The organism is Streptomyces sp. RK62, assembly GCF_018070255.1.
In the GTDB taxonomy this organism is placed as follows: Bacteria; Actinomycetota; Actinomycetes; order Streptomycetales; family Streptomycetaceae; genus Streptomyces; species Streptomyces nigra.
This window is the reverse complement of record NZ_JAGPYD010000014.1, coordinates 115,344-171,746: the sequence shown is the minus strand read 5'-3', so window position 1 is coordinate 171,746 and position 56,403 is coordinate 115,344. Positions and strand designations below refer to the sequence as shown.

The following is a 56,403-nucleotide window of genomic DNA, read 5'->3' as shown; positions in this document are numbered from 1 at the left end:
CGGTTGAACTCCGCCAGCCGCCGGTACACCGTCAGACCGTCCGCCTCCGCGGGCGCCGAGTACCGCGTCGACAGCACGACCTGGAAGATGTCACCGGCCAGGATGTACTCCTTGGCCTTGCGCACCGCCTCCAGGTACTCGTCCACACCGTGCCCGAAGCTGCCCGCGCCCGCCCGGGTCGGCGTCTCCGCGAACGTCCCGGCTCCCCTGAGCACCCGTTCGACCCGCTCGGCGGCGGCGCGTGCCTCCGACGCCGTGGTGCCCCGGCCGACCACCGTGGTCCCGGTCCGGTCGAAACGGACCAGCACCTCCGGCAGGAACATGTCGTAGGTCGGCAGGCTCGACGGCTGCAACGACAGCCGCTCGAAGTCGGTGACCGCCCCGTACCCGATGCATCCGAACCAGCTGCGCTCGTCCGGTCCGGCGCCGGGCGTGAACTCGAGGCCGGCCAGGAAGTCGATCGCCGCCGTGACGGGAGCGGGTTCCGCCGGATCGCGCCGGGGCCCGACCCGGCTGACGACCGCCAGCTCGCCCACCGCGAGCAGGACGACCGGTTCGGCCTCCGTGTCCCGGCAGCTGAGCATGATCCGGCCCGAGCCGCGCAGTGCGGCGGCCGCGTCCACCGCGTCGACGGCGGGTCCGCGTGAGACGTGCCGGTGCACGACGTCGCCGGGACGTAAACCGCTGTGCGGAAAGGCGGGTGACTCCACGGTGGTGGTCATCTGGGGCGCCCCTCGGTGACTGCGGCCGTACCGGCTTCCTCGATCGCCACCACGCGGGCCGGCGCGGCCTCCACGTCGGCCACCTTGATGGGCAGGGCGAACAACTGGACCACCGGCTGGCGGAGTTCGTGCAGGTTGGCCACGTACTCCAGGATCGGGATGCCGGCCGCCAGGAGGGCGTGATGCACCGGTGACTCGGCATCACCGGGACGTTCGGTCAGGCAGTCGAACCCGACGAGGGCCGCACCGTTGTCGATGGCCCACTGCGCGGCCGACGGGGTCATGTACGGCGGACGGTCCCAGTAGTCGGCGGCTCCCCAGTTGTGACGCAGGTAGTCGGTGCGGATGAGGAGCCGGTCCCCGGGCGTCCACAGATCGCCCACGGCCTTGTCCAGGTCCTCGGCCGTCACCGGTTCCAGGTCGCCCTTGTGTGACAGATCCGCGACGCAGGCACGTCCGATCAGGGTCTCGAGCGGCACTTCCTCGATTCCCTCGGTGCCGGGATAGAAGTGCAGCCTGTATTCGATGTGCGTGCCGTTGTGCGGGAAGATGTGCAGCGTGGAGAACGTGCGGTTGGTGCCGTACGGATCCGTCTGCGGCGTCATCGCCCGGTCGAAGGAGAAGGGCGGGAACCAGTCCGCCGGATACGAAGGCATTCCCTCGGAGAAACCGTGGGTCAGATCGACAATACGCATGTGTCAGCCGTTCTGCTGGTAGTGATCCACGTCGTAGAAACCGGCGCCGTCGAGGTACCTGATCGTGTTGAGATCCCGCTGGAGAACACCGTCGGACGCGTGGTGCAGCGTGACGGTGAGCGGGTAGGTCAGATCATTGACGGTGGGCTGTATCGCGTTTCCCGGCTCGACGAGGATCCGGGCCGCGCGGAAACTCGGCAGGGCCTCGATCTGCTCGATCCCCCGATAGGAGTTGAGCGTCCCGCGGTACGGCGAGACCATCGCCGACCAGGCGAAATGATGCTTGAGTCGATACGGCGCGCCGCAGCGGGCGTCGAAACGCTCCGGCCGGACATAACAGTCGACGGTCCAGTCGAGCTGTGATTCACCGATCGCCTCGTCGGCGAAGTAGGGCAGTTCACCGCCCGAGATACGCGCGCCCACCTCGACGAGGCAAGGACCGTCCGGAGTCATCTTTATCTCCAGATGGGCCGGACCGAATCGAATACCGAGAGCGTCCAGTACCGCGAACGCATAGGCGGTCAGCGCGTCGACGCCGGGTGCGTCGGCCTCCACGAGAACGCTCTCCACCAGCAGATCCGTGATCCCGTTGGCGGACAGCCGGCCGGATCCCCAGATGTCCGTGACATGGTGCCGACCGGCTCGGCTCACCGTGTTCACGATGTATTCCGCGCCCACGAGGTACTCCTGGGCCACGACTCCGTGATTCGGCAGCGAGAAGATGTTCTCCCGCCCCATGATCCCCGCGAGCGCCGCCGCCGACTGGTCGGGACCGTCGCAGAAGGTGACGCCGTCACCGGCGGCACTGCGCAGCGGCTTGACCACGATCCGGCCACCGATCTCGCGGTGCCACGCGCGTAGCTCGGCCTCGTCGGTCACGTGCACCTGACGCGGCGTGCGCAGCCCGGCCTCCGCGACCCGCTCGATCATCTCGAACTTGTCCCGCCGGGCGGCGCTCAGCTTGGTGCCGTTGGTCGCCAGCCCCATGAACTCGCTGATCTCGTCGGCCAGTTCGACCCCGAGTTCACTGCCGGTGATGACGGCGACCGGATCGTAGGCGGACAACTGGCGGACGGTGTCCTCGATGTCGCCCCGGTGGACCACGTTGGTGACGTAGTCACTGAGGTCGAGCGGGCCGCGATAGACCTGCGGGACGTCCTCGGTGCTCTGCAGACGGACGCAGGGATACCCCGCCGCGAGGAACGCGGGCGGCAGCCCCCGGGCCGGAGCGTACGGATCGACCAGTACGACATGACTCATGCGATGTCTCCCACGGGCTCGGCACTGATACGGAAGTCGGCGGCGGCGATCCGGATGGCGTCCTCGACCGTCCGGCTCGTCGGCCCCCGGAACCGGAACCTGCCGCCCACGTGTTCGTAGTAGGCGTCGGCCAGCGGGAGCACTTCGCCCGGGTCCAGGAGCGCCTCGGCGTACAGGCCGGGAACGCGCCCGCTCAGCGGGGTGACCTCGGTGATACGGCAGGGCCGCCGTGCCGGCGACGGGACCAGCAGCCAGCCGGCGACACCGTCGTCCTTCAGTACCGGCTTCTCGAGGGGCTCGCCCAACTGGAGCCTGAGCGCCGCCGCCATCAGGTCGTACCCATGGACCTCCCGCCACAGGAACGGGATCTCGCTGCCGCCCACCCGGGCTCCGACCTCGAGGAACGTGCACTCCGGCGCACCGGTGGCCGCGGCCGGCGCGACGAACAGCTCGAGGTGGAACACCAGGGGGTCGGTGTCGAAGGCGCCGACGAAGCGTTCCGCGGCGGCACCGATCGCCGAGACGATCGCCGGGTCGTCCTCCTCGACCGATCCCAGATGGTCACCCGTCCGGAAGCCGAGGCAGTTGTTGACGTACCGGGAGGCACGGAAGGCGACGAGACGGCCGTCCAGGTACACACCGTCCACGTGGTAGATGGGGTGCGGGTTGAAGACCTGGGCGAGCATCGGCCGTGCGGCGAAGTCGATCTCCTTCGCGTCGTACGGCCCGTCCAGGCGGGCCACACCGTCGCTGGAGCTGCCGATTCTCGGCTTGACGATCACGGGCCAGCCGTGCTCGGCCGCGAACTCCCGGACGTCCTCGGCGCTGTCGACCGCCGTGAGCGGCGGGACCGCGAGCCCCCGGGAGGCGACGACCTCGGCCATCACGAGCTTGTCGAGGAAACGTAACGCCTGATCAGGCTTGGTCCCCTCGCACCCCCACTCGTCCCGCAGCGTCGCCGCGGTCAGCAGATCGTCCTCCTTCAGCGCGACGATCCGCCGCGGCGGCCCGTGCCGCTCCGCGAGCCTCGAGACCGCACGCCGCACCTCCTCGAGATCATCGGTCTTCGCGACGATCTCTACACCGGCGGCCGGTGCGGGCACCCTCGGGAGGCCGACCTCGGTCGTGACGTAGGAGACGCGATGCGCGGTGTGGTCCAACACGGCCGCGTAGTCGACGTACTCGGCCCGCCAGCGGTGGATGACCACCACATGGTCCTGCTCCGACACAGTCGCCGCGCATGCTAAAGATCTTCGATCCACGAAACCCCCCGTACACGGATCATCACTGCGCCGCGAAACGTATCCCGAGTCTGATCAATTTCGCAAGCAACTGTTGAGTGAACAGACAAGGGCGCTTCCAAGATCACCAAGCATCCCTGCGGACACATGCCGGGCGACCCGAGCAGCCGCCCGCCCGAGCCCGGCCCACGGTAATCCACTCGGGCCGGCGAGGCGGCGTGCCCACCTTTCGGCGCGTCGGAATCATCGCCCCGGCCACCCGAAGCCTCTCCGGCGGCCTGCCTTTCGATGGTCAACTCCGGTGCAGAGCAAGCGATATGCGGCTCGGACGGGGCGAGGCCCCCAGGGCCCGCCGATCACGCGCAGCCGCGCCCGCCCCGGGCGCCCGGCCACATCCTCGACCACCTTCCCGTCGCAACGGTTCTCCGCCACCCCGCCACACGCGGCCCGCAACCCGGTGCGCACCCCCCGCCCACACCCCCGCGACGCGATGCCGGCACGGCGCGGCCAGGCGTTTGCTATCGAGAATCCAACCGCCCTTGACGGCGACACCCGACCACACCCGGCGACACGGCGATCCGGCCGCGAGCCGCGTTGACACGCCCATGACCACTCCCCCCATAACACCCATCGAGAACATCCACGCCGGACCAGCGGACCCGAACGGGCGGTCCAGGGGTTCCCGAAAGGCACGGCGAACAGATCCCGCACAGCGGGCCGGATCGCTCCCATCCGATCGCCACCGCAATCCGGATTGCCTACTTCCGCGGATGGGGAGTTCGACCGTCGCACAGCGAATCGAATATTCCAGAGGCAAAAAGCCTGTGAGTGGTGCGGAATTCAAATTTCTGACATCGATATCAGAGGCCTGACCTGGCGTTCCCCGAAGCGGACTCCGGCGACGGATATGGCTGAATCGAAGCTTGCCCGCGCACCTCTCGCAAAGGAAGTCGGGGACGTGTGAGGTGCCGTCGCGCAGGTCGTCCAGGAACTGCCGGTAGGCACGGGCGACCGCGTACGCCGCCGCGTCGGCCCTGGGGTCCAGGTGCGGGACGCGGATGTACGACGAGGTCGCCCTGAGAGCCCGTCAGGCCGTCCGGTCGGCCGGGCGGCCGGGCGCGGATTCACGCCGTACCTCTCAGGAGAGCCGCTGCAGGATCCCCTCCACCTCCGCCAGGATCGCGGCCCCGGCCGGCTCCGGTCGCGCCCGCTCGTGCAGCAGGGTCCACGCGGCCCGCACGATCTCGGTGCGCTGCGCCAGATAGCCGCGGATGTCGGTGGTGGGCACCTCCGGGACGCCCTTGTCGATCAGCAGGGCGGTCAGGTGGATCTCGCGGGCGAAGGAGTAGCAGCCGTGGAAGACCGCGGTCAGCGGCCGGTCGGCGTCGACGACGGGGCTGATGGCGCGGTCGTCGGGGTTGGCGCACAGGGGCATCAGGTCGATGAGGGTGCTCATCCGGTTGTGGCCCGTCTCGTGCACCAGGGTCTGCGCCGCCATCAGCGCCGGGCGGGGGCTGCTGACGATCTGGCCGCGGAAGGCGTGGATGCTGTAGTTGTGCGGCCGCAGACCGGCCCACGGCATCGGCAGCAGCCGCTCCACGCACACCCGGGTCTCGTCCCAGGCCTCCGGCCACACCGCGCGCAGCAGTTCGGCCGCCTCGGTGAACTCGTCGTGGAAGCGGGCCACGTCGGCCGGTTCGACGGAGGGCAGCACCTCGGTCGGGGGCAGGTGCCGGTCCAGCCACCGGGACGGGCTGGGCACGATCGAGGGGCCGTCCAGGACGCGCCGCAGCGTCCGGGTGTCCGGACCGCTGTCGGCGAGGGCGACCGTGGTGGCGCCGTCGCGGGCGAGGACGGTGCCGTCCTCCGCGACCGTCAGCGACCAGGTGCCGGTCGCCGAGCGGGCGGCGACCGCACGGCCCAGCCGGGGCACGGCCAGTCCGCCGTCGCGGTCGGCGGGGACGCGGATCTCCGGCACGGGCACCGCGCCCGCCGACGCGGTCAGTTCGGGCAGCAGGAAGAACGCCAGCCAGTGGGCGAGCGGGTCCTCCTGCCGGGGAACGGGCGGTTCGCCCGGCTCCTGCTTGGCCACGGCGATCCACGAGGTGACGTCGGGGCCCGTGAGCAGGGCCTCCAGCGCGGGGGCGGGAGCGGTGGTGAGGGCCGTCACCGCGGCCTGGTAGAGCTCGCGCTCGGTCTCGCCGGAGGTCTGCGCGAAGCGTCGCAGCACCAGTTTCAGCAGGTCGCGCAGGTTCTTGCGGGCGAGGAGCGCGTTGAGCGGTGCGGCGGTGTCCATGGTGCCGCCGGGCAGGACGAAGCCGTCCGCCGGGGGCGCGGGCGCCGTGGCGACGAACCCCTTCACGGCCGCCATGTCGATGTCGAGCCGGTCGACCGGTCCTCGTGCCGCGCGTGTGGCCACTTCCCGTTCCGCCTTTCTCCTGGTGCGTTCCAGTGCGCCGCTGTCGCTGAGCGACGTGACGGCCTCGGTGAGCCGTGCCCTGCGGGCCGGACCGGTTCCGGGCCCGACCGGCAGCGGCCGTTGCCATGTCTCCTCGTGCCGCAGTTCGGCGCCGAGGGTGCGGTGGAGGGCCTGCCAGACGGTTCTGGCGTTCACCACCAGGCTGGCGCTGAGGCTGTCGCCGGACGAGACACCCCAGTGCCGCCACAGCAGCGGGATGTACAGCACGTCTCCCGGGTGGAGGGTGAACTCCCGTGCGTCGTCGGTCATCGGGGCGTCGCCCACGCCGGGTTCGCCGAGCAGGCGCAGCCGTCGCTGCTCGGGGTCGAGGGTGGTGGGCGGGGCCAGGCGCCAGCGTTTGCTGCCTTCGAGCTGGATGGTGAAGTTGTCGCTGTTGTCGATGTGCGAGCCGATCGAGGAACTGCCCTCGGTGAGGAACACGTCGCACCACAGGTCGTCCCAGTCGAACTTCTCGCGGGCCGCCGCGCACAGCCCGGCCACGCCGGGCAGTCCCTCCCGCAGCGCTTCGAGGAACCAGATGGAGCGGCCGTCCGTCTGGACCGCGGAGGTGGCCCCGGCCAGGGCTCTGACCTCCTCGCGGCCCGGTGCCGTGGCGAGGAAGTCCTTGGCCGCGCCGCGCAGCACGACCGGTGCGCGCCGCCAGTGGGTGTCGAAGAATTCGTCGTCGAGCACGGCCAGCGCTTCCGGCCGTCGCGCCGAGGTGGGGCTCATGCTGCCGCTCCGTTCCCGAGTAGCCGTTCCTGTGCGTCGATCTGCCGTGAGAGCCAGGGCTGCCGCTCGTTTCCCAGACGGTCGCCGAGTCCGGCCGCGAGCCGGGTCGCGTCGGCGTGGAGCGGATAGCGCCGGGCGAAGTCGAGGAGGGCGCGGTACGCCTCCTCGTACGCGCCGGTCCGCAGCGTGCACAGGGCCGCGAGGAACGCCGACTTGACCTCGATCGTGTCCGTCCGTTCCCCGGTGGCCCGCCGGAACCACTCCCCCGCCTGCGTGAAGGCCCGCCGTCCGTAGTGGGACAGGCCGATGCCGTACGCCAGCCAGGACGAGCGGCAGCCCGATGCGGCCGCCTCGTGCCAGCACCGGCCGGCCTCGTCGAAGTCGCCCGCGGTGTGCAGGTGCAGCAGGCCCAGCAGAGCGGTGCCGACCGCGCCGAGCGGCTCCAGCTCGGCCTCGTACCGCTCCGGGGGTAGGGGATCCGCCGCGCCGCGCAGGGCGGTGAACGTGGCCTGCGGCAGAGGGAGGGCGTCCCGCTCGCGCTGCCGGGTGCCGCGGCCCAGTTCCGCGGCGAGCAGCGGGGCGAGGTCGCGCCGGGCCTCGGGCAGGAAGCCGCTGCGCACCGAGTACGTCATGGAGTCGACGTTGCCGAGGAGGCCGTGCCCCTCCAGCAGGCGCAGCAGTTCGTCCGGCCGGTGGTCCTGACCGGTGCGGACGTCGGCGAACCAGTCCAGGTCGAGGTCGACCCGGCTGGCGGGGTCTTGGGGTGTCGCGCCGAAGCTGGCCGGGGTGTGGACGGCCAGGTCGAGCCCGCAGACGCGGGTGTGCAGGGCGCCGTGTTCGTCGAAGCGGGTGGCGTCGAGGACGCCGGGTTCGGCGGCGATCACGCTGAGCGCGGCGAGCAGCCGGCGCCGGGCGGCCGGGGTGTCGGCCTCCTGCGTGGCCCGCACCCAGGTCAGCCTGGACACCAGGCCGAGGGTGGCGCCGGCCGCGTAGAAGTCGTCCAGGCCGTAGCTGCCGTCGACCTCTCGGATGGGCAGCTTGCGGTTCTCGTCCTCCACGGACCGTACGCCGGTGAGACGGGCCAGCCGGGCGGTCGCCGCGCGGCTGAGCGGTTTCAGGTCGAGGTGCCGGTCGAAGCAGACGACCGTCTCCGCCCGGTAGCCCAGCCGCGTCCAGCTCGCCACGACCTCGCCGTGTTCCTCGTGCAGCGCGATCACGGGATCAGTCCCTTCCTGCGGAGGGCGTCACGGGCGCGGCCGACCGCGTCGGCGCGTTCGGGGGTGGTCCGGTCGCGGATCCAGCCGGGCCGGGGTTCCGCCTCCCCCAGCAGGGCGACGGTCAGGGGCATGCTCAGCGCGCCCGCGAAGTACCGGCCGCCGCAGGCGACGAAGACGGCCGGTGCCACGGGCGCCCGGTCGGCGTCGCGCAGCAGGCGGGTGCGGTCCGTCCAGGCGGCCCAGGAGCCTTCCCCGGTGCGGCGTACATGCGGATGGCGGATCAGATAGCCCGGCTCAGGGTGCCTGGCCAGCGTCTTGACCAGGGCGGCCAGCAGTTCCCGCTCGATGAGGAGCGCGATGTCCGTGCCGTGTCCGGCCTTGTCGAGCAGGAACTCCCCGAACGCCTCCGTCACCGACCGGCCCCGGCACAGCCCGAGCATGTCGACGTCGGAGCAGTGCGGGCCGCGCAGGAACTCCGCCACCGCGCGCTGCCCGGCGTTGTGCCGGTCCGCGTACAGCGCGCGCAGGCTGTCCGCGAAGTGCTCGCGCAACGGGACCCCGCCGATGGCGCCCTGCGAGATGCCCTGGGTGAGTTCGTGCGCGACCCTGGCCAGCTGCTCGGCGTCCACGGCGCGCAGCGCGGCGGGGGCGGCCGGGTCCATGGCGGCGACCCCGTCGACGCCGCCGGTGCGGCGGGGGCTCGGATAGGTGAGGCGGTGCTTGAACGCCCGGTTCAGCTCGGTCAGTTCGTCGCCGCCCATCGGTCCACCGCCTTCCGCAGACGTTGGAGGTTGGGGAGGCTCTTGGGCACCAGCGTGCCGGTCCTGTCGTAGTTGGGGTCTTCGTACGTGACCGCTTCCAGTCGGGGGCACAGCTCGAGGAGCCGTTCCGCCAGGACCAGTTGCTCGTCGAGGAGCACGCCGTGGTGCAGGTCGAGGAAGCGGTCACGGCTGAACGCCGAGCCGGACAGGTGCAGTTCGGTGCACTGGTCCAGCGGCAGCCGCTCCAGGTCGGCGTAGAGGCCGGCGCCCCGCTCGCCGCGCCACCATCGCCAGCTGATCAGGTGCCCGACGTCCAGGGTGACGTCGGCGCCGCTGAGCTCGGCGACCCGGCGGAAGAAGTCGTACGCGTCGATGTCGCCCACGACGACGGTGACGCCGTCGGTGAAGCCCGGGAACTCCACCCGCAGCACCGGGTCGAGTTCCCGCATCGCCTCACGGATGGTGCCGGCGACGTGGGCGACGTTCTCCTCGACGAGGTACGGCGGCAGCGGGTAGGGCATGGGGATGCCGCCCAGGGACCACATGCCGAGGTCCTCGACGACCCACTGCCAGTCGAAGTGCCGGTGCAGTTCGTTGGTGAAGTCGTAGACGGGGCCGCGGTCGTACGGTTCGACGGTGCCCAGGTTCAGCATGGTCTGGTGCAGGGCGACCGGGGTGCCGGCGGGGAGCTGCGCCATCAGGCGCCGGTAGGGCTCCACGTAGTGTCCGGCGTGCAGCGGCACCGGTCCGCGGGGCTGGAAGGCGAAGGCGTAGTAGGCGTAGTCGCCGCCGTGCCGGGCGAGGAAGTTGCGGACGCGTTCGTTGGGTCCCGGGTCGTCGGGGTCGAAGCCGATCGGGGCTCCCCAGGGCAGGTCCATTCCGGCGCCCAGTCCCCGGCGTGCGGGACGGCTCGTGCGGCCGGGACGGGGCAGGGGTTCAGTTGTGGTCACCGACGTCCGCCTCCTTCAGCAGGCCCAGCAGTCTGCGGCCCTGGTCGGTGCGGGCCGTCAGGCGGTGCACGGCGCCGGACGAGCGGAGCGTGACGTGCCCGGGTCCGATGCCGTACCGCATGCGCCAGCGCAGGTCGATCAGGCGTCCCTCCAGCGGGACGATCCAGGGGTGCAGGACCAGTTCGTCCATGGGCCGTGCGCCGCCGGCCTTCTTCCACCGCGGGTGTTTCTCGTCGTTCTTGCCGGGGAGCACCACGCGGACGGTCTCGCGGAGCCAGTCGGCCCGTTCCTCGCGCGAGGTCCCCTCGTAGGCGATGGCCCTGCCGTGCCGTCCGGCCAGATAGCTGAAGCCGCTGTTGGACTGGAGCGTGTCCCCGTCGGCCAGGGTGAGGCCGACGCGGTGGCGGGGTTCGGAGGCGAGCAGTGAGGTCGGTTCGGCGATCATCATCTGGGCGGCGTCGATGCCGAGCCGGGCGGAGTTGCGGACGAGGAACTCCCGGCTCGCCCGGGCCTCCTCGGCCGTCTCGCCGGGCAGCCCGCCCATGACGCTGAGCCGCAACACGATGCCCACCTCGTCGAGCAGTTCGACGATCCGCTCGTACAGGTCGGCGCGTACGCCTTTGTCGACGAGGTCGAGCAGCCGCTGGGAGTTGGTCTCGTAGCCGACGCTCATCAGCCGGCAGCCCGCGTCGTGCATCCGCTGTACGAAGGCGCGGTCGGCGAGCAGGGGCTCCAGCCGGTTGCGGGTCGACCAGGTGAAGGTGTGGCCGCGGGCCCGCACCAGTTCGGCGGCGCCGAGGACGAGCCGCAGGTTGCAGTTCTCGTCGACGAACGCCACGAAGCGCGCGCCCGTACGGCGCAGGGCGTGCTCCACGTGGTCGGCGAGCTGCTCCTGCGTGAGCTGCTGGTAGCGGCCGCGGCTGCGGTTGCCGTAGGAGCAGAAGGTGCAGCGGCCCCAGTAGCAGCCGACGCAGGAGATGAGGGGGAGCTGCGGTTCGGGGCTGAGGTACGAGGAGAAGGGCAGGCCGTCGAAGTCGGGCGGCGGGTTGTCCGCGAGGTGGTGCTCGGGCGCGGGGGTGCCGCCGCCCTGTGCGGTGACGAGTCCCGGTACGGCGTCGAGGGGGCGGCCCGACTCGACGGCTTCGGCGAGCCGGCGCAGGACGGCTTCGCCCTGGGTGGTGACGAGCGCGTCGACGTGGCGGAAGGTCTCGGGCCGGGCGGCGAGTTCGGCACCCCGCATCATCAGCTGCTGTCCGCCGAGGACGACGACCGTGCCGGGGTCCCGCTGTTTCGCCAGCCGTGCCACGCGGAAGGCGGGCGCGAGCTGGCTGAAGTACGCGACGGAGAGGCCGAGGACGCGGGCGGGCCGGTCGGCGAGCGCGGCGAGGGTGAGGTCGTCGTACCGTCGGGCGGCGAGATCGTCGGCCGCCGGCTCCCGCTCGGCGAGGGGGAAGACCTCGGGCAGGCTGGTGACGGTACGGGTGAGCGCGCTGCCCCGCAGCATGATGTCGAGGACGTTGTTGACCAGCCGGAAGCCCACGTCCCAGGGCAGCGTCGTCGTCTCCTTGCGGACGACGGTCCGGTGGAGCAGGTCGTGCCGTTGTTCCGCGAAGGACAGCAGGGTCTCGTCGAACTCGTCCAGTCCGCCCAGCCGCAGGCGTTCCTTCAGCGCCACCGGTTCCAGGAGCCGGTGGGTCAGCGCGATGTTGAGGTCGCTCTGGGCCGCCGTGACCCCGTGCCGGCGCAGATAGGCGACGAGCATGGGGAGGCTGAGGTAGGGGAACAGGCGGGCCTCGGTCACCCCGGGGAAGACCAGATGCACCGCTGTGGGAGGTGTCCGCTGAGGCACCGCTTCTCCTCGTCGGGCCGGCGGGGTTCGGTTCGGGCGCCGGGGCCGGCGAGCGGGGTCCAGGACGGGGCTCCGCTCGCCGGCGACGGCCGTGCGTCAGACCGCGAAGCGGAAGGCGTGGAACGCGGCGCCGTCCTGGAGCTCGGCGGCCTCGACGACCTCGAGGCCGTCCAGCTCGGTCAGCAGGTCCTCGTTCACGTCCGTCTGGATCTGCTCTTCGTTCATGGCAATTCCTTTCTCGACAGGCGAGGGACAGCGTGCGGACACACCGGACCCCACAACGGAGTTTTTTCCTTCTCCCCGGCGGAACTCCGGCATGAATTCACAGCGGAGAAATCCGAGGAGGCACAGGGCGCCATAGGCCCGCTGACGCCACGGGAATTCATTGCACCCGGGCATGCCGTGGCCTGGCGTATCCCACCGGGCGGTGCGGTCCGGGTGCCTCTCACCGCGCCGGCGCACCGGGCGCACGCAAGGAGAGGAAAGGGACCGCGCTGCGGCGGGAATGGAGGAAAGGATCAGAGAGAACAGGAAGGAGCGCCGTAACAGGGCCCCGCACGAACGGCAGACATCACAGTAAAGCCCCCGTGGTCACGCATCGCTGTGTCAGGCGATGCCCCCGTGAAGCCCGATCCCGGGCTTCCGACACAGCGAGGCTAAGGAGATTTTCCCGAGCGTGTCAACAAGAAGTTCAAGCCAGTGGATCAGGATTCAACAATTCCAGAAGCGCACTCCGGACGGCAATGCATGGCAATTCCCGGCGCACGGCGACAGCGGAATCGATGAGTACCGTGACAGATGCGCGCACCGACCCGTAAGCTTCTTCGGCACCATCACGTGAGCGACTGTCCCGAAAGCACCGACCGAAAACAGTCCTCACGTGGCTGGAATTCCGGCGCGGCGAGCCTGCCGGCCGCCTGGGCGATCCGTCACTGGGGGGAATCGTGGGGCGTGGGCCCATTTCACATGCCGGCTACCGCTGGCTGTGGTCCGGTCAGCTGGTCAGCATCATCGGCGATCAGCTGTTCCCCATGGCCGTCGTCGCCCTGGCGCTCGGCCGCGAGGAGTCCGCCTTCTCGCTCGGTGTCGTCTTCGGCTCCCGGTTCGGCGCGCTGGCGCTGCTCATCCTGGTGGGCGGTGTGCTCGCCGACCGGATGGACAAGCTCCGCCTGATGATGTCCAGCGACGTGGTCCGGCTCTCCGCCGTCCTGCTGCTCATCGCGCTGGGCAACGGAGCACCCCTGTGGGCGCTCGCCCTCATCACCTTCCTGATGGGCGCAGGCGAGTCGATCTTCCAGCCGGCCTACGACTCCGTCGTGCCGTCCCTCGTCCCGGAGCGGACGCTGGAACAGGCCAACGCCGCCACCAACATGCTGAAGAACACCGGCCAGGTCGTCGGCCCGGCCGGCGCGGGACTGCTGGTGGCGGCGGTCGGGCCGCGCAGCGCCCTGTGGGTGGACGCCGCGACCTTCGCCGTCTCCTCGCTCACCCTCCTGATGGTCGGACGGCGGCTCGGCGAACGGCGCAAACCCGCCGCCCGCGACGAGGAGTCGATGTTCGCCGAGGCCGTCGCCGGGATCCGGGTGGTCGTGCGGATGCGGTGGCTGATGGCCCTGGAGGCGATGGCCGTCGTCCATGTGCTGTTCGCCGTGGGCCCCTGGTTCGTCCTGGTCCCGCTGATCGCGGACGACCGCCTCGGCGGTCCGGCCGGATACGGGTTCGTCCTGTCCGCGTTCGCCCTCGGCGGCATCGGCGGTGCGGCCGTCGCGGGCCTGACGCAGAAGCTGTTCCGGCGGCCGGGCCTGTGGGCGCTGGCCGCGATCAGCCTGTTCGGCGTCGCCTGCCTCGCGTTCGCGGCGACCTCGTCCCTGCCCGTGCTGGTCGCGCTGTTCGCGCTCGGCGGCGCGGGCGTGCAGTTCTTCGACGTACTCAAGACGACCGCCATCCAGCGGCATGTCCCGCGCGCACTTCTCGGGCGCGTCTTCGCCCTCGACTTCTTCGCCTCCTTCGTCGGGATGCCGGCCGGGCAGATGCTGGCCGGTCTGCTGGTGGCGGGCGCCGGGCAGGCCGTCACCGCGATGGCCGCGGCCGGTGCCGTCGTCTTCGTCACCTCCGTACTCCCGCTGGCCGTACGGGACGTGGCGACCCTCGGTGCCGCCGGCACGGAAGCGCCGGAGCCGGACCCCGCCGGGCAGACGGCTGCCGCCGGGGGCGGCACGGCCGAATGAGTACGGCGGTGACGACGCGCTCGCTGACCGCCGAACTGGCGGCGCTGTGCGAGCGGTTGCCCGGGATGGATGTCACGGTCGAGGCGGACGCCACGGGATGGGCCCTCCTGGTCACGCACGAGGGCGGAGGGCTCGTCCAGTGGGGTGCCCGCGCGCCCGACCCGTCCGGCCTCCGGACGGCGCTGCTGTCGGAGGGCCTGGACTCCCTCCGCACCGATCTGGACGCCGTCCGGGCCGCCCGCCCGCTGCCAGCCCGCACCGCCGTGCCCGTGGTGATGACACCGCTGATGGCCGCCATCGCCGTGCACGAGTGCGTCGGGCACACCAGCGAGGCCGACAACCACGCCGACTACGGGCACCGGCTGGGCATCGGCCTCGGGGACCGCTGGACCCGCGTCCCGCTGACGGTGACCGACGACCCGACCCGGCCCGGCCACTGCGGGTCCTACGTCCGCGACGACGAGGGCACGGCGGCGGCGCCCGTCCGGCTGGTCGAGGACGGCCGCTGGACCGGGCTGCTGACCAGCCGGTCCCACCCGGGCCGCAGCGGCAGCAACGGCCACGGCCGCCGCGCCCCCACCGCCCGCGAGGCGCTCCCCCGGATGGGCGTGCTGAGCGTGGCGCCGGGCGAGCACCGCGCCGAGGACCTCATCGGGCGGGTCACGGACGGGTTCCTGCTCGGCGCACCGCGCGAGGGCGGCTCCGTACGGGAGTACGTCCTGCTCAAACCGGCCTGGGCCCGCCGGATCCGCCACGGCCGGATCACCGACGAGGTGTACGGCGACCTGGTGCTGCGCGGCCACAAGGTGCAGCTCATGAGGAGGCTGCGCGGCGTCGGCGACCACGCGGTGCCGCACGACCCGTACCACCGCTGCGACAAGAAGGGCCAGCAGGTCTCCGTCTCCCTGGAAGCCCCGTATCTGCTCTTCGACGACCTGCTGCTGTATCCGGACGGAGGAACACCATGACGGAGTTCGTGAGGGGCCTGTCCTACGAGCGCTTCCTGGCCGAGTACTGGCGCCGGAAGCCGCTGTTCGTCAAGGGCGGCGCGCACGACCTCCTGGGGCTCACGCTGGGCTACGAGGAGGCCGACGCGATCGTCGAGCAGGTCCGTGAACAGGCACCCGACCGGCTGGCCCACGACCCGGGACGCATCGAGTTCGTCAAGGGCGCGGACGCGCTGAGCCCCCGGCTGGCGCGGCGGGCCGGCGAACTCCAGCGGAGGCTGGGCTGGCCGCGCGTCACCTTCGACGTGTCGCGCACCCACGCGCCCGGCAGCATCGGCTGCCACTTCGACTACGACGACAACTTCACGCTCCAGCAGGACGGCAGCAAGATCTGGCGCATCGGCTCCCCCACGGCCGTACCGGAGACGGACCGGCGCCGGCGGGTCCTGGAGGATCCGTCCCTGTCGGGCCAGTTCTATCTCACCGACGACTACGAGGAGTTCGTGGTCGAGGCGGGCGACCTGCTGTACATCCCGCTGTTCCATCCGCACTGGGGCACGTCGACCGGCCGCTCCCTCTCCCTCACCATGACCTGCAATCTGGTCACCCCGCTCACCGAGCTCTGGCCGCTGCTCCACGAGGAGTTGTCCGGGCACCGCGCGTGGTGGCACCCCTCTCCGCTGCCGGCCGCTCCCGACGAACAGGCCCTCGCCGAACTCCTCGACGTCCTCGCGGACCCCGTGTCACGACGGCGCGTCCTGGCCCGCTGGCAGGAGTCCCGCCGCTCCACCGTGGCCCGGCACCGCCCCGAACCGGACCCGCTGCGGCCGGAGCCCGTCCAGGTCTCCCCGGTCACGGTCGACGTCACCCCGATCAAGCCGCTGTTCACGGGCGCGGCACCGGCGGTCGACCTCGCGAAGGCCGTCCTGCCCGGCGGGACGACCACCCTGCTCGCGGACCTGTCGGCCAAGCGCTGCCTCAAACGGCTCCTGGTCCTGGCCCGGGACCGGGCCGGCGCCTGCGGCGACCCGCGTCTGGCCTCCTCGGTCCAGGCGGTGGTGAACGGACTGACACGCCTGCCGCACCCCGCCTTGCTGGCGTGGTGCCGCACCCCCGAGGTGACGTCCTGGGTACGGCAGGCGGAGCGCGAGCGCGAGGCGGGCTACCGGCGCGCGCCGGACACCCTGCTGGCCCACCTCACGTCGTTCAGCCTGCCCGAACTGCTCCGCCACGAGGTACCGGCACCGGGAGTCCCCCTGGTGGCCGCCCTCAGCGCCCCCGGGCAACTGGCAGTGCTGTCGGCGGGCCGGGTGATCGAACTGCCGGACACGGCAGGTGAGACGGTGACGGTGGAGGTGCACGGGGCACACGCGGACGTGGCCGGCGTACGGCTGCCGTCGACGGATCTGACCGGCGAGACGGCCGGCCCGCACGTGACCGTGCTCCCGGCCCTCGCGGAGAACGGCCCCCGCCTCCTGCCGCCGCACTCCTGGTACACCGCCTTCCACCCGGCGGGCCGCCGCTTCCCGCAGCCACCGGACGGGACACGGGCGGAGGAGTTCCTGGAGACGGTCGCCCAGGCCCTGACCCTGATCGACAAGGTGTGGCCCCCGGCGGCGGACGACATCCGCGCCTCCCTGAGCCGCCTCACCCCGGCGCGGACGCCGCTGCCGGAGACGGTGCCCGCGTTCCGGGGCGCGGCGGTCGTCCCCGCCACCACCCCGCTGGAGACCGCCCGCCACCTGTGCCGCGCCGCCGCCCAGACGCGCTACGACACGATCGCCGACCTGTACACGCTGAGCGAGGAGCCGGGAACGGCCGTACGCCCACCATCGGTGGAGACAGCCCTGCCCGTCTCCACGTTGCTCCGGGACACGTACACGGCCGTGAACGAACGGGAGTTCCTACGCCACCACGGCGAGACACCGCACGCCCTGGCGTCCTTGTCCGAACGCATCCGCGACGCGCTGACGGCACTGCACGACGACGGACGCCTGACGCCCCAGGGCCAGGCCCTGTGGACCGGGCTGTCGGAACTGGAGCCGTAGAAAAGGGGACGGGGACGTCAGCGCAGTTGCTCGGCCAGTCCGACGATGATGCCCTCAGGGCCACGGAGGTGGCACAGCAGACAGCTGTCCTCGAACCGTGCGATCTGACCCACGAGTTCAGCACCGTGAGGGCGCTGACGGGCGACGGTGTCCTCGATGTCGTCGACGGGACAGCCCTTAGGCGCCCTTCGCCACAGGCTCCAGAATCGCCACACACTCCACGTGATGCGTCATCGGGAACAGGTCGAACACCCGCAGCGACCGCACCCGGTACCCCCCGTCCCGGAAGTACGCCAGGTCCCGGGCGAGGGCGGCCGGGTCGCAGGCCACATAGGCGATGCGGCGGGCGGACAGGGACGACAGGTGCTCGACCGTCTTGCGGCCCGCGCCCGCGCGCGGCGGGTCCAAGACGATGAGGTCGACCTCGGTGATGCCGGTGCGCGGCAGGACCGACTCGACCTTGCCCTGCTCGATGCGGACGCGCTCGAACTCGGCCAGGTTGTGCCGGGCGTCCTCCACCGCGCGCTTGCCGGACTCGATGCCGAGGACCGCGCCCTTGTCGCCGAGGCGGTCGGCGAGGGCGCCCGCGAAGAGGCCCACCCCGCAGTACAGATCCAGGGCCATGTCGCCCTTGCGGGGCAGCAGGCCCTGCATGACGGCCGTCACCAGGGTGTCGGCGGCCTTCGGGTGGACCTGCCAGAAGCCTCCGCTGCCGACGCGGTGTGTACGGCCGTCGGCGCGCTCGCGGACGAAGGGGCGGCCGTGCACCCGGTGCGTGCCGCCGTCCTTCTCGCCGACGCGCATGACGGAGACCGGACGGTCGAGCTCGACGATCGGGAGGCGTGCCCCCGGCCGCGGCGTCAGGATCACCTGGCGGTCCTGGGAGCCGGTCGCCGCGATGGCCTCCACCGAGGCCATGCCGGACCAGTCCCGCTTCTCGATGCCCAGCTCGCTGACGCCCTCGGCGGCGATCATGCAGTGGTCGATCCGCTCCACGTCGTGCGAGCGGTGCCGGCGCAGACCGGCGTGCCCGTCGGCGTCGACGGCGTACTGCACACGGGTGCGCCACTGCGGCACCTGCCCGGCGGGCAGCTTGTCGCCCTCGGCCGGCATCACCGTGCCGTCCCAGCCGACGTCCTCGGGGGACAGTCCCGCGAGCCGCTGCAACTGCTCGGCGACGACCTCGCCCTTGAGCCGGCGCTGCGCGCCGGGCTTGGCGTGCTGCCAGTCGCAGCCGCCGCAGCGGCCGGGACCGGCGAACGGGCAGGGCGCCTCGATACGGTCCTTGGAGGCGGACAGGATCTCCACGGCGTCCGCGCGCAGGAAGCGGTCGCCCTCCTCGCCCTCGGTCACCCGGGCCACGACGCGCTCGCCGGGCAGGGTGTGCCGGACGAACAGCACCTGGCCGGCGTCGGTGCGGGCGATGCAGTGCCCGCCGTGGGCGACGGGGCCGATCTCGACCTCGTACTCCTCCCCCACCAGCGACCTCACCAGCGACTTCTTCTCTTCTGCGTGCATGGTGGGGTGACTCCAGATCGAGTGGGGGTTACGGCCCGGGCGCGCGGCTCCCGGTGGGCCCGACAACAGCCCACCAGTCTACGTGCGTGTGCGGGCTCCTCGTCCCGGCCCGGTCACTTCCGGGTCTCGGGCTCCTTCGGCCGCTCCTGCGCCGGTCCGCGCCGCACCGAACCGGGGGCGTTCCACTCGCCGCGCCTGCGGGCGCGCAGCTTCGCGGCCTCGGAGGACTCGAGCTGGTACGGGACCGAGGTCACCATGACGCCGGGGGTGAACAGCAGCCGCCCCTTCAGGCGCAGCGCGCTCTGGTTGTGGAGCAGGTGCTCGTACCAGTGGCCGACGACGTACTCGGGGATGATCACCGACACCGCGTCGCGCGGGGACTCCTTGCGGAGGCTCTTGACGTACTCGATGATCGGGCGCGTGATCTCGCGGTAGGGCGAGTCGAGGACCTTCAGCGGTACGTCGATACCGCGCCGCTCCCACTCCTCGCGCAGCGCCTTGGTCTCGGCCGGGTCGACGTTGACCGTGAGCGCCTCCAGGGTGTCCGAGCGCAGCAGCTTGGCGTAGGCCAGGGCGCGCAGCGCGGGACGGTGGAGCTTGGAGACCAGGACGACCGAGTGCACCCGGGAGGGCCGTGCGATGTCGTCGCTGGGGCCCTCGGGGGCGGCGAGCTCCGCGGAGACGCGGTCGTAGTGGCGGCGGATCGCGGTCATCGTGCCGTAGAAGATGACCATGCCGAGCAGGGCCACCCAGGCGCCGTGGGTGAACTTGGTGACGAGGACGACGATCAGGACGAGGCCGGTGAAGAAGGCGCCGAAGGCGTTGATCGCGCGGGAGCGGATCATATGGCGCCGCTTGGCCTGGTCCCGCTCGGCGGCGAGCAGCCGGTTCCAGTGCCGGACCATGCCGATCTGGCTGAGCGTGAACGAGACGAAGACGCCGACGATGTAGAGCTGGATCAGCCGGGTGGAGTCGGCGCCGTAGATCCAGACCAGGAGGGCGGCGGCGCCGGCGAGGAGCACGATGCCGTTGGAGAAGGCGAGCCGGTCGCCGCGGGTGTGCAGCTGGCGCGGCAGATAGCGGTCCTGGGCGAGGATCGAGCCGAGCACCGGGAAGCCGTTGTAGGCGGTGTTGGCGGCCAGGAACAGCACGAGGGCGGTGGCCCCGGCGAGCACGACGAAGAAGAAGGTGCCCTTGCCGAAGACGGCCTCGGCGACCTGGGTGATGACCGGGTTCTGCACATAGCCGGAGCCGACGGCGACGCCGTCCTTGATCAGGTCGACAGCCGGGTTCTCGGCCATGCGGACCTTGGTGGCCATGGCGAGCCCGATGATGCCGCAGAACATGGTGACGGCGAGCAGGCCCATCAGGGCGAGCGTGGTCGCGGCATTCCTCGACTTGGGCTTGCGGAAGGCCGGGACGCCGTTGGAGATCGCCTCGACGCCGGTGAGCGCGGCGCATCCGGAGGAGAAGGCGCGCAGCAGCAGGAAGACGAGCGCGAAGCCCGCGAGTCCCTGGTGCTCGGGCTTGATCTCGAGCGTCGCGGTGGGCGCCCGCATGGTGTCGCCGAGGACGATCCCGCGGAACGCCCCCCACGCGATCATGATGAAGACGCCCGCGACGAACACGTACGTCGGGATGGCGAACAGCCCGCCGGACTCCTTGACGCCCCGCAGGTTCATCACGGTGAGCAGCAGGATCACGCCGACGGCGCACTCGACCTTGTGCTCGACGACGAACGGGACCGCGGAGCCGAGGTTCTCGATGCCGGAGGAGATGGACACGGCCACGGTCAGGACGTAGTCGACGAGCAGGGCGCTCGCGACCGTGAGGCCGGCCCTTGGGCCGAGGTTGGTGTTGGCGACCTCGTAGTCGCCGCCGCCGCTCGGGTAGGCGTGCACGTTCTGGCGGTAGGAGGCGACCACCGTGAACATCAGCACGACGACCGCGGCGGCGATCCAGGGGCTGAAGTGGTAGGCCGACACGCCCGCGATGGAGAGGACCAGCAGCACCTCGCCGGGCGCGTACGCCACGGACGACAGCGGGTCGGAAGCGAACACGGGCAGGGCGATGCGCTTCGGCAGGAGAGTCTCCCCGAGCCGGTCGCTGCGCAGGGCGCGCCCGATGAGGATCCGCTTGGGCACGTCGGTCAGTTTGGACACAACAGAGAATCGTATGCCCCCGGTCGGGCATGGAGCACATCCGGGGGAACATGACGCGCGGGGCCGGGCACCCGCCGTGCCGGGCCCGGTGACCTCCGTCCCGCGCCACCGCCCGGAGCGGCGGGATCCGGACGTTACCTTGGACGTGGGTGCGGAGCGTGGGAGCGGAGCGTGCGGGCGGGCGGGACCGCGGCGCGGGTGCCGTCGGGCCCACGATGCGAACCGCGGGGGATCATCGGCGGGAAACCCCGGCATGATGTTGCCCAGCGGTCTGCGACCGGACCGCGCCTGTTGCCCGGCGATTCGAGAGAAGAGATATGAGCGCCACGTTCACGCAAGTCGGACGCCTATCGAGGAGTGCGGGGTAGGGCCGTGCACATCGTCATCATGGGTTGCGGAAGGGTGGGCTCGGCTCTGGCCCAGACCCTGGAGCAGCAAGGGCACACGGTCGCAGTGATCGACCAGGACCCCACCGCGTTCCGCCGGCTGGGGCCGGGCTTCGGGGGCCGGCGCGTCACCGGCGTCGGCTTCGACCAGGACACGCTGCGCGAGGCGGGCATCGAGGAGGCGGGCGCGTTCGCGGCCGTCTCCAGCGGCGACAACTCCAACATCATCTCGGCCCGGGTGGCCCGCGAGATGTTCGGCGTGGAGAACGTCGCGGCCCGGATCTACGACCCGCGCCGCGCCGAGGTCTACCAGCGTCTCGGCATCCCGACCGTGGCGACGGTCCGCTGGACGGCGGACCAGATGCTGCGCCGGCTGCTCCCCTCGGGCGCGGAGCCGCTGTGGCGGGATCCCACGGGCGGGGTCCAGCTCGCCGAGGTGCACACCTCCCCGGAGTGGGTGGGCCACAAGATCAGCCGGCTCCAGGAGGAGACGGGCGTGCGGGTGGCGTTCCTGACCCGGCTCGGTGAGGCGATCCTGCCCAGCTCGCAGACGGTGTTGCAGGACGGCGACCTGGTGCACGTCATGATGCGCACCGACGAGGTCGACAAGGTCGAGGCGGCGTTCGCCATGGGTCCCGAAGAGGAGGGCGGTCACTGATGAGGGTCGCCATTGCCGGTGCCGGTGCGGTGGGCCGTTCCATCGCGGGCGAACTGCTGGAGAACGGCCACGAGGTCCTGCTCGTCGACAAGGCGCCGACCGCCATCTCGGTCGAGCGCGTCCCGCAGGCGGAGTGGCTGCTGGCCGACGCCTGCGAGATCACGTCGCTGGACGAGGCGGCGCTTCAGCGCTGCAACGTGGTGATCGCCGCGACGGGCGACGACAAGGTGAACCTGGTCGTCTCCCTGCTGGCGAAGACGGAGTACGGCGTCCCGCGCGTCGTCGCCCGGGTGAACAACCCGAAGAACGAGTGGCTGTTCAACGAGGCCTGGGGCGTGGACGTGGCCGTCTCCACCCCGCGTCTGATGTCGGCCCTGGTCGAGGAGGCGGTGAGCGTCGGCGATCTGGTCCGGCTGCTGCGCTTCAGCCACGGCGACGCCAACCTGGTGGAGCTGACGCTGCCGGAGGAGTCGGCCCTGGCCGGCACCCAGGTCGGCGATGTGGAGTGGCCGCAGGACACGTCCCTGGTCACGATCATCCGCGGCACCCGGGTGCTCACCCCGTCCCGGGAGGACTCCCTGGAGGCCGGTGACGAGCTGCTGTTCGTGGCCGCGCAGGCCCGTGAGGAGCAGCTGGAGGACCTGCTGTCGGTCCGTCGTCGTGGAAGCGGCTGGTAGAGGTGCCTACACGTCGCGGCGGTGCCGGCCGCCGGTCGTCGTCTCCCCGGTCTCGGGGGCCGTCCCCGCCCGGCGCTCCTCCTCGGCCCTCTCGGCGGCCTCGGCCGCCTCCATCTCCGCGAAGACGTCGATCGGCGCGGGGGCCTTCGCCAGGAACACCCAGGTCAGCCAGACGGCCAACAGGAACGGCGGGATCTTGAGGGCGACCAGCACCCAGCCCAGCTGGGTGGTGTCGGCCCACCAGTACAGCGGGAAGAGGATCGCGCACTTGGCGAGCAGGATCAGGCCCCAGGCGTAGCTGGCCTTGGAGTACGCCTTCTTGCGGCCGGGGTTGCGGGTGCGCCAGGAGAGGTTCTCCTTGAACACCGGTCCGAGGATCAGCCCGATCAGGGGGACGCCGCACAGCGTGGTGATGATGTACGCGAGGGCGAGGCCCAGCGTGTAGATCATGCCGGGCAGGTAGAAGTCCTTGGCGTTGCCGGTCATCATCGCGAAGACGACACCGAAGGCCACGCCGAAGACACCGCTGAAGGCGTGCTTGACGGTGTCCCGCGTCGCCAGGCGGACCACCACGAGCACGACGGACACCGCGAGGGCCGCGAGGGCCGACATGTGCAGATTCTTGTTGATCGTGTAGATCGTGACGAAGAGCAGACCCGGCAGGACCGTCTCGATCATGCCGCGCATGCCGCCGAAGGCCTCGAACAGCGCGGCCTCCGTCACCGCGCGGGAGTCGTGCCCGGCGTCTGCGGTGGTGTCTTCGGTCGGCTTGTCGAGCGACGTCACCGGCTACTCCCGTCCGAGGGGTCTCAGTTCGTATTTCGGGTTGAACAGCACCCGGCGGCCCCGGCTCATGGCGATCCTGCCGGATGCGATCAGCTTGCGTCCGGGCTCTATGCCGACTATGGAGCGCCTGCCGAGCCACACCACGTCGAGCGCGGCGGTGCCGTCGAACAGTTCGGCCTCCAGGGCCGGGACTCCGGCGCGCGGCCGCAGGGTGACCGTGCGCAAGGTACCAGTAACCGTCACTATCTGCCGGTCCCGGCAGTCACCGATCTTGGTACAGCCGGCGGTCTCGGCGTCCTCACGCAGCTCCTCGGACTCCAGGTCCTCCTGCGACGAGGAGAGCCGGTCGAGCATGCGCCGGAACCGGCCCACCGCCTTTTCCGAACGAGGAACAGCAGTCATGTCTTGAAGCGTACCGGGCCTCACTTCTCGAACCGATAGCCCATCCCCGGCTCGGTGACGAAGTGCTTGGGGTGCGAGGGGTCCGCCTCGAGCTTTCTGCGCAGCTGGGCCATGTAGACCCGCAGATAGTTGGTCTCCGTCCCGTACGACGGCCCCCAGACCTCGCGCAGCAGCTGTTTCTGGCCGACGAGCTTCCCGGTGTTGCGGACCAGCACCTCCAGCAGGTGCCATTCGGTGGGGGTGAGCCGTACGTCACGCCCGCCGCGGTGGACCTTCTTCGCGGCGAGGTCGACGGTGAACTCGTCGGTCTCCACGATCACCTCGCCCTCGCCGGCCCCGGTGGGCTCGGCACGGCGGACGGCGGCCCGCAGCCGGGCCAGCAGCTCGTCCATGCCGAACGGCTTGGTGACGTAGTCGTCGGCGCCCGCGTCCAGCGCCTCGACCTTCTCGTCGGAGGAGTGCCGGGCGGAGAGCACCAGGATGGGCACCCGGGTCCAGCCGCGCAGTCCGCGGATGACCTCGACGCCGTCCATGTCGGGCAGGCCGAGGTCGAGGACGACGACGTCGGGGTGACGGGCGGCGGCGATGTCGAGGGCGGTGGCCCCGTCGTGGGCGGCGTCGACCTCGTAGTGGCGGGCCTTGAGGTTGATCACGAGGGCGCGCACGAGCTGCGGCTCGTCGTCCACCACGAGCACCCGGGTCATGTGGTCTGCCTTTCGGGTCGTACGTCTGATCCGGCGGGGCCGGGCTGTGCTCCGGCGGCCCGCAGCGTCAGCACCATGGTGAGGCCCCCGCCGGGGGTGTCCTCGGCGCCGAGCGTGCCGTTCATCGCCTCGGCGAAGCCCCGGGCGACCGCGAGGCCGAGTCCGACGCCGGCGCCGCGCGGGGCGTCGCCGTACCGCTGGAAGGGCTCGAAGATGCGCTCCTTGGCGGCGTCCGGGACTCCGGGGCCCCGGTCGACCACCCGGACCTCGACCCGGTCGGCGAGGGCGCTGGCGGCCACCAGGACCCTGCTGTCGCGGGGGCTGTACTTGACGGCGTTCTCGACGAGGTTGGCCACCGACCGCTCCAGCAGCCCGGGGTCGACGGCGACCATGGGGAGCGTCTCCGGGACGTCGAGGTCGACGCTGCCCTCGGGCACCCCGCCCAGCGCCGCCGGCACCACCTCGTCGAGGTCGATCTCCCTGATCAGCGGGGTGACGGTGCCGGTCTGGAGCCGGGACATGTCCAGCAGGTTCCCGACGAGGTGGTCGAGCCGGTCGGCGCCCTCCTCGATGCCGGCCAGCAGTTCGGCCTCGTCCTCGGGCGACCAGGCCACGTCGTCGGAGCGCAGCGAGGACACCGCCGCCTTGATGCCGGCGAGCGGGGTGCGCAGATCGTGGCTGACGGCGGCGAGGAGCGCGGTGCGGATGCGGTTGCCCTCGGCGAGTTGCCCGGCCCGGTCGGCCTCGTGCCGGAGCCGGCGGCGGTCCAGGGCGACGGCGGACTGCGCGGCGAAGGCGGCCAGGACGCGCCGGTCCTCGGCGGGCAGCACCCGGCCGGTCAGGGCGAGCGCCATGTGGTCGCCGACGGGGACGTCGACGTCGGCGTCCTCGGGGCGGGCCGGGGCCGGTCCCGCGCCGACGCGGCCCGCGCAGGTCCAGGGGGCGAGGTCGTCGGTGCGTTCGAGCAGGGCCGCGGACTCCATGCCGAAGGTCTCCCGGACCCGTTCCAGCAGGTCCTCAGGGCCGGTTTCGCCGCGCAGCACGCCGCCCGCGAGGAAGGACAGGATCTCGGACTCGGCGCGCAGCCGGGCCGCCTGGTGGGTGCGGCGGGCGGCGAGGTCGACCACGGAGGCGACCGCGACGGCGACGCACACGAAGACCAGCAGGGCGAGCAGGTTCTTGGGGTCGGCGATCGAGACGCGGTGCAGTGGCGGGGTGAAGAACCAGTTGAGCAGCAGGGAGCCGAGGGCCGCGGAGGCGAGGGCCGGGGCGAGCCCGCCGACGAGGGCCGCCGCCACGGTCAGCGTGAGGAACAGCAGCATGTCGTTGGCGAGGCCCAGTTCGGCGTCGACGTGCGACAGCAGCAGGGTGAGCAGCGCCGGCCCGCCGACCGCGATCAGCCAGCCCCACAGGATGCGCCAGCGGCCCAGCCGGGCGCCCCGGGCGGCGGGCAGTCCGCGCCCCTTGGCGACCTCGTCGTGCGTGACGATGTGCACGTCGAGGTCGGGTCCCGAGTCCCGGGCGACGGTGGCGCCGACGCCGGGTCCGAGGATGTACTGCCAGGTCCTGCGGCGGGACGAGCCGAGGACTATCTGGGTGGCGTTGGCGCCGCGCGCGAAGGCCAGGAGGGCCGCGGGGACGTCGTCGCCGACGACGTGGTGGAAGGTGCCGCCGAGGTCCTCGACGAGGGTCCGCTGGACGGCCAGTTCCTGCGGGGAGGCGGAGGTGAGGCCGTCGCTGCGGGCGATGTAGACGGCCAGCACCTCGCCGCCCGCGCCCTTCTCGGCCAGCCGCACCGCGCGCCGGATCAGCGTCCGCCCCTCGGGGCCGCCGGTCAGTCCGACCACGATCCGCTCCCGGGAGCCCCAGATCGCGGACACGTGGTGCTCGGCGCGGTACTGCTGGAGGTGGGCGTCGACGCGGTCGGCGACCCAGAGCAGGGCGAGTTCGCGCAGCGCGGTGAGGTTGCCGGGCCGGAAGTAGTGGGACAGGGCGGCGTCGACCTTGTCGGGCCGGTAGATGTTGCCGTGCGCCATGCGCCGCCGCAGCGCCTCGGGCGACATGTCGACGAGTTCGATCTGGTCGGCGCGGCGCACCACCTCGTCGGGCACGGTCTCCCGCTGCCGTACGCCGGTGATGGACTCGACGACGTCGCCCAGTGACTCCAGGTGCTGGATGTTGACGGTCGAGACGACGTCGATGCCGGCGGCGAGCAGTTCCTCGACGTCCTGCCAGCGCTTGGCGTTGCGGGAGCCGGGGACGTTGGTGTGGGCGAGCTCGTCGACTAGCGCGACTTGTGGGCGGCGGGCGAGGACGGCGTCGACGTCCATCTCCGTGAAGGTCCCGCCCCGGTGCTCCAGCCGCCGGCGCTCCACCTGCTCCAGGCCGTGCAGCAGCGCCTCGGTGCGGGGCCGGTCGTGGTGCTCGACGAAGGCGACCACGCAGTCCGTGCCCCGCTCGACGCGGCGGTGCGCCTCGGCGAGCATGGCGTACGTCTTGCCGACGCCCGGTGCCGCACCGAGGTGGATCCGAAGCCTGCCGCGTCCCATGGCGTCGACATTACGACGCGGGAACGCGACAAATGGGGCGGGGTGAGACGGCGGCGGCGTCCTTGACGCAACCCTGACGCCACCGCCGCCACCCGTGGGGGGTGGTCAGGCCGGGTTGTCGCCGTGGGTGAGCGTCTCCCAGGCGACGAAGAGGTTGTCGGTGCCGGAGGGGCGGTTGCGCGCGTTCAGCGCGGCGGTGTTGGTCATGGCGTGGCCGAGCCGGTTGGCCAGGGCGTTGTGCCCGACCTCGGTGACGGGTCCGAGGCCGAGGTGGAGCGACCCGCCGCACAGCCAGCTGGGCACGGCCGCCCCGAGTTCGTACTTGGCCTGGAAGCCGAGCGCGTGCCGCAGCCGCTCGCCGACGTCGGTGCCGTACAGGTCCTGGCCCTGGATGCGGCTGGTCTCGGCGATGTGGGAGATCGCGGAGATGCCGTATCCGGTGTGGGTGAGGTCGCGGCAGGTCTCCTGGGTGAGGCCGGTGACGAAGGTGCCCTGCCCCTGCCAGTAGTTGACGATCTTGTCGCGGGTGTTCAGGTTCTGGCTGGGCACCGTCTTCGGCAGGTCGCCGTCGGAGGCGAGGTAGACGTAGGCGGCGGTGCGGGTGCGGAACTTCGCCATGGCCTTGTCGTAGGAGGCCTTGTCCTCCAGGAAGACGGAGATGCCGACGGCGGCCTCCATCATCGACAGCTCCCAGTTCCCGTTGGAGTTCGAGCCGTTGATGATCTCGGGCAGGTAGACGGTGCGCAGCATGGTGGCGAACCGCCCGGAGTTCGCCCAGCCGCCGCCGTAGGTGTACTTGATGATCTCGGCGGCCTTGGGCCAGGAGGAGCCGGCCCAGCCGGTCTGCAGGGGCGCGTTGCTGTTGGTGTGGTCCCTGATCACGGCGGACCAGGCGTCCATGAGCTCGATGGCCTTGCGGGCGTGCCGTTCGTCGCGGGTGACGTACCAGGCGAGGGCCTGGGTGTAGGCGGCGATGGCGTCCTCGCGCTCGTCGGTGCAGCCGTTGTTGGGGTTCGAGTACGAGCCGCACTCGACGACTGCGCGGGGCTTGGGGGCGCGGTTCAGATCGGCGTACTTGCTCGCCGTCATCCGGTCGAAGGCGCCCTTCCAGGGCTGGGCCCCGGAGTTGACCTTGGACCGGGCGAAGTCCAGCTGGGCCTGGGAGACGGTGACTCCGGGGTGGGCGAAGGCGGCGGGGGCGGCTCCGGCGGGCCGGGCGAGGGCGGTGGCGAGCAGGGCCGCGGCGACGGTGAGGAGGGCGGTTCTGCGCATACGTGGGGGGCCTTCCGTTCTCGTATGTGAACGCGAAGCGCCTTTATGAACAGAGGCGCTGGGCCGAGACGGTAGGTACGGACCAATGAGCCGTCAAGGGTTCACGCACGAGAAAGGGCCGTACCCCGTCGGGGTACGGCCCTCGATGTGCTGTGGCTCAGCGGACCTCGGTGATCTCCGGTCCGCGCTGGAGCTGCCCCATGCCGCCGGAGAAGCGCGAACCGGCCTCCTCCTGCTGGACCCCTTCGGGGACCATCTGGGCGTCGTCGGGCAGCTTGAGGACGATCGGGTCGCGCGGGGCCATCGGGCCCTCGCCTCGGACCACGACCGTGTCCCGGAAGATCTGCTCGAGCAGGCCGGCCGCCTGCGGCTGCACCGCGCCCTGGCCCGAGATCACCCCGCGCAGGAACCAGCGGGGGCCGTCCACGCCGACGAACCGCACGACCTGGAAACCACCCGTGCCGTCCGGCAGCTGCACCGGCACCTGGGCCCGCAGCTCCCAGCCGAGCGGGCCCTCGACCTCGTCGACGATGCCACCCTGCTGGGTGATGCCCGAGCCGATCTCCTCGCGCACCTCGCCCCAGATGCCCTCGCGCTTGGGGGCGGCGAAGGCCTGCAGCTGAATGGCGCTGTCGCGCAGCACGACGGTCGCCGCGACGATGGCGTCGCCCGCGACCTCCACCCGCAGCTCCATGCCGTCGACGCCCGGTACGAACAGGCCGCCCAGGTCCACCCGGCCCTCGCCGGGGTCCCTTACCTCGGAGCTGTCCCACGGCCCGTCGGGGCGCGGTTCCGGCTCGAGCCGTACGCGCTCGCGCGTGCCGTCGTCGTCCGCCTCAGTGTCGATGTCGACGACCTGCTCGGGCTCGCCGGCCGCGTCCTCGGCGGCACCCTTCTTCTTGCGACGTCCGAACACGTCACTGTCCTTCCCGGTCGGATACGACCGAAGCGTATCGATTCCCACCCGTAGCGCCGCCAACGGCGGCCCCATCGCCTGTATCGCTTGTGGCGCTTTCGCCGCCCACCTCGGCATGACCGCCGGTGGACCCGAAGCCCCCCTCGGCCCGTGCCGAATCGGGAAGCTCCGCCACCTCCTGGAAGCGAACCCTCTCGACCTGCTGGACAACCAGTTGGGCAATCCGGTCGAAGCGCTCGAACCGCACGGACTCGCGCGGGTCGAGATTCACCACGATCACCTTGATCTCCCCACGGTACCCGGCATCAACCGTCCCCGGGGCATTCACGAGGGCGACACCGAGGCGGGCGGCCAGCCCGGAACGGGGGTGCACGAACGCCGCGTAGCCCTCGGGCAGGGCGATGGACACCCCGGTGGGCAGCACGGCCCGCTCCCCCGGCTTCAGCTCGCGGCTCTCGGTGGTCCGCAGGTCGGCCCCCGCGTCCCCGGGGTGCGCATACGTCGGAAGCGGTACGTCCGGATCGACGCGCCGGATGAGGACGTCCAGGGGCGCCCGGCTCACGGGTTCACCTCGAAGGCACGGGCCCGGCGCACCTGGTCCGGGTCGTTCATCGCGGCCTGGATCTCCTCCGGGCGCCCGTTGTCGATGAAGTGGTCGACCTTGACCTCGATGAAGAGGGCGTCGGCGCGGACCGCAACGGGGCCGTCGGGCCCGCCGATCCGCCCGGTGGCGGTGGAGTAGATCTTGCGGCCGGCGACCGCCGTCACCTCCGCCTCCAGGTGCAGGACCGTGCCGACCGGCACCGGCCGTACGAAGTCGGTCTCCAGGCGTCCGGTCACCGCGATCGTGCGCAGCAGCCAGTTCAGCGAGCCGAGGGTCTCGTCGAGGGCGGTCGCGAGGACGCCGCCGTGCGCGAGGCCGGGCGCGCCCTGGTGCGCGGGCTGCACGGTGAACTCGGCGGTGATGCTGACGCCGTCCCCCGCCCGGGCCTCCAGGTGCAGTCCGTGGGGCTGCTCGCCGCCGCAGCCGAAACACTCGCCGTAGTGCGCGCCCAGGAGCTCGCCGGGCGCGGGAGCCTCCGGGTGCCGTACGGGTTTCACGGCGTCGGCCGGAGGCTGAAGAGCTGGGGAAGTACCTCTCACAGCCGCAGACCTTACCCGCGCGTCGGCCGTGCCCCGACACCGTGCCAAGCTTGGATCCATGCAGCTCTCCGCCGCCCCGTACGAAGAACGCCTCACCGCCCCGCGCTCCTGGTGGCTGGTCTCGTTCCTGGTGGGGCTCTCGCTGGCCCTGATCCTGCTGCCGTTCGGCACCCTGCCGATGCTCGTCGGCCTGGTCGGCGGCACCGCCGCGGCGGCGGTCGCCGCCAGTTCGTACGGCTCGGTCCGCATCCGTGTGGTGGGCGACTCGCTGGTCGCCGGTGACGCGCGCATCCCGCTGACGGCACTGGGCGAGGCCGAGGTCCTGGACGCCGAGGAGGCGCGCGCCTGGCGGACGCACAAGGCCGACACCCGCGCCTTCCTGCTGCTGCGCTCCTACATCCCGACCGCCCTGCGGGTCGAGGTCACCGACCCCGAGGACCCGACGCCGTACCTGTATCTGTCGACGCGGGAGCCGGAGCGGCTGGCGGAGGCGATCCGGTCGGCCAAGGCCGCCGCGTAGGGAGCCCGCCGCGGCGTCTCAGGCGCCGCCGTCCAGCCCCTTGTGGCCGTGTTCGGGCAGGATCTCGTCCAGGTCGAGGGGCTGCTCCGGCCGCTCCAGCGGGGGCAGCTTCTCCAGTTCCTCCCAGGGCACCTGGACCTTGCGCAGGTCGGCGCGGATGCGCGCCGCGAGTTTCCTGGTGTCCCGGCGGTTCATGAAGGCGCCCACGGCGGCGCCGACCATGAAGGGCATCAGGTTCGGCAGGTTGCGCACCATGCGCTTCATGATCTGCTGGCGCAGTTCGCGTTTCATCTGCCCGCCCAGCGCCGCGTTGATCGTCACGGGCTTGAGGGGGTCGATGCCGCGTTCCTCGGTCCACGAGGAGAGATACGCGGTGCTGCGCTCCCGGAGGTTGCCGGGCGGGCGTACGCCGTAGACCTCGTGCAGTTCGGCGATGAGCTTCAGCTCGATCGCGGCCACGCCGGTGATCTCGGCGGCCAGTTCGGTCGGCATCGCGGGCGGCACCGGCAGCATCGCCGCGGCACCGACGCCCGCCCCGACCGTGGAGCTGGCGTTCGCGGCGCCCGCCACGAGCTTGTCCGCGATCTGGTCGGGCCCGAGGCCCGGGAACTGGCGGCGCAGCGTCGCGAGGTCGCGTACGGGGATGCGCGGGGCGAAATCGATGATGCGGTCGGCGAGGTACCCGAGGCCGGCTCTGGCGCGGCTGCCGCCCTTGCGGACGCCCTGTGCGGCCCTTGAGCGCACCGCGGCGGCCCGTCGCCGGGTCGCGGGAGCCCGCACCGGGGCGGGCACAGCCACGTCGGACGCCGAATCGAGCGAGGCTCCCTGGTCGGGTGAGCCCCGCTCGTCGTCACGCGCGCCGTGCGGACCGTCGGACGGCCCGGGGTCCGCTCCCCGAAGGAAGCGGCGCTTCCGAGGAGGGGTCGAGCCGGTCATGCCCGACCCGTCCTCAGTCGCAGTCGCGGCAGATCGGCTGGCCGTTCTTCTCGCGGGCCAGCTGGCTGCGGTGGTGCACCAGGAAGCAGCTCATGCAGGTGAACTCGTCCTGCTGCTTGGGCAGCACCCGGACGGCCAGCTCTTCGTTCGAGAGGTCCGCGCCGGGCAGTTCGAGGCCTTCCGCGGCCTCGAACTCGTCGACGTCCACTGCGGAGGTCGACTTGTCGTTACGCCTGGCCTTGAGCTCTTCAAGGCTGTCCGAGTCGACGTCGTCGTCGGTCTTGCGTGGGGTGTCGTAATCCGTTGCCATGTCGCTCTCCCCCTCTGGGTGTCTGCGGTGTCTCCAGCGCACGTAACGCGTGAGAGGCCGGACTTGTGCCCGACCCGAGGCGGAGATTTTGCCTCACATCAAGGTCTGTTACTCAATCGACACCCAACCGGACTCCTCAAGAGTGATCGGCTTGGATGGCGAACGGGACCGTACACGGTCCGAATGCCGCAGTTCAAAGGCATCTCACCGTGTACTTCCCGTGATCAGGACCCCCGAAAACCCGGATTTTCCCGGCTTTCCGACCGGTCACATGATCACGGACAGTAGATGGCTGGAAAATCGCCCTTGTGATCGATCACACACGAGTTCCCTTCCACGGCGTTGTGAAAATTCCGCGCAAAGCGAACAAGTGCGTGGAGTGGCGTGTGTCGGGCCACATGCTCTCAGACCGGGAACGTCACCCGCATCACGAGACCACCTCCTTCGCGCGGCTCGGCCGCGATATGGCCGCCGTGCGCCCGGGCCACGGACCGCACGATGGACAGTCCGAGGCCGACGCCCTTGTCGCTGCCGGTGCGCTCGGTGCGCAGCCGCCGGAAGGGCTCGAAGAGGTTGTCGATCTCGTACGCCGGCACCACCGGCCCGGTGTTCGTCACGACGAGCACCGCCTGCCCGTGCTGGACGTCCGTGGTGACCTCCACCCAGCCGCCCTCCGGCACGTTGTACCGGACGGCGTTCTGCACGAGGTTCAGCGCGATCCGCTCCAGCAGTACGCCGTTGCCCTGTATGACCGCGGGTCTCCGCTCGCCCTGGATCGTCACGCCCTTGGCGTCGGCCTCTGTGTGCACCTGGTCGACGGCCTGCTCGGCCACCTCCGCGAGGTCCACGGGCTTGCGCTCGATGATCTGGTTCTCGCTGCGGGCGAGCAGCAGCAGGCCCTCCACGAGCTGTTCGCTGCGCTCGTTGGTGGCCAGCAGCGTCTTGCCGAGCTGCTGGAGCTCCACGGGGGCGCCCGGGTCCGAGAGGTGGACCTCCAGGAGCGTCCGGTTGATCGCGAGCGGGGTGCGCAGCTCGTGCGAGGCGTTGCCGACGAAGCGCTGCTGGGCCGTGAAGGCCCGCTGGAGCCGCTCCAGCATCTCGTCGAAGGTGTCGGCGAGTTCCTTGAGCTCGTCGTCCGGGCCGTCCAGCTCGATCCGGCGGGACAGGTCCGAGCCGGCCACCGCGCGCGCGGTGCGGGTGATCCGGCCGAGCGGCGACAGGACGCGGCCGGCCATGGCGTAGCCGAACGCGAAGGCGATCACGGCGAGGCCCAGCAGGGCCAGCAGGGAGCGGCTGAGGAGGTTGTCCAGGGCGGCCTTGCGCTCGTGGTCCATGCACGCGTTGATCGCGTCGTTGAACTCGGCGAGGGACAGATCGCTGGTGGCGATCCCCGGGCAGTTGTTGCTGGTGACCTTGAGGCTCTGGAACTGGACGATCTTGAACAGCGGTTCGTTGCCGGTGCGCAGCGCCTGGGCGGCCAGCAGATAGATGATCGACAGCAGCAGGATGCCGGCGATCAGGAACATGCCGCCGTACAGCAGGGTGAGCCGTATGCGGATCGTCGGGCGCAGCCAGGGGAAGGGCTGGTCCGGCTTGCGCGGGTCCCAGGTCGGCTTGGGGGGCGTGGCGGGCGGTGCGGGTGTCGCTGCCATCGCCGGTCAGATCCGGTAGCCGGAGCCGGGCACGGTGACGATCACCGGCGGCTCACCGAGTTTGCGGCGCAGGGTCATGACGGTCACCCGCACGACGTTCGTGAACGGGTCGGTGTTCTCGTCCCACGCCTTCTCCAGCAGCTGCTCGGCGGAGACGACGGCTCCCTCGCTGCGCATCAGCACCTCCAGGACGGCGAACTCCTTCGGCGCGAGCTGCACCTCCTTGCCGTCGCGGAAGACCTCGCGGCGGTTGGGGTCCAGCTTGATGCCGGCGCGCTCCAGGACGGGCGGCAGCGGCACGCTGGTGCGGCGGCCGAGGGCCCGGACGCGCGCGATCAGCTCGCTGAAGGCGAAGGGCTTGGGAAGGTAGTCGTCGGCGCCGATCTCCAGGCCCTCGACCCGGTCGCTGACGTCGCCGGAGGCCGTCAGCATCAGCACGCGCGTGGGCATGCCGAGTTCGACGATCTTGCGGCAGACGTCGTCGCCGTGCACCAGGGGGAGGTCGCGGTCGAGGACGACCACGTCGTAGTCGTTGACGCCGATGCGCTCCAGGGCGGCCGCACCGTCGTACACGACGTCGACGGCCATGGCCTCCCGGCGCAGTCCGGTGGCCACCGCATCGGCGAGCAGCTGCTCGTCCTCGACGACGAGTACGCGCACGTCGCTTGTCCTTCCTGTGTCCACCCGCGTAGCGCGCTCGGCGCGCGCGGGCAGGGGTGTGGTCGGGTCCGTAGGCCTCCATCCTGCCCTTTTCGGCCATAAGTCGGCGGTAAGACGGGTGAGGGGGCCGGGGGCGGGCGGGAAACCCCAGGCGAAGGGCGCCGGCGCGGGAATGCCGGAATTTCCGCGCGGGTTGAGGTTTCCGAGGAAGACGGCAGGGGGAGGACGGCATGTACACCCCGCGATCACGCTCTGCTTGTGCCGCACCACGTGCGGTACGGGATGATCCGCTTCCGCAGAGTGGTGGTGGGTGTCCGGCACCGTCGCCGCCCGGCTCGGGCAGCGCTGGGCATCTACTGGAGACGTGATCGCCCCTTCCGACGGCACACCCCCGTGCCACCGACCCACCGACCCAGGACGAGGGGGCGCAGCATGGACGCTTTCACCGCAGGACTTCTGCAGCGCATAAAGGCGACCGAGTCCGATCTGACGCGGGCTCGTGACGAGGGCGACGACTTCCTCGTCGAGGTCGAGCAGGGCGAGCTCGACGACCTGCGCCGCCTCGCGGCCGAACACGGCGTCGAGGTCGGCGCGACCACCGTCTGACCGCTTGCGCTACACACGAGGGCCCCGGTGAATCCAGCACCGGGGCCCTCGCGCGTGCGGACGACCGTTCAGTCGTGCCAGGCGCCGAAGTCCTCCAGGAGGCGCTGGAGGGGCTCGAAGACCCCGGGGGTGGCGGCCACCGTCAGATCGCGTGAGGGGCGCTCACCGGGGCGGCCACCGGTCACCGCGCCCGCCTCCCGGGCGATGAGGTCGCCCGCCGCGACGTCCCAGGCGTTCAGGCCGCGCTCGTAGTAGCCGTCCAGGCGGCCCGCGGCGAGGTCGCACAGGTCGATCGCGGCCGAGCCGGAGCGCCGGATGTCCCGCAGCAGCGGGATCAGCCGCCGGGCCACCTCGGCCTGATGGGTGCGGACCTCGCTCACGTAGTTGAAGCCGGTCGACACCAGGGCCTGGTCGAGCGGTGCCGTGGGACGGCAGGCGAGCCGGCGCTCGCCCTCCCACGGGCCGGTCGCCCAGGCGCCCCCGCCGCGCACGGCGTAGTACGTCTCGCCGCGCATCGGCGCCGCGACCACCCCGGCCACGGTCTCGCCGTCCCGCTCGGCGGCGATGGACACCGACCAGGTGGGCAGGCCGTAGAGGTAGTTGACCGTGCCGTCCAGGGGGTCGATCACCCAGCGGACGCCGCTGGTGCCCTCGGTGGCGGCGCCCTCCTCGCCGAGGAAGCCGTCCTGCGGGCGCCGGCCGGAGATCACGTCGGTGATCAGCTTCTCCGCCGCGATGTCCATCTCGGTGACCACGTCGATCGGGCTGGACTTGGTCGCCGCGACGGCCAGGTCGGCCGGGCGCCCGTCGCGCAGCAGGTCACCGGCGCGGCGGGCGGCCTCGCGGGCCAGGGCGAGCAGGTCCGAGGGCGGGGCGTCGGTCACGGGGCTCCTCATGCGTAGGGGCTGTCGGCACCGGCCGCCGCGGGCCGGGGTGTGCGGGCCGGGCAGCAGCCGACCGGGCACACCTGGTGGCTGGGGCCGAGGCTGCCGAGGGCGCAGGGCCTGACCTCCTCGGCCCGCTCGACGGCGGCCCGCTCCAGGACGAGGTCGCGCACGGCGGCGGCGAAGCGCGGGTCGTCGCCGACGGTGGCCGAGCGCCGCATCGGCAGCCCCAGCTCCTCGGCCTTCGCCTCGGCCTCGGTGTCGAGGTCGTACAGGACCTCCATGTGGTCGGAGACGAAGCCGATGGGGGCGATCACGACCGCCGGGACGCCGGCCGCGTGCCGCTCCTCCAGGTGGTCGCAGATGTCGGGCTCCAGCCACGGGATGTGCGGGGCGCCGGAGCGCGACTGGTAGACGAGCTGCCAGGGGTGGTCGCGGCCGGTGCGCTCGCGGACCGCCTCGGCGATCGTGCGGGCGACGTCCAGGTGCTGGGTGACGTACGCGCCGCCGTCGCCGTGGGCCTCGACCGGGCCGGAGGTGTCGGCCGCGGAGAGCGGGATCGAGTGGGTCGAGAAGGCGATGTGGGCGCCCGCGCGGGCCTCCTCGGGGAGGTCGGCCAGCGACGCGAGCACGCCGTCGATCATGGGCTCGAGGAAGCCGGGGTGGTTGAAGTAGTGCCGCAGCTTGTCGATCCGCGGGAGCTCCAGGCCCTCCGCCTCCAGGGCGGCCAGCGCGTCGGCGAGGTTCTCCCGGTACTGGCGGCAGCCCGAGTAGGAGGCGTAGGCGCTGGTGGCGAGGACCAGGATGCGACGGTGGCCGTCGGCGACCATCTCGCGCAGGGTGTCCGTCAGATACGGGGCCCAGTTGCGGTTGCCCCAGTAGACGGGCAGGTCCAGTCCGTGGTCGGCGAAGTCCTTGCGCAGGGCGTCCAGCAGGGCGCGGTTCTGCGCGTTGATGGGGCTGACGCCGCCGAACCGGAAGTAGTGCTCGCCGACCTCCTTCAGACGTTCCTTGGGGATGCCCCGGCCGCGGGTGACGTTCTCCAGGAAGGGGATCACGTCGTCCGGGCCCTCGGGGCCGCCGAAGGAGAGCAGGAGCAGGGCGTCGTAGGGGCTGGCATCACGCACGTCTGGCATGGGTCGATCCTGTCATCCGGTACCGACAGCGGGGCAGCCGACCGGGTGCCCTGATCAGCCGGACGAGTACGTTAGGGTCACCTAACTCGCACGTGGTGGCGGATGTCCGTACAGCGTGTCGAGCCTTTTCCGTCCGCCGAGCCGCCGCCGTCCGCTGCTCCCGCCCGCCCGGAGTCCGCCGTGCCGAGCCCCTATCGCGCGCTGTTCGCCGCTTCCGGCAGCAAGCGCTTCACCGCCGCGGGCCTGCTCGGGCGGATGCCGCTGTCGATGATGGGCATCGGCGTGGTGACGATGGTGTCCCAGCTGACCGGCCGGTACGGGCTGGCGGGCGCCCTGGCGGCGACCATCGCGCTCTCCGCCGCCGTGGCCGGGCCCCAGGTCTCCCGGCTGGTCGACCGGTACGGGCAGCGGCGGGTGCTGCGCCCGGCCACCCTGGTCTCGCTGCTCGCCGCCGCCCTGCTGCTGCTCGCGGCGCACTACGCCTGGCCGGACCCGGTGCTGTTCGCCGCGTGCGTCGGCATCGGCTGTGTGCCCAGCGTCGGCGCGATGGTCCGGGCCCGCTGGGCGGCGCTGTACCGGGGGACGCCACAGCTGCACACCGCGTACTCGTTCGAGTCGGTGATCGACGAGGTGTGCTTCATCTTCGGGCCGATCATCTCCATCGGGCTGTCCACGGCGTGGTTCCCCGAGGCCGGGCCGCTCCTGGCCTGCTGCTTCCTCGCCGTCGGCGTCCTCTGGCTGACCGCGCAGCGGGTCACCGAGCCCGCGCCGCACCCGCGCGAGCGCCAGGGCGGGCGCACCGCTCTCGCCGCGCCGGGGCTGCAGGTCCTCGTGGCCACCTTCGTGGCGACGGGCGCCGTCTTCGGCGCCGTCGACGTGGTCACCGTCGCCTTCGCCGACGAGCAGGGGCACAAGGGCGCCGCGAGCGTGGTCCTCGCGCTGTACGCGGCCGGCTCCTGCGGGGCGGGCCTGGTCTTCGGGCTGCTGCGCTTCAAGGGGGCGCCCGAACCTCGCTGGCTGCTGGGCATATGCGCGATGGCCGTGAGTATGATCCCCCTCCTACTGGTCGGGAACCTGCCGTTTCTGGCCGTGGCGCTGTTCGTCGCCGGCATGGCCGTCGCTCCCACGATGATCACCACCATGTCGCTGATCGAGCAGCACGTACCACGCGCGCAACTGACCGAGGGCATGACCTGGGTGAGCACCGGGCTGGCGGTCGGGGTCGCGCTCGGTTCGTCCGTGGCCGGCTGGGTGATCGACGCCGCCGGAGCGGACGCCGGGTACGTGGTCCCGGCGGTGTCCGGGGCGGCCGCGGTCGCGGTCGGTTTCCTGGGGTACCGCCGGCTCAGCAGGCCGGCGCCGCGTCGGGGAGGCACCGTTGGTCAGCACGGCGAGCGCGAAGAACGGCACGTGGCGTAACTGGGGCGGCAATGTGGCGGCGCGGCCCGCGCGGGAGGTCGAACCGGCGTCCGTGGAGGAGCTGTCGCGGGCGATACGCCGGGCCGCCGAGGACGGCCTGAAGGTGAAGGCGGTCGGCAGCGGCCACTCCTTCACCTCCATAGCGGCCACCGACGGCGTGCTGATACGTCCGCAACTGCTGACCGGCATCCGCCGTATCGACCGCGAGGCCATGACGGTCACCGTGGAGGCCGGCACCCCGCTCAAGCGGCTCAACATGGCGCTGGCGCGCGAGGGTCTGTCCCTCGCCAACATGGGCGACATCATGGAGCAGACGGTCTCCGGCGCCACCAGCACCGGCACCCATGGCACCGGCCGCGAGTCGGGTTCGATCGCCGCCCAGATCAAGGGACTGGAACTGGTCACGGCCGACGGCTCGGTCCTGACCTGCTCCGCGACCGAGAACCCGGACGTCTTCGCGGCGGCCCGGATCGGCCTCGGCGCGCTCGGCGTCGTCACCGCGATCACGTTCGCCGTGGAACCGGTCTTCCTGCTCCAGGCGCGCGAGGAGCCCATGCCGTTCGACCGGGTGCTCGCCGAGTTCGACGAACTGTGGGCCGAGAACGAGCACTTCGAGTTCTACTGGTTCCCTCACACCGGCAACACCAACACCAAGCGCAACAACCGCAGCGCGGGCCCCGAGCAGCCGGTGTCCCGGCTGAAGGGCTGGTTCGAGGACGAGTTCCTCTCCAACGGCGTCTTCCAGGCGGCCCAGTGGGCGGGCCGCGCGGTGCCCGCCACGATCCCCGCGATCGCCCGGATCTCCAGTACGGCCCTGTCGGCACGGACGTACACGGACATCCCCTACAAGGTCTTCACATCGCCGCGCCGGGTCCGCTTCGTGGAGATGGAGTACGCCGTCCCGCGCACGGCCGTCGTGGAGACGCTGCGCGAACTGAAGGCCATGGTCGACGGCTCGGGGATGCGGATCAGCTTCCCCGTCGAGGTGCGCACGGCGCCGGCCGACGACATCACGCTGTCCACGGCGTCCGGCCGCGACAGCGCGTATGTGGCGGTGCACATGGCCAAGGGCACGCCGTACCAGCGGTACTTCACCGCGGCCGAGCGGATCTTCACCGCGCACGAGGGGCGCCCGCACTGGGGCAAGGTGCACACCCGGGACGCCGAGTACTTCGCGAAGGTCTACCCGCGCTTCGGCGAGTTCATCGCGCTGCGCGACCGCCTGGACCCCGATCGCCTCTTTCAGAACGACTACCTGCGGCGGGTGTTGGGTACCTGACCCTGGTGCGTCAGTACGGCCGAAAGCCATTCGCTCCGTTTCTGCGCATTGCGTGAAGTACGCCACGCGCAAGATCCACGAACCGCTCAACGGACGGCCGATCCGGGCTTCTTGCCAGAACTTGGGCGGCGTGCCAATCCACGCACGTGGCCCAAATGGAGTACTGTTGCGAGCCCTGGGTCCGGTCTCCCGCCTGGGCGTCCGTGGCCTTCAAGGACCGCCGGGAGGGGGCTAGTTGCACAGGGTGACGGAGTTGGTCACTTAGCGTTGCGAATAGGTAACCGTGCCATAACGGCGATCCAGGGCCCCGGCCCGACACGCCGGGCAACTCGGCAAGGTTGTGGCAGGCTGCACCCGGGCAGGCCACACTCGACTAGCGGAAGCAGCGACGCACGTGACGTCGGCAGGCACCACCCGGGAGGTCCCCATGCCCGAACTGCGTGTCGTGGCCGTCTCCAATGACGGCACACGGCTGGTGCTGAAGGCTGCCGACGCGACGGAGTACACCCTTCCGATCGACGAACGCCTGCGCGCCGCCGTGCGCGGCGACCGTCCCCGCCTCGGCCAGATCGAGATCGAGGTGGAGAGCCATCTCCGCCCGCGTGACATCCAGGCGCGTATACGAGCCGGTGCGACCGCGGAAGAGGTCGCCCAGCTCGCCGGCATCCCCGTCGACCGTGTACGGCGCTTCGAGGGCCCCGTGCTCGCCGAGCGCGCCTTCATGGCCGAGCGCGCCCGCAAGACGCCCGTCCGCCGCCCCGGTGAGAACGCCGCCGGTCCGCAGCTCGGCGAGGCCGTCCAGGAGCGGCTGCTGCTGCGCGGCGCCGACAAGGACACCGTGCAGTGGGACTCGTGGCGCCGCGACGACGGCACCTGGGAAGTGCTGCTGGTCTACCTGGTGGCGGGCGAACCGCACTCGGCGAGCTGGACGTACGACCCGCCCCGGCGGCTCGTGCAGGCCGTCGACGACGAGGCGCGCTCGCTGATCGGCGAGTCCGACGACCTCGCCGCGCCCGAGCCGAGCTTCCCGTTCGTGCCGCGTATCGCCCGGCTGCCGCGGGAGCGTTCGGACCGGTCGCTGGACCGCGCGTTGGACCGTGCGCTGGAGCGGCCGAGCCTGCCCGCGCAGGCGTCCGAGCCGGCCGAGGAGATGACGGAGGAGCGGGACTCGCTGACCAGCCTGCTGGAGGCGGTGCCGAGTTTCCGCGGCGACCTGGTGGTCCCGGAGCGGCCCATCGAGCCCGACCCGGAGGAGCCGGTGGTCGAGCCGGCCGCCGAGGAGCCCCCGGCGCCCGCCGCGTCGGCCGGGTCCGCGTACGCGGACGTCCTCATGCCGCGCTCCGTCGGCAGCCATCGTGACCGTCTCATCGGGGCCACGGACCGTCAGGCCGAGGCGGACGGTGTCCGCCCGGGCCGCCGGGCCGCCGTGCCCAGCTGGGACGAGATCGTGTTCGGCACCCGGAGGAAGAAGCAGGAGTAGCGGGCGGGTACTCGTGTCTCGCTGAGCGTTCGGGGAGGGCCGCGTCGGACGGACGCGGCCCTTCCCCATGCCGCTACTAGGGGTCAGGCCTTCTCCCCGTGCCGCTACAGGGGGTCCGGGCCCACGGCCACCGGCCGGTTCGGGTCCGACGACCACTCCGACCACGAACCGACGTACAGGGCCGCCGGGATGCCGGCCACGGCGAGAGCCAGCGCCTCATGGGCCGCCGACACGCCCGAGCCGCAGTACACGCCGACATCCGTGCCCTCGACCGCGCCCAGCTCCTTGAAGCGCGCGGCGAGTTCACCGGCGGGCAGGAAGCGGCCGTCCGGGCCCACGTTCTCGCTCGTCGGCGCGGACACCGCACCCGGGATGTGCCCGCCGACCGGGTCGATCGGCTCGACCTCGCCGCGGTACCGCTCCCCCGCCCGCGCGTCCAGCAGCACACCCGACCGCGCGAGAGCCGCCGCGCCGTCGGCGTCGAGCAAGCCCGTCGGCGACGGCACCGGCTCGAAGTCGCCCTCCACCGGGGCCGGTACGGCCGTCTCGAGCGGCCCCTGCCAGGCCGGCAGCCCGCCGTCGAGGACCCGCACATCGGGGTGTCCGCTCCAGCGCAGCAGCCACCAGGCGCGGGCCGCCGCCCAGCCCTGCCCGCCGTCGTACACGACGACGGGACGCGCCGCCGACACGCCCGCCCGCCGCATCGCCCGGCCGAAATCGGCCAGGTCCGGCAGCGGGTGACGGCCGCGCGGGCCGGGCGCGGAGGCCAACTCCCGGTCCAGGTCGACGTAGACCGCGCCGGGGATGTGCCCGGCCGCGTACTCCGCCCGGCCGTCGAACGGCGGTTCGCCGTTCGCCGTGGCGAGCGTCAACTGCCAGCGGACGTCCAGCAGCACCGGCGGGGCGTCCCCCACCAGCGCAGTGGCCAGATCGGATGCGGTGATGATGGCGTTCATGCCCCCATCCTCGCGCACAGGGTGGCCGTGACGGCTCACGCCGGTTAATCTGCCCGCCGGACAGGCCCGATCACGAGGCGTACGGGATCGGGCACATGCTGTACAGCCGATCGACATCCGTCGGCCATCGCACGGCACGGACGGTACAGCGCACACCGGGCACCCTCCGCGCGCCGGCCGCCGTGCGGCGGCGCGCCCGCGACACGCGCGGCCGCGGTGGTGCGAGCATCGGCTCGGGGGTCCGGACAGCGGAAGCGACACGGCCGGTGCCAGCGGCCGAGGAGAGAGTGACGATGACCGAGGCACGGGGGTCGGCCGGCCCGAACGGCGCGACGCACGCCCGGCACGCGCCCGGCACGCCCTGCTGGGTGAGCTTGATGGCACACGCACCGGACGCCACCCAGGAGTTCTACGGAGCGCTGTTCGGCTGGGAGTTCCGGCCCGGCCCCCAGCAACTCGGACCGTATCTGCGGGCGCTGCTCGACGGGCGCGAGGTGGCCGGTATCGGCCAGTTGCCGCCCGACCGTGATCTGCCGATCGCCTGGACGCCCTATCTCGCCTCGCACGACGTCGACGCGACCGCCGAGACGGTACGGCTGTGCGGCGGCACGGTGGGTGTGGGGCCGCTGGACGCCGGTGAGGCCGGCCGCATGGCGATCTGCTCCGACCCCGCCGGGGCCGTCTTCGGCGTCTGGCAGGCCCCCGCCCACCTGGGGACGGCCGTCTCCGGCGTCCCCGGGACCCCCGCCTGGAACGAACTGCGGACCTACGAGTCCGAGAACATCGCCAAGTTCTACGCCACCGTGTTCGGTTACGAGGAGGAGCCGGCCGGCGCCGACGACCCCGACCACGTCACCCTGCTCGTCGACGGCCGCCCGGTCGCGGACATCCACGGAGACGGTGCCGCGCTTCCCCGGGACCGGGGCGCGCACTGGCTGACGTACTTCACCGTGCCGGACACCGACGCCGCCGTGGACCGGGTCGTCGGGCTCGGGGGAAGGCCGTTGGTCGCGCCCCATGACACCGCGCACGGCCGGGTGGCCACGGTGACCGATCCGGAGGGGGCGCGGTTCGCGGTGGTGGGGGCGGCGAGTTGACGGCTTTCGGTGAGCGGGGCTCCGTGACATGCGCGGCTCTTAGCGGGGCGCCGTGAAGCGGGCGTCGAGGCGGTAGCGGGACTGGACCGCGAGCGCCGCCGCCATGAGGAGGGCGGGAAGGAGCGTGAAGCCGAGCAGGATGGCGGTGTGCGCGCCGCCCGACTGGGTGACCTCCTCGCCGGCCCGCGCGGCCGCGTAGCCGCCGAGGGCGAGCGCCGCCGAGTAGAGGTAGGGACCGGCCGCCGCGCCCGTCGCCTCCGTCGCGGTCCACACGCCGGTGTAGGCGCCGGTGCGTCCGGTCTCGTCGCCGTCGGCCGCGCGGACCGTGTCCGGGACCATCGAGAACGGGAAGAGCTGAAGTCCCGCGAAGCACACGCCGAGGACGAGCGTGCACAGCACGGGGACGACCAGCCCTACCGCCTTCCCTGCCGCGAGGCCGAGCGCCCCGGCGGCGAAGAAGCCCTGGCACAGCAGCAGGCAGCGCTGTTTGCCCCAGCTCCGGGAGAGACGGAACCACAGGGGCGTGGTCAGCAGGGCGGGTGCGACGAACGCGGCCATGAGGACGGTGGTGAAGCCGGGGCGGTCGAGTTCGTGGCGTGCGTAGTAGGGCAGTCCGGCGAGGACGAGGTGGGTCGTGGTGGAGACGAGGAGGTAGCAGGAGACCAGCACGCGGAAGGGCCGGTTGCGGCGCAGGACGTCCCGTACGTGGGTGAGGGCGGGGCCGTGCCGGTCCACGGTCTTCCCGGTCGGGTCCTGCGCGGGCAGGAGGTCGCGGACGCCGCCGATGCCGACGTACTGGAAGACGACGGTGAAAGCGCCGAGGACGAGGGCCATGACGACGTACCGGCCGACCGAGTCGCCCTCCCCCGCGAGCAGCGGGGCCAGCGCGCCGCCGACGAGGATGCCGACGGTGAGGACGACCATCCGGAAGGACAGCACCCGGGTGCGGCCGTGGTAGCCGATCTCCATGTCGGTGGGGGTGGCGAGATACGGCACCTGGTACGCGGCGAACAGGGCGTTGGCGACGACGAACCAGCCGGCGACCCAGAGCGCGGCGGCCCACGGACGGTCGGCCACCGGGCCGGGTACGGCGAACAGGGCGACGAACGCGGGCGCGAGGGCGCAGCCCGCCGTCAGCAGCCGCAACCTGGTCCCCCGGCGGGCACGTTCACGGTCGGAGAGGGAGCCGACGAACGGGTGCAGAACGATGTCCACGGCCTTGGGGACGAGCAGCGCCAGACCGGCCAGCCAGGGGGTGACCCCGAGGGTGTCGGTGAGGAAGTACAGGAGCAGCAGGCCGGGGACGGTGACGTAGACGCCCATGCCGGCCGAGCCGAGCGCGTAGCGCACGAGGGCGGGGCGGGGCACGTCCGCGCCGTCCCCGGGGTCCGGCACGGCGGCGGGGGCGGGGTGTCCGGGGAGAGGGGCTTCGGATCCTGTGGCGGCGTTCATGAATCCCTCAGGTGTTGGATTGCGAGGTCTGCGGATCCTAGCCAGACTGTGCCGGATGAGGAAGAGCAGCGAGACACCCCCCGACGAGCGGCCTACTCGGCGCGGTCCCGGCCGGCCCCGCCGGGCGGAGCGGGACGGGCCGTCCACCCGTGAGCTGATCCTGCGGGAGGCGACGGAACTGTTCGCCGCGCGCGGCCCGGAGGGGACCTCGCTGCGCGACATCGCGGCGCGGGTCGGCATCGACGTGTCGAGCCTGCACCATCACTTCCCCGCCAAGGAGGCGCTGTACGACGCCTGTTTCGAGCGGGTGCACGCGGCCGAGCGGGAGGCGCTGGCCCCGCTGGTGGCGGGCCTCCGGGAGGCCGCGACGACCGGCGGGGAGCCGTTGGCGGCGGCGCTGCGGGCGCTCGCGGACGGCTTCGTGGACTTCCTGGAGGAGCATCCGCACACGACGTTCCTGTGGCTGCGCCGCTGGCTGGACCCCACGCGCGGGGCGGGCCTGGACGAGGCGTACGCGCTGCCGCTGTACGGCGAGGTGGAGCGGGCGCTGCTGGAGGCCGCGCAGGCGGGGACGGTACGGGAGACCACGCCGCACGTCACGGTGCGCAGCCTGGTGTGGGCGGCGCACGGTCATGTCACCGCGCTGGCCGCCGCGTCCCCCGCCGACCGGGAGCGCGAGCGGTACGAGTTCCGCCTCTGGGTGCGCCGCTTCCTCGACGCCCTGTACGGGCCGGGGTCTGGTGCCGGCGACGGACCTGACGTAATAATCCATCGCACGTTGGAATAACTTCGGGAACAACTCCACGGGACAGCCGCACGGGACGGCTGTACGTCCCGGGAAGGGCGCGGGCGCGATGGGCGCAGGGCTGGGCACGGCGGGACCGGGACGGGTGGCCGTCGTGGGCGGCGGCATAGCGGGGATCGCGGCCGTGAAGGCGCTGCTCCAGGCGGGCGTCGAGGTGTTCGGCGTCGAACGCGCCGACGAGCTGGGCGGATTGTGGCGGCTGTCCCCGGACACCGCGGCCTACGAGGGTCTGCGGCTCAACACGTCCAAGCCGCGCACGGAGTTCAGCGACCACCCGATGCCCGAGGAGTGGCCGGACTACCCGTCCCGCGCCCAACTCCTGTCATACGTCCAGGACTACGCCGAACGCTTCGGCGTGACCCGGCACTTCCGCACCGGCACGGAGCTGGTCGCCGCCCGGCGCACCGAGGACGGCTGGCTGCTCGAACTGACCGGTCCCGAGGGCCCGTACGAGGAGACGGTCGCGCACCTCGTGGTCGCCAACGGCCACAACCACACCCCGCGCCTGCCCGAACCGCCGTACCCCGGCACGTTCGAGGGCACCACCTCGCACGCGCACTCCTACCGCGAACCGTCCGAGTTCGCGGGCCGACGCGTGCTCGTCGTCGGCACCGGCAACTCCGCGATGGACATCGCCACGGAGTTGGTCGGACAGGCCGACGAGGTGCTGATCTCGGCCCGGCGGGGCGTGTGGGTGCTGCCGAAGCGGCTGTTCGGACGCCCGACCGACCAGTGGAACGGCGCGCTGGCGGCCGTCCTGCCGTGGCGGCTGCGCCAGCGCATCTCCCAGGGGATGCTGCGGCTTGCGGCGCGGGGCACGGAGGGCCCGGCGCTGCCGCCGTCCCCCGAGGGTGTGCTCCAGGACCACCCGACGCTGAGCGACACGGTCCCCGCGCTGGTGCGGGCCGGGCGGATCGGCGTGCGGGCGGGTGTCGAGGGGTTCGAGGGGCGCCGGGTGCGGTTCACGGACGGGCGCGAGGACGAGGTGGACCATGTGCTGTGGTGCACCGGGTACCGGGCGACCGTGCCGTTCCTCGACCCGGCGCTGGTCCCCGACCCGGCTCGCCTTCCGCTCTACCGGCATGTGTTCCCGCTGGACGAGGACGCCCTGTCCTTCGTCGGGCTGATGCAGTCGACGGGGTCGGCGCTGCCGGTGGTGGAGGCGCAGAGCCGGCTGCTCGCCGCCCACCTGACGGGACGGCTGCCCAGGCCGTCGCGGGACCGGATGCTGGCGTCGGTCGGCGGGGAGCTGCAGTCGGCGCGGGAACGCTGGGGCGACCGGCGACCGCACATGCGGATCGACGTCGACCGGTATCTGCGCCAGGTGGCGCGGGACCTGGAAGCCGTGACGACCGAGACCCCGCTGGCGGGACGACGGGTGATCGTCACGGGCGCGGCGGGCACTTTCGGCCGGGCACTCGGCGCCCGCTTCACCGGACTCGGCGCCCGGGTGGTGGGCCTGGACCTGCACGCCGACCCATCGGCGCCGGTACCGGTCGTGGCCTGCGACCTGACCGACCCGGAGTCGGTGACCAAGGGCGTGGAGGAGGCGGTACGGCTGCTGGGCGGGGGCGTGGACGTCCTGGTCAACAACGCGGGCCGCGGCGGACCGGCCCCCGCCGAACTGCGCCCGTCCGCGGAGGTCCACGCACAGCTGAACCTCAATCTGCTGGGCGCCTGGGACGTGACGGCGACGGCCCTCCCCCACCTCGAACGCTCGCGCGGCCGGGTCGTGTTCATAGCCTCGCGCATGGCGCTGCTGCCCCTGCCCCTGGCCGCCGCCTACGGAGTCTCCAAGCGAGCGCTGGCCGCGTACGCGGACACGCTGCGACTGGAGGTCGGCACTCATGTCGGCGTGACGACCGTCTATCCCAGCATGGTGCGCAGCCCGATCCACGACAGCACACGCGAGGCGGGCCTCTCCCTGGACGGGGTGTCCCGGCCGGAACCGCTGGAGGGCGTGGTGTCCGCGGTGATCGACGCGGTCACCGCCCGCCGCGCCCCACGCGACGTGGCGACGACGCGACGCGGCCGAGCGGAGATGGCCCTGTCCCGGCACGCCCCAGCCCTGGCCGACCGCATCGTCCGCCGCACGGTGGCAGCACGGGTAGCGGCAGGCGCCTTCGCCAAGGCCCCCCTGGCAGAGGGCCTGCGCCGCCGCCACGGGTAAGCACGGGGGCATTCAGACGACGTCGAACTCGTTCCCCTCGGGGTCCTGCATGGCGGTGGCGTAGAACCCGGCGTCGGGCTCGTCCTTGACACGCACCACGGTGGCACCGGCTTTCACGAGTCGTTCCACCGTGGCCCGCACCCGCTGGGCACGTAGGTCGAGCGGGACGTCACGCCCCCCACCGACCTTCAGGTCGAAGTGCCACCGGTTCTTGACGCTCTTGGGCTCCGGGACCTGCTGGAACCACACCCTCGGCCCGCGCCCCGCCGGATCGACGATCGACTCCGGAACATCCCCGGCACCGGACGGCAGTTCCTCATCGGGCACCCCCATCGCCGCCCAATAGGCACGCCAGGTGGCATGCCCCTCCGGCGGAGGCTCCGGCACATATCCCAGAGCCTCGGCCCAGAAGGCCACCATCCGCTGCGGGTCGGAACAGTCGATCGTCAGCTGCACGGTCATCGCCATCCCCGAAGCATCGCAGCCAGGTCTGACAACGGGACCGACTCACCCGAACACCCTTAGAGCGAGGGCGAGTCCGTGCGTTCGTCGTACGTGGCGCGGGCCGTCTCGATGGCGTCGAGGTGGCGGGTGCTCCACTCCAGTAGGGGTGCGGTGGCCTCGCGGAGGGTGGCTCCCATGGGGGTGAGTTCGTAACTGACGTGCGGGGGCATGACGTTGCGGACCGTGCGTGTGAGGATGCCGTCGCGTTCCAGGCTGCGCAGGGTGACGGTCAGCATGCGCTGGCTGATGCCGGTGGTGGCGCGCTTGAGTTCGGTGAAGCGGCGCGGGCCCTGGCTGAGGTTGCGGACGACCAGCAGGGACCACTTGTCGCCGACGATGCCGAGTACGTCGCTGGTCCGGCACGGGTTTTCTGCGGTCATGGTTACCTCCAGGGAACCGGGTCACCGAAATGTGCCTTATTGCCCCAGGTCAGGCGGGTGCATCACGATGAAGGGGCGGTTCCCGAAGCGTACCGAGGTACGAAAGGGAACCGCTCTTCCCCCGTGCTCTGCTGAGAGGTCCCCCTGTGTCGACTTACCTACTTGTCCATGGCGCCTGGCACGACGGCCGCGCCTGGAACCGGCTGGCCCCGCTGCTGCAGGCGGCCGGTCACCGCGTTCTGCACCCCTCCCTGACCGGCTACGGCGACAAGGCGCACCTGCTCGGGCCGGAGGTCGGCCTGGAGACGCATGTCGAGGACGTCGTGCGGCTGATCAAGGACGAGGATCTGACCGATGTCGTGCTGGTCGGCCACAGTTACGCGGGGCTGGTCGTCGCGTCCGTGGCCAATGACGTCCCGGAGCGGATCGCGCATCTTGTGTACCTGGACGCGATGGTTCCGGAGCACGGCGAATCCGCTGTCGACGTACAGCCCATCACGCAGCAGCTGATCGACCTGGCCGCGGCCTCGGACACCCCGTGGCGCATCCCTCCGCTGCCGGAACTCCCGCCGCCGTTCGGGCTGTTCGGTGTGACGGACCCGTCGGACGTGGCCTGGCTGCGCGCCACTCTCTCCGACCATCCTGTGCGGTGCCTCCAGCAGCCGGCCCGCCTGGACAACCCTGCGGCGCACCGCATCCCCCGTACACACGTCCACTGCGTCGGCCCGGCACCGGAGGGCATCACCCGCCGCCGGGTCCCGGCGACCCAGCCGAACGGTTCCCCGTCCCGGGTCCACGAACTGCCCACCGGCCACGACTGCATGATCACCATGCCGAAGGAGCTCGGCGAACTGCTGCTGAACCTCAGCGGCTGAGCGCTCAGGTACCCGGACTGTCGGTGGAGGTCGACTCCTTGCCGGACTCCGCGGGCTGCTGGGTGAAGAAGGCGAGACGCCAGGCGCCGTCCTCCCGTAGCACCGTGAAGGTGTCCCGCAGGGGGCGACCCGCCTTGTCCTCGGCTTCGAGGCGGGCCGAGCCGGTGTCCGGGCCCATGTCGAGGTCGACCCGCACGCCCTCGATCCGCCATCCTCGTCCGCCCCGGTCCGCGAGGATCCGTTCGGCCTCCCGCCTGGACCACGTCTCGTCCTCCACGCCCCCGACGTCGATCAGCCGGGCGACGCTACGGGAGTTCAGGGCGTCGACGTACGCCACGACAGCGGCGCGAGCCCCGTCTGCCGATGCCGAGGAGCTGGATGACGCGGGCTGGTCGTCGCCGGACGCGCAGCCGGACAGCAAGGCCAGTGCGGCCACCGCCGTCAAGGCGGTCGGCAGGCGCCGGCCGGCGCTCATGTCGCCGTCACCGGCAGGACGTCCGGTGACAGGGCCGCCGCGCGGGCCGTCGCCGCCGTCATGCGGCGGCGGTGGTGGCGGCGGCACAGGACCTCGTAGCCGATGGCGTCGGACTGGTTGACGTCGCCGACGACGACCTGGGCGCCCTCGACGACCATCTCGCCGCCGATCGTGCGGGCGTTGTGCGTGGCGCGGGCGCCGCACCAGCACAGGGCCTCGACCTGGAGGACCTCGACGCGGTCGGCCAGTTCGACCAGGCGCTGGGAGCCGGGGAAGAGCTTGGTGCGGAAGTCGGTCGTGATGCCGAAGGCGAAGACGTCGAGGCCCAGGTCGTCGACGATGCGGGCGAGTTGGTCTATCTGCTCCGGGGCGAGGAACTGCGCCTCGTCGGCGATGACGTAGTCGGCGCGGCCGCCCCGGGAGAGGTGGTCGACGACATAGGCGTACAGGTCGGCGCCGTCCTCGACCTCCACCGCGTCGGTGACCAGGCCGAGCCGGGAGGACAGCTTGCCCTCGCCCGCGCGGTCGTCACGCGTGAAGATGATGCCGGCCAGGCCCTGTGCCGAACGGTTGTGCTCGATCTGGAGAGCCAGCGTCGACTTCCCGCAGTCCATGGTTCCGGAGAAGAACACCAGCTCGGGCATGTGGGGTCGAGCGCCTTTCGGTGAGGGAGCCATCAAGGGGTGCGGGGCTTCAGGAGCGTACTTCGAGCAGGGGGACCAACTGCTCGGCGGGGGTCATCGAGCCGTGATTGCCGACCATCGCCGACTCCTTGGGCTCCCGTTCGGACGCGATGATCAGGACGTCGTCCCGCGCGGCCGCGATCACGTCGCCGAGGCGGCCGTGCACCCGCTCGTCGATCTTCGGGCCGAACCAGCCCGCCTCGATCGCCTCGTCCCGCGACGCCACCCAGAACTGCTCCCCCAGCACCTCGCGCCAGCAGGTCAGGACGTCCTGCGCGGCACCGGGCACCGCGTACACGTGCCGCGCTCGGCCCTCGCCGCCCAGCAGGGCGACCCCGGCCCGGAGCTCCCAGTCCGCGTCGAAGTCGATGCGGTGGTCCTCGTCGAAGGGCACGTCGATCATGCCGTGGTCGGCGGTGACGTAGAGCGCGGTGCGCGGCGGGAGCTGTTCGGCCAGGCGCTGGACGAGCCGGTCGACGTACATGAGCTGGCCGCGCCAGGTGTCGGAGTCGACGCCGTAGCGGTGTCCGGCGCCGTCGAGCTCGGCGTAGTACGTGTAGACCAGGGAGCGGTCGCCCGCCGCGAGCTGCTCGGCGGCCAGGTCGACGCGCTCCTCGCCGGCCAGGCGCCCGAGGAAGCGGCCGCCGCTGAGGGCGACCCTGGTGAGCGGGGTGTTCTCGAAGGTGGGGGACGAGACCTGCGCGGCGTGCACGCCCGCGCGGTGCGCCAGCTCGAAGACGGTGGGGTACGGCTGCCAGATCTGCGGCGGCGTCCACGGGTTCCAGCGGAGCTGGTTCATCAGCTCGCCGGTGTCGGGGTTGCGCACGGTGTAGCCGGGCAGGCCGTGGACGCCGGGCGGCTTGCCGGTGCCGACGGAGGCGAGCGACGTCGCCGTGGTCGCCGGGAAGCCCGCGGTGATGGGGTTCCCGCTGCCGCCTCGGGAGCCGGCGAGGAGCGACGTCATGAAGGGCGCCTCGTCGGGGTGCGCCCGCAGCTGCTCCCAGCCGAGCCCGTCGATCAGGAACACGCAGTTGCGGTCGGCGGCGGACAGCTCGGTGATCGCGGCCGTCATGTCCGGTACGCCCATGCCCGCGGCCAGCGTGGGCAGCAGGTCGGCGAGGGATCCGCCGCCGTACTGGGGGGCGGGGGCGGAGGCGACGGCGAGGGGTTCCGGGTGGGCGTCCCAGGCGGCGGTGTGGACCATCAGCGGGCGACGTCCGCGGTCGCCTCGGAGAGCGACTGGGCGAAGAGAAGGGCCTGGCGGACGGTCTCCGGACCGTCACCGGCCTCGCTGACGCGCAGGCTGAGGTCGTCCGCCGTCGAGCTGCCCGTGTAGCCGTGGTCGGCCTCGCAGTTGGGGTCGCCGCAGGCGGCGGGCTCCAGGTCGATCCGGGAGACCGCGCCCCACCCGATGGTGAGGACGATCTCGCGGGGCAGGGTGCCCGGCGTGTACTGCTCCGGGTTGGCGACGACACGGCTGACGACGACCGACGAGATCCGGCCGAGCTTGACCGACTCGGTGGACGTCGTGGCGTACGGCGTCGGGGAGGTGCTGTCGGCGGCCTGCTCGTCGGTGTGGCTGACGATGAAGCGGTTGTGGGTGAGGACGAGCACGGTCACATGCCGGCGCACCTCGTTCTGGTCGAACGTCGTCTCCTGGTGGACCAGGTACGACCGGATGGGCTCGCCGCCCACGGCGGCCTCCACCGCCTCGGCCACGAGGGCCGGGTAGTAGCCGCTGCGCTCGATCGCCGCACGCAGCCCCTGGGTCGTCGTACTGGTCTTGGCCATGACGCCATCCTACGGGGGTGCACTGACTGCGAGGCACCGGTCAAGGTGCTCAGTAGGCGGGCAGGGTCCGCGGCCCGAGGTCGTCGCGGGCGGGCGGCGGCGCCAGCCGCACGGAGGCCCCGAGCACGCTGAGGCCGTGCCCGGCGACGACCACCGGTTCCAGGGTGATGGCGACGACCTCGGGGTGGTCGTGGACCAGCCGTGACACCCGCAGCAGCAGCTCCTCCAGGGCCGGGGTGTCGACGGGTGCGGAGCCCCGCCAGCCGAACAGCAGCGGGGCGGTCCGGATGGCGCGGACCAGCGAGGCGGCATCGCGGTCGGTGACCGGGACCAGGCGGTGCGCCATGTCCCCGAGCAGCTGGGAGGCGGCACCGGCGAGCCCGAAGGACAGCACGGCACCGGCCGCCGGGTCGATCACGGCGCGTACGACGGTGTCGACGCCGCGTGGCGCCATGCGCTGCACGACCGGCCTGAGCTCCTCCGGCTTGCCGAACAGCTCGGCCAACTCGGTGTACGCCCGCCGCAGTTGCTCCTCGTCCGCGAGGTCGAGCCGGACGCCGCCGAGGTCGGCGCGGTGCCGCAGATGGGGCGCGGTGGCCTTGAGCGCGACGGGGTAGCCGAGCGTCTCGGCGGCCTCCACGGCGGCGTCGGCGGTGGGCGCGTGCAGCGCGCGGTGCACCCGGACGCCGTAGGTGCCGAGCAGCTCGCAGGTGTCGTCGGTGCCGAGCGTGAGGCCCTGGCCGCGGGCGAGCAGCCGGTCGATCAGCCGGGCGGCGCCCTTCTCGTCGATGTCGTCGTACTCGGGGACACGGCCGGGTTCGGCGGCCTCGCGCCGCCACTGGGCGTACTTGACGGCTTCGCCGAGTGCGCGGACGGCTCGTTCGGCGGCCGGGTAGGCGGGGATGAGACGGGGTGCGGCGTCACCGTCGCCGTCCGGTCCGGGCTGCGGGTCGGCCGGGAAGTCGAGGGGGCGGACGGGGTGGGGGCGGGGCAGGGTGCCGCGGGCCGTGGCGCCGGTCCGGGGTGCGGTGCTGGCGGCGGCCGACAGGGCCTCGGCCAGTCCGCCCAGCTCGACGTGGACGACCAGGACCGGCTTGCCCGGCACCCGCTCGGCCGCCGACCGCAGGGCTTCGGCGAGCTCGGCGTCCCGGGTCGAGGCGTCGCCGATCCCCGGGATCGCGGTGACCACGACGGCGTCACAGGTGTCGTCGGCGAGCGCGTGGGACAGGGCGGCGTGGAAGTCGGCGGCGGACGCCGCGGTCGTCAGGTCGAGCGGCGGCAGGGGGCGCAGCCCCTCCGCGAGGCAGGCGTCGTACGTGAGCAGGCCCAGCGACTCGGAGTTGCCGAGGATCGCCACCCGGGGGCCGGCCGGCAACGGCTGGCGGGCGAGCAGCAGCCCCGCGTCGACCAGCTCGGTGATGGTGTCGACGCGGATCACACCGGCCTGGCGCAGCAGCGCGGACACGGTGGCGTGCGGCAGCCGTGTGACGCGGACGGTGTGGCCCTGGGGAGCGGCGCCGCCGTGGCGGGCGCCCTGGACCACGACCAGCGGCTTGGCCGCCGCCGTGCGCCGGGCGAGACGGGTGAACTTGCGGGGGTTGCCGATGGACTCCAGGTACATGAGGGCGACATCGGTGTCGGGGTCGTCGTACCAGTACTGGAGGACGTCGTTGCCGCTGACGTCGGCGCGGTTGCCGGAGGAGACGAACGTGGACACGCCGGTGACCCCGGTGACGCCGCCGCCGCGGCGGTGCAGCCGGGAGAGCAGCGCGATGCCGATGGCACCGGACTGGGCGAACAGCCCGATCCGGCCGGGGCGGGGCATCTCGGGGGCGAGGGAGGCGTTCAGCCGGACCTGGTCGGAGGTGTTGATGACGCCGAAGGCGTTGGGGCCGATGATCCGCATGCCGTAGCTGCGCGCCTGCCGGACGAGGGCGCGCTGCCGCTCGCGTCCTTCGGGGCCGCTCTCGGCTTATCCGGCGGAGAGGACGACCAGTCCCTGGACGCCGTGCTCACCGCACTCGGCGACGACGTCGGGCACATGCTCGGCGGGGACGGTGACGACCGCGAGGTCGACCTGCTCCTCGATCTCGCGCACGGACCGGTGCGCGGGCACGCCGTCGATCTCCTCGAGGTCCTTCGGGAACGCCCTGTTCACCGCGTAGACGCGGCCGGTGAACCCGGCGTCCGTGATGTTGCCGAGGACGCCGCGGCCGACGCCGCCCGGGGTGCGCCCGACACCGACGACGACGACCGATCCGGGCACCAGGAGGCGCTGTACGGACCGGGCCTCGGCGCGCTGCTCGCGCGCGTACTGCACGGCGAGCGAGCGGTCGGTGGGCTCCAGGTCGAACTCCAGACGGACGACGCCGTCCTCGAAGCTGCGCTTCTGGGTGTACCCGGCGTCCGTGAACACCTTGATCATCTTGTTGTTGGCGGGCAGCACCTCGGCGGCGAACCGGCGTATGCCGCGCTCCCGGGCGACCGCCGCGATGTGCTCGAGCAGGGCGGAGGCGACGCCGCGCCCCTGGTGGGCGTCCTGGACGAGGAAGGCGACCTCGGCCTCGTCGGCGGGGGCGGACGCGGGCGTCCCGTCGGCGCCGATCCGGTCGTACCGCACGGTGGCGATGAACTCGCCGCCGACGGTGGCCGCGAGTCCCACCCGGTCCACGAAGTCGTGGTGGGTGAAACGGTGGACGTCCTTGGCGGACAGGCGTGGGTAGGGCGCGAAGAAGCGGTAGTACTTCGACTCGTCCGACACCTGTTCGTAGAAGCTGACCAGGCGCTCGGCGTCGTCGACGGTGATGGGGCGGATGCGGGCGGTGCCGCCGTCGCGCAGCACCACGTCGGCTTCCCAGTGGGCGGGGTACACGTGCCGGTCCGAGGCGCTCTGCATGGGGCCAGGTTACGGCTCGCGTACGACACCGGCGCGAGGCAGGCTGTTCCCGACGTCCCGCGGGCCGGGGCCGGGATCCGGCGGCCGTCGAGGCAGGGGCGCCCGGCCCGTTCCGCCGGGCACCCCTCGTGTGGGAAACTGGTCTAGACAACCCTGAACCACGAAGGGCAGCAACACATGGCTGAGCGCCGCGTCAACGTCGGCTGGGCCGAGGGTCTCCACGCCCGCCCCGCCTCCATCTTCGTCCGGGCCGCCACGGCCACGGGAGTCCCGGTGACCATCGCCAAGGCCGACGGCAACCCCGTCAACGCGGCCTCGATGCTGGCCGTCCTGGGCCTGGGCGCCCAGGGTGGCGAGGAGATCGTCCTGGCCTCCGACGCCGAGGGCGCGGACGCCGCCCTCGACCGTCTGGCCAAGCTGGTCGCCGAGGGCCTCGACGAACTGCCCGCGACGGTCTGAGGGTCCGGGCGGGCCTCCCGCACGGACACCGGAAGCCGCGTCCGCCTGACCGGTGGGCGCGGCTTCGTCTTTCCGTCCGGCGCGGCTCGACCTTTTCCACCGGCACGGCTTCGCCTTTCCCGCCGGATTCCCGCTCGAAGCGCATGCAATTTCACGGCGGCGGGCTCCATAATTGCCCGAGCAACCTAAAAAGGGCAGCGAGAATTCATCGCCCCGGAATTGCTCTTCTTTGTATACGGTGCCGGTGTTAATTCCGTAGGCTCGGCATGTTTACGGCATGTTGCGAATTCCTCACACGCTCCGTGCGGTCGCCGCCCGAGCCGAAGCGCAGCCGGTGCGCGGACAGCCCGCGCTCGGTGTGCAGGGTGGTGAGCGCGCGGGCGCGTTCGCCGTCGCCGCGCGCCACCGCGTCCACGATCGCGCCGTGCTCGGCCCAGGTCTCCGCGGGGTCGGCGGACGCCTCCACGGTGTACATCCAGGCGATCTTGTGCCGCAGCTGGGTCAGCGTCGAGGTCAGCGCGGTGCTGCCGGACGCCTGGGCCAGCGTCTCGTGGAACCAGCCGCCCAGCGAGCGCAGATCCTCGCTGTTGCCGCCCCTGGCCCGCTCCTGCCCCAGCCTGACCAGCCCGCGCAGCACCTTGAGGTGGGCCTCGGTGCGCCGCTGGGCGGCCCGGGCGGCGCCGAGCGGTTCCAGCAG

The 56,403-nt window shown here is 72.0% G+C and carries 52 protein-coding genes and 1 pseudogene (2 of these 53 running past the window's edge); 15 read left to right on the top strand and 38 right to left on the bottom strand.

Annotated features, from left to right (window positions below; translation table 11 throughout):
- The 10 genes from KBY32_RS26430 to KBY32_RS35720 form a co-directional block, all read right to left on the bottom strand.
- Window positions 1-722 carry the 5' portion of an anthranilate synthase component I family protein gene (locus tag KBY32_RS26430; protein ID WP_210981887.1) on the bottom strand. The gene continues 670 nt to the left of window position 1, outside the view, so only the first 722 of its 1,392 coding nucleotides appear in the window; it begins with the start codon at window positions 720-722; its stop codon lies beyond the left edge, outside the window.
- The gene (locus tag KBY32_RS26425) at window positions 719-1,417 is read right to left on the bottom strand and encodes a cyclase family protein (protein WP_055622051.1); all 699 of its coding nucleotides are present in this window, start codon (window positions 1,415-1,417) and stop codon (window positions 719-721) included. Before KBY32_RS26425 ends, KBY32_RS26430 begins: the two co-directional genes overlap by 4 nt.
- Before the next feature lie 3 nt (window positions 1,418-1,420).
- Entirely contained in the window at window positions 1,421-2,677 is a 1,257-nt protein-coding gene (locus KBY32_RS26420) for an ATP-grasp domain-containing protein (RefSeq protein ID WP_210981886.1), read from the bottom strand.
- Entirely contained in the window at window positions 2,674-3,906 is a 1,233-nt protein-coding gene (locus tag KBY32_RS26415; RefSeq protein ID WP_210981885.1) for an acetyl-CoA carboxylase biotin carboxylase subunit family protein, read from the bottom strand. The genes KBY32_RS26420 and KBY32_RS26415 overlap by 4 nt, the downstream gene beginning before the upstream one ends.
- A gap of 1,150 nt (window positions 3,907-5,056) precedes the next feature.
- Window positions 5,057-7,108, bottom strand: coding sequence for an HEXXH motif-containing putative peptide modification protein (locus KBY32_RS26410; RefSeq protein ID WP_210981884.1), 2,052 nt, complete (start codon window positions 7,106-7,108; stop codon window positions 5,057-5,059).
- Window positions 7,105-8,325, bottom strand: coding sequence for a tol-pal system YbgF family protein (locus tag KBY32_RS26405; RefSeq protein WP_210981883.1), 1,221 nt, complete (start codon window positions 8,323-8,325; stop codon window positions 7,105-7,107). Before KBY32_RS26405 ends, KBY32_RS26410 begins: the two co-directional genes overlap by 4 nt.
- Window positions 8,322-9,086, bottom strand: coding sequence for a hypothetical protein (locus KBY32_RS26400; protein WP_210981882.1), 765 nt, complete (start codon window positions 9,084-9,086; stop codon window positions 8,322-8,324). Before KBY32_RS26400 ends, KBY32_RS26405 begins: the two co-directional genes overlap by 4 nt.
- A complete protein-coding gene (locus KBY32_RS26395; protein WP_308293797.1) occupies window positions 9,068-10,036 on the bottom strand; it encodes a DUF692 family multinuclear iron-containing protein in 969 nt (322 codons plus the stop codon). Before KBY32_RS26395 ends, KBY32_RS26400 begins: the two co-directional genes overlap by 19 nt.
- Complete coding sequence (locus KBY32_RS26390; RefSeq protein WP_210981881.1) at window positions 10,023-11,885, bottom strand: radical SAM protein; 1,863 nt, start codon at window positions 11,883-11,885, stop codon at window positions 10,023-10,025. Before KBY32_RS26390 ends, KBY32_RS26395 begins: the two co-directional genes overlap by 14 nt.
- 96 nt (window positions 11,886-11,981) lie before the next feature.
- Window positions 11,982-12,110, bottom strand: a complete 129-nt coding sequence (locus KBY32_RS35720; protein ID WP_258872951.1) for a hypothetical protein — start codon at window positions 12,108-12,110, stop codon at window positions 11,982-11,984.
- A gap of 719 nt (window positions 12,111-12,829) precedes the next feature.
- Between KBY32_RS35720 and KBY32_RS26385 the strand changes: the two genes are divergently transcribed.
- Genes KBY32_RS26385 through KBY32_RS26375 form a run of 3 tightly spaced genes read left to right on the top strand, consistent with a single transcriptional unit; the run spans window position 12,830 to window position 17,108 of the window.
- Window positions 12,830-14,113, top strand: coding sequence for an MFS transporter (locus KBY32_RS26385; RefSeq protein WP_210981880.1), 1,284 nt, complete (start codon window positions 12,830-12,832; stop codon window positions 14,111-14,113).
- 8 nt (window positions 14,114-14,121) lie between these two features.
- Window positions 14,122-15,081 carry a metallopeptidase TldD-related protein gene (locus KBY32_RS26380; RefSeq protein ID WP_210981879.1) on the top strand — a complete coding sequence of 320 codons (960 nt, stop codon included), beginning with the start codon at window positions 14,122-14,124 and terminating at the stop codon, window positions 15,079-15,081.
- Complete coding sequence (locus KBY32_RS26375) at window positions 15,078-17,108, top strand: JmjC domain-containing protein (protein WP_210981878.1); 2,031 nt, start codon at window positions 15,078-15,080, stop codon at window positions 17,106-17,108. The genes KBY32_RS26380 and KBY32_RS26375 overlap by 4 nt, the downstream gene beginning before the upstream one ends.
- A 17-nt stretch (window positions 17,109-17,125) precedes the next feature.
- Here KBY32_RS26375 and KBY32_RS26370 read toward each other — a convergent pair.
- From KBY32_RS26370 to KBY32_RS26360, 3 genes and pseudogenes are all read right to left on the bottom strand, one after another.
- Window positions 17,126-17,275 (bottom strand): annotated as a pseudogene (locus KBY32_RS26370) (VOC family protein); the annotation flags it as partial.
- A gap of 10 nt (window positions 17,276-17,285) precedes the next feature.
- Window positions 17,286-18,626, bottom strand: coding sequence for a class I SAM-dependent RNA methyltransferase (locus KBY32_RS26365; protein ID WP_210981877.1), 1,341 nt, complete (start codon window positions 18,624-18,626; stop codon window positions 17,286-17,288).
- Between the two features lie 113 nt (window positions 18,627-18,739).
- Window positions 18,740-20,788: an APC family permease gene (locus KBY32_RS26360; protein ID WP_210981876.1), complete on the bottom strand. Its 2,049-nt coding sequence runs from the start codon at window positions 20,786-20,788 to the stop codon at window positions 18,740-18,742.
- 372 nt (window positions 20,789-21,160) lie between these two features.
- Between KBY32_RS26360 and KBY32_RS26355 the strand changes: the two genes are divergently transcribed.
- Entirely contained in the window at window positions 21,161-21,832 is a 672-nt protein-coding gene (locus KBY32_RS26355) for a TrkA family potassium uptake protein (RefSeq protein ID WP_055622064.1), read from the top strand.
- Entirely contained in the window at window positions 21,832-22,509 is a 678-nt protein-coding gene (locus KBY32_RS26350; RefSeq protein WP_210981875.1) for a TrkA family potassium uptake protein, read from the top strand. The genes KBY32_RS26355 and KBY32_RS26350 overlap by 1 nt, the downstream gene beginning before the upstream one ends.
- Window positions 22,510-22,515: 6 nt before the next feature.
- Here KBY32_RS26350 and KBY32_RS26345 read toward each other — a convergent pair whose 3' ends face one another.
- From KBY32_RS26345 to KBY32_RS26310, 8 genes are all read right to left on the bottom strand, one after another.
- A complete protein-coding gene (locus tag KBY32_RS26345) occupies window positions 22,516-23,295 on the bottom strand; it encodes a DUF3159 domain-containing protein (RefSeq protein WP_055622066.1) in 780 nt (259 codons plus the stop codon).
- Between the two features lie 3 nt (window positions 23,296-23,298).
- Entirely contained in the window at window positions 23,299-23,697 is a 399-nt protein-coding gene (locus KBY32_RS26340; RefSeq protein ID WP_115504840.1) for an OB-fold nucleic acid binding domain-containing protein, read from the bottom strand.
- Between the two features lie 20 nt (window positions 23,698-23,717).
- Window positions 23,718-24,401 carry a response regulator gene (locus tag KBY32_RS26335; protein ID WP_055622068.1) on the bottom strand — a complete coding sequence of 228 codons (684 nt, stop codon included), beginning with the start codon at window positions 24,399-24,401 and terminating at the stop codon, window positions 23,718-23,720.
- Window positions 24,398-26,950, bottom strand: coding sequence for a sensor histidine kinase KdpD (locus KBY32_RS26330; RefSeq protein WP_210981874.1), 2,553 nt, complete (start codon window positions 26,948-26,950; stop codon window positions 24,398-24,400). Before KBY32_RS26330 ends, KBY32_RS26335 begins: the two co-directional genes overlap by 4 nt.
- 105 nt (window positions 26,951-27,055) lie before the next feature.
- Window positions 27,056-28,222 (bottom strand): alginate lyase family protein, encoded by a 1,167-nt coding sequence (locus KBY32_RS26325; RefSeq protein ID WP_115504843.1) that lies wholly within the window; start codon window positions 28,220-28,222, stop codon window positions 27,056-27,058.
- Between the two features lie 157 nt (window positions 28,223-28,379).
- On the bottom strand, window positions 28,380-29,138 hold the full coding sequence (locus KBY32_RS26320; RefSeq protein WP_055622071.1) for a DUF3710 domain-containing protein: 759 nt from the start codon (window positions 29,136-29,138) through the stop codon (window positions 28,380-28,382).
- 1 nt (window position 29,139) lies between these two features.
- Window positions 29,140-29,700, bottom strand: a complete 561-nt coding sequence (gene dut, locus KBY32_RS26315; protein ID WP_210981873.1) for a dUTP diphosphatase — start codon at window positions 29,698-29,700, stop codon at window positions 29,140-29,142.
- On the bottom strand, window positions 29,697-30,281 hold the full coding sequence (locus KBY32_RS26310) for a PaaI family thioesterase (RefSeq protein WP_055622073.1): 585 nt from the start codon (window positions 30,279-30,281) through the stop codon (window positions 29,697-29,699). Before KBY32_RS26310 ends, dut begins: the two co-directional genes overlap by 4 nt.
- A 58-nt stretch (window positions 30,282-30,339) precedes the next feature.
- On the opposite strand from KBY32_RS26310, the gene KBY32_RS26305 reads away from it, so the two are divergent.
- Complete coding sequence (locus KBY32_RS26305) at window positions 30,340-30,801, top strand: DUF3093 domain-containing protein (protein WP_115504845.1); 462 nt, start codon at window positions 30,340-30,342, stop codon at window positions 30,799-30,801.
- Window positions 30,802-30,819: 18 nt separating this feature from the next.
- On the opposite strand, the gene KBY32_RS26300 is transcribed toward KBY32_RS26305, so the two are convergent.
- The 4 genes from KBY32_RS26300 to KBY32_RS26285 form a co-directional block, all read right to left on the bottom strand.
- The gene (locus tag KBY32_RS26300; RefSeq protein ID WP_210981872.1) at window positions 30,820-31,737 is read right to left on the bottom strand and encodes a hypothetical protein; all 918 of its coding nucleotides are present in this window, start codon (window positions 31,735-31,737) and stop codon (window positions 30,820-30,822) included.
- A 13-nt stretch (window positions 31,738-31,750) separates the two neighbouring features.
- Window positions 31,751-32,047 (bottom strand): DUF4193 domain-containing protein, encoded by a 297-nt coding sequence (locus KBY32_RS26295; protein ID WP_005481602.1) that lies wholly within the window; start codon window positions 32,045-32,047, stop codon window positions 31,751-31,753.
- Between the two features lie 404 nt (window positions 32,048-32,451).
- The gene (locus tag KBY32_RS26290; protein WP_210981871.1) at window positions 32,452-33,699 is read right to left on the bottom strand and encodes a HAMP domain-containing sensor histidine kinase; all 1,248 of its coding nucleotides are present in this window, start codon (window positions 33,697-33,699) and stop codon (window positions 32,452-32,454) included.
- A gap of 6 nt (window positions 33,700-33,705) precedes the next feature.
- The gene (locus KBY32_RS26285) at window positions 33,706-34,359 is read right to left on the bottom strand and encodes a response regulator transcription factor (protein ID WP_003993508.1); all 654 of its coding nucleotides are present in this window, start codon (window positions 34,357-34,359) and stop codon (window positions 33,706-33,708) included.
- Window positions 34,360-34,791: 432 nt separating this feature from the next.
- Here KBY32_RS26285 and KBY32_RS26280 point away from each other — a divergent pair, with 432 nt between their 5' ends.
- Window positions 34,792-34,965 (top strand): hypothetical protein, encoded by a 174-nt coding sequence (locus KBY32_RS26280; RefSeq protein WP_181890214.1) that lies wholly within the window; start codon window positions 34,792-34,794, stop codon window positions 34,963-34,965.
- A gap of 68 nt (window positions 34,966-35,033) precedes the next feature.
- On the opposite strand, the gene KBY32_RS26275 is transcribed toward KBY32_RS26280, so the two are convergent.
- Both KBY32_RS26275 and KBY32_RS26270 read right to left on the bottom strand, forming a co-directional pair.
- Entirely contained in the window at window positions 35,034-35,849 is an 816-nt protein-coding gene (locus tag KBY32_RS26275; RefSeq protein ID WP_115504848.1) for an inositol monophosphatase family protein, read from the bottom strand.
- A gap of 8 nt (window positions 35,850-35,857) precedes the next feature.
- Window positions 35,858-36,985, bottom strand: coding sequence for a ferrochelatase (locus KBY32_RS26270; RefSeq protein WP_210981870.1), 1,128 nt, complete (start codon window positions 36,983-36,985; stop codon window positions 35,858-35,860).
- Between the two features lie 180 nt (window positions 36,986-37,165).
- On the opposite strand from KBY32_RS26270, the gene KBY32_RS26265 reads away from it, so the two are divergent.
- The 3 genes from KBY32_RS26265 (at window position 37,166) to sepH (ending at window position 41,163) form a co-directional block, all read left to right on the top strand.
- Window positions 37,166-38,404 (top strand): MFS transporter, encoded by a 1,239-nt coding sequence (locus KBY32_RS26265; protein ID WP_210981869.1) that lies wholly within the window; start codon window positions 37,166-37,168, stop codon window positions 38,402-38,404.
- Window positions 38,364-39,683 (top strand): D-arabinono-1,4-lactone oxidase, encoded by a 1,320-nt coding sequence (locus KBY32_RS26260; RefSeq protein ID WP_210981868.1) that lies wholly within the window; start codon window positions 38,364-38,366, stop codon window positions 39,681-39,683. Before KBY32_RS26265 ends, KBY32_RS26260 begins: the two co-directional genes overlap by 41 nt.
- A 427-nt stretch (window positions 39,684-40,110) precedes the next feature.
- Window positions 40,111-41,163: a septation protein SepH gene (gene sepH / locus KBY32_RS26255; protein ID WP_055622080.1), complete on the top strand. Its 1,053-nt coding sequence runs from the start codon at window positions 40,111-40,113 to the stop codon at window positions 41,161-41,163.
- 104 nt (window positions 41,164-41,267) lie between these two features.
- On the opposite strand, the gene KBY32_RS26250 is transcribed toward sepH, so the two are convergent.
- Complete coding sequence (locus KBY32_RS26250; RefSeq protein WP_210981867.1) at window positions 41,268-42,119, bottom strand: sulfurtransferase; 852 nt, start codon at window positions 42,117-42,119, stop codon at window positions 41,268-41,270.
- A gap of 293 nt (window positions 42,120-42,412) precedes the next feature.
- Here KBY32_RS26250 and KBY32_RS26245 point away from each other — a divergent pair, with 293 nt between their 5' ends.
- The gene (locus KBY32_RS26245; RefSeq protein WP_210981866.1) at window positions 42,413-43,216 is read left to right on the top strand and encodes a VOC family protein; all 804 of its coding nucleotides are present in this window, start codon (window positions 42,413-42,415) and stop codon (window positions 43,214-43,216) included.
- Between the two features lie 39 nt (window positions 43,217-43,255).
- Here the strand turns inward: KBY32_RS26245 and KBY32_RS26240 are convergent, their stop codons facing one another.
- Window positions 43,256-44,668, bottom strand: coding sequence for an MFS transporter (locus KBY32_RS26240; RefSeq protein ID WP_210981865.1), 1,413 nt, complete (start codon window positions 44,666-44,668; stop codon window positions 43,256-43,258).
- Between the two features lie 55 nt (window positions 44,669-44,723).
- On the opposite strand from KBY32_RS26240, the gene KBY32_RS26235 reads away from it, so the two are divergent.
- Both KBY32_RS26235 and KBY32_RS26230 read left to right on the top strand, forming a co-directional pair.
- Entirely contained in the window at window positions 44,724-45,455 is a 732-nt protein-coding gene (locus KBY32_RS26235; protein ID WP_115504856.1) for a TetR/AcrR family transcriptional regulator, read from the top strand.
- A 67-nt stretch (window positions 45,456-45,522) separates the two neighbouring features.
- Entirely contained in the window at window positions 45,523-47,643 is a 2,121-nt protein-coding gene (locus tag KBY32_RS26230) for an SDR family NAD(P)-dependent oxidoreductase (protein ID WP_210981864.1), read from the top strand.
- Between the two features lie 12 nt (window positions 47,644-47,655).
- On the opposite strand, the gene KBY32_RS26225 is transcribed toward KBY32_RS26230, so the two are convergent.
- Together KBY32_RS26225 and KBY32_RS26220 are read right to left on the bottom strand one after the other, a co-directional pair.
- Window positions 47,656-48,111: a VOC family protein gene (locus KBY32_RS26225; protein WP_210981863.1), complete on the bottom strand. Its 456-nt coding sequence runs from the start codon at window positions 48,109-48,111 to the stop codon at window positions 47,656-47,658.
- 53 nt (window positions 48,112-48,164) lie between these two features.
- Window positions 48,165-48,527 carry a helix-turn-helix domain-containing protein gene (locus tag KBY32_RS26220; protein WP_210981862.1) on the bottom strand — a complete coding sequence of 121 codons (363 nt, stop codon included), beginning with the start codon at window positions 48,525-48,527 and terminating at the stop codon, window positions 48,165-48,167.
- Window positions 48,528-48,673: 146 nt separating this feature from the next.
- Between KBY32_RS26220 and KBY32_RS26215 the strand changes: the two genes are divergently transcribed.
- Window positions 48,674-49,402, top strand: a complete 729-nt coding sequence (locus KBY32_RS26215) for an alpha/beta hydrolase (protein WP_210981861.1) — start codon at window positions 48,674-48,676, stop codon at window positions 49,400-49,402.
- 4 nt (window positions 49,403-49,406) lie between these two features.
- Here KBY32_RS26215 and KBY32_RS26210 read toward each other — a convergent pair whose 3' ends face one another.
- The 6 genes from KBY32_RS26210 to KBY32_RS36010 form a co-directional block, all read right to left on the bottom strand.
- On the bottom strand, window positions 49,407-49,877 hold the full coding sequence (locus KBY32_RS26210; RefSeq protein ID WP_210981860.1) for a hypothetical protein: 471 nt from the start codon (window positions 49,875-49,877) through the stop codon (window positions 49,407-49,409).
- The gene (locus tag KBY32_RS26205) at window positions 49,874-50,521 is read right to left on the bottom strand and encodes a thymidine kinase (RefSeq protein ID WP_115504862.1); all 648 of its coding nucleotides are present in this window, start codon (window positions 50,519-50,521) and stop codon (window positions 49,874-49,876) included. The genes KBY32_RS26210 and KBY32_RS26205 overlap by 4 nt, the downstream gene beginning before the upstream one ends.
- Before the next feature lie 49 nt (window positions 50,522-50,570).
- Window positions 50,571-51,764, bottom strand: coding sequence for an alkaline phosphatase family protein (locus KBY32_RS26200; RefSeq protein ID WP_210981859.1), 1,194 nt, complete (start codon window positions 51,762-51,764; stop codon window positions 50,571-50,573).
- A complete protein-coding gene (locus tag KBY32_RS26195) occupies window positions 51,764-52,351 on the bottom strand; it encodes a DUF5998 family protein (protein WP_055622092.1) in 588 nt (195 codons plus the stop codon). The genes KBY32_RS26200 and KBY32_RS26195 overlap by 1 nt, the downstream gene beginning before the upstream one ends.
- A 49-nt stretch (window positions 52,352-52,400) precedes the next feature.
- Window positions 52,401-54,176, bottom strand: coding sequence for an acetate--CoA ligase family protein (locus KBY32_RS36015; RefSeq protein WP_374224995.1), 1,776 nt, complete (start codon window positions 54,174-54,176; stop codon window positions 52,401-52,403).
- 147 nt (window positions 54,177-54,323) lie between these two features.
- Entirely contained in the window at window positions 54,324-55,247 is a 924-nt protein-coding gene (locus tag KBY32_RS36010; protein ID WP_374224993.1) for a GNAT family N-acetyltransferase, read from the bottom strand.
- Window positions 55,248-55,424: 177 nt separating this feature from the next.
- Here KBY32_RS36010 and KBY32_RS26185 point away from each other — a divergent pair, with 177 nt between their 5' ends.
- Window positions 55,425-55,706 (top strand): HPr family phosphocarrier protein, encoded by a 282-nt coding sequence (locus KBY32_RS26185; protein WP_055622094.1) that lies wholly within the window; start codon window positions 55,425-55,427, stop codon window positions 55,704-55,706.
- 247 nt (window positions 55,707-55,953) lie between these two features.
- On the opposite strand, the gene KBY32_RS26180 is transcribed toward KBY32_RS26185, so the two are convergent.
- On the bottom strand, window positions 55,954-56,403 hold the 3' portion of the coding sequence (locus KBY32_RS26180; protein WP_115504865.1) for a GntR family transcriptional regulator. It continues 246 nt past the right edge of the window; 450 of the gene's 696 nt are visible here — the last part of the coding sequence; its start codon lies off the right edge, out of view; its stop codon occupies window positions 55,954-55,956.

Coding starts and splice junctions, on each gene's coding strand:
- KBY32_RS26425 (WP_055622051.1), bottom strand. CDS start 1,417: ATGCGTATTGTCGATCTGACCCACGGTTTCTCCGAGGGAATGCCTTCG.
- KBY32_RS26420 (WP_210981886.1), bottom strand. CDS start 2,677: ATGAGTCATGTCGTACTGGTCGATCCGTACGCTCCGGCCCGGGGGCTG.
- KBY32_RS26410 (WP_210981884.1), bottom strand. CDS start 7,108: ATGAGCCCCACCTCGGCGCGACGGCCGGAAGCGCTGGCCGTGCTCGAC.
- KBY32_RS26400 (WP_210981882.1), bottom strand. CDS start 9,086: ATGGGCGGCGACGAACTGACCGAGCTGAACCGGGCGTTCAAGCACCGC.
- KBY32_RS35720 (WP_258872951.1), bottom strand. CDS start 12,110: ATGAACGAAGAGCAGATCCAGACGGACGTGAACGAGGACCTGCTGACC.
- KBY32_RS26375 (WP_210981878.1), top strand. CDS start 15,078: ATGACGGAGTTCGTGAGGGGCCTGTCCTACGAGCGCTTCCTGGCCGAG.
- KBY32_RS26365 (WP_210981877.1), bottom strand. CDS start 18,626: ATGCACGCAGAAGAGAAGAAGTCGCTGGTGAGGTCGCTGGTGGGGGAG.
- KBY32_RS26350 (WP_210981875.1), top strand. CDS start 21,832: ATGAGGGTCGCCATTGCCGGTGCCGGTGCGGTGGGCCGTTCCATCGCG.
- KBY32_RS26340 (WP_115504840.1), bottom strand. CDS start 23,697: ATGACTGCTGTTCCTCGTTCGGAAAAGGCGGTGGGCCGGTTCCGGCGC.
- KBY32_RS26335 (WP_055622068.1), bottom strand. CDS start 24,401: ATGACCCGGGTGCTCGTGGTGGACGACGAGCCGCAGCTCGTGCGCGCC.
- KBY32_RS26330 (WP_210981874.1), bottom strand. CDS start 26,950: ATGGGACGCGGCAGGCTTCGGATCCACCTCGGTGCGGCACCGGGCGTC.
- KBY32_RS26325 (WP_115504843.1), bottom strand. CDS start 28,222: ATGCGCAGAACCGCCCTCCTCACCGTCGCCGCGGCCCTGCTCGCCACC.
- KBY32_RS26305 (WP_115504845.1), top strand. CDS start 30,340: ATGCAGCTCTCCGCCGCCCCGTACGAAGAACGCCTCACCGCCCCGCGC.
- KBY32_RS26300 (WP_210981872.1), bottom strand. CDS start 31,737: ATGACCGGCTCGACCCCTCCTCGGAAGCGCCGCTTCCTTCGGGGAGCG.
- KBY32_RS26295 (WP_005481602.1), bottom strand. CDS start 32,047: ATGGCAACGGATTACGACACCCCACGCAAGACCGACGACGACGTCGAC.
- KBY32_RS26290 (WP_210981871.1), bottom strand. CDS start 33,699: ATGGCAGCGACACCCGCACCGCCCGCCACGCCCCCCAAGCCGACCTGG.
- KBY32_RS26280 (WP_181890214.1), top strand. CDS start 34,792: ATGGACGCTTTCACCGCAGGACTTCTGCAGCGCATAAAGGCGACCGAG.
- KBY32_RS26270 (WP_210981870.1), bottom strand. CDS start 36,985: ATGCCAGACGTGCGTGATGCCAGCCCCTACGACGCCCTGCTCCTGCTC.
- sepH (WP_055622080.1), top strand. CDS start 40,111: ATGCCCGAACTGCGTGTCGTGGCCGTCTCCAATGACGGCACACGGCTG.
- KBY32_RS26250 (WP_210981867.1), bottom strand. CDS start 42,119: ATGAACGCCATCATCACCGCATCCGATCTGGCCACTGCGCTGGTGGGG.
- KBY32_RS26245 (WP_210981866.1), top strand. CDS start 42,413: ATGACCGAGGCACGGGGGTCGGCCGGCCCGAACGGCGCGACGCACGCC.
- KBY32_RS26240 (WP_210981865.1), bottom strand. CDS start 44,668: ATGAACGCCGCCACAGGATCCGAAGCCCCTCTCCCCGGACACCCCGCC.
- KBY32_RS26235 (WP_115504856.1), top strand. CDS start 44,724: ATGAGGAAGAGCAGCGAGACACCCCCCGACGAGCGGCCTACTCGGCGC.
- KBY32_RS26230 (WP_210981864.1), top strand. CDS start 45,523: ATGGGCGCAGGGCTGGGCACGGCGGGACCGGGACGGGTGGCCGTCGTG.
- KBY32_RS26225 (WP_210981863.1), bottom strand. CDS start 48,111: ATGGCGATGACCGTGCAGCTGACGATCGACTGTTCCGACCCGCAGCGG.
- KBY32_RS26220 (WP_210981862.1), bottom strand. CDS start 48,527: ATGACCGCAGAAAACCCGTGCCGGACCAGCGACGTACTCGGCATCGTC.
- KBY32_RS26210 (WP_210981860.1), bottom strand. CDS start 49,877: ATGAGCGCCGGCCGGCGCCTGCCGACCGCCTTGACGGCGGTGGCCGCA.
- KBY32_RS26205 (WP_115504862.1), bottom strand. CDS start 50,521: ATGCCCGAGCTGGTGTTCTTCTCCGGAACCATGGACTGCGGGAAGTCG.
- KBY32_RS26200 (WP_210981859.1), bottom strand. CDS start 51,764: ATGGTCCACACCGCCGCCTGGGACGCCCACCCGGAACCCCTCGCCGTC.
- KBY32_RS26195 (WP_055622092.1), bottom strand. CDS start 52,351: ATGGCCAAGACCAGTACGACGACCCAGGGGCTGCGTGCGGCGATCGAG.
- KBY32_RS36015 (WP_374224995.1), bottom strand. CDS start 54,176: ATGCCCCGCCCCGGCCGGATCGGGCTGTTCGCCCAGTCCGGTGCCATC.
- KBY32_RS36010 (WP_374224993.1), bottom strand. CDS start 55,247: ATGCAGAGCGCCTCGGACCGGCACGTGTACCCCGCCCACTGGGAAGCC.
- KBY32_RS26185 (WP_055622094.1), top strand. CDS start 55,425: ATGGCTGAGCGCCGCGTCAACGTCGGCTGGGCCGAGGGTCTCCACGCC.